This window comes from Leucobacter ruminantium, assembly GCF_017565705.1.
GTDB lineage: Bacteria > Actinomycetota > Actinomycetes > Actinomycetales > Microbacteriaceae > Leucobacter > Leucobacter ruminantium.
Genome location: NZ_JAGDYL010000028.1, coordinates 1 through 42874 on the forward strand (window position 1 = coordinate 1; position 42874 = coordinate 42874).

The following is a 42874-nucleotide window of genomic DNA, read 5'->3' on the forward strand; positions in this document are numbered from 1 at the left end:
AGGTAGCGTTAAACACGAAGACCTCGTGAGAGAACGATGGACGTTGAACACCCTGATTCTCTTACGAGGTCTTCGTTCTACCCAGGCGTACTCACCGATCGGCCTACACTCTCAAATCCGAAGAGCCACTTTAGGTTCTCGTCCACAAAGACGAGCCCGTGCGCAAGTGCGTGGGCGAGGTAAAGCCGTTGAAGCTCCTCCAGCCGAATTGCGTAACCATCCGCGGGAATGCTCCACTGTGTCCACGGGTAAACAGCAAAGGCCTCCGCAAGGGTCAGAGCGGCTGCTTCAAGATCAGACCGTGTGGCCCTCCGAACCCGTATCTGATGAAGACGATCGTTTGTTCTGGCGCTACCACTCATCCCACCAGTTTATGGTTTCCTGACTAACGCAACTGCTGGCACTTCGGGCAGAAGTGCGAACCGCGATTCATGAAACTCTCGCGCACGATCGGGCGTCCGCAGCGCGGGCACGGCGCGCCCTGGCGGCCGTAGGCGTTGAGCGAGTGGGCGAAGTACCCCGCCTGCCCGTTGACGTTCACATACTGCGCATCGAAACTCGTGCCGCCTTCCGCCAGCGCCTGCGTGAAGACGTCGCGCAGCGCCGAGAGCAGCTCGCGCGCCTTGCGCGGCCCGATTGCGGTTCCCGGGGTCTCGGGATGAATCCTCGCTCGCCACAGCGCCTCATCGGCGTAGATGTTGCCGACGCCGCTCACCAGGGTCTGATCCAGCAGCAGCTTCTTCACCCCGACTCCACGCCGCCGCAGCGCGAGCAGAAATCCCGCATCGTCGAAGGCGGGGTCGAGCGGATCGCGGGCGATGTGCAGGGCCTGACCGGGAATCAGGTCGATACCGTCGGGTGCGGGGAGCAGGCGATCGAGGGCGAGGGATCCGAACAGCCGCTGATCCGCGAAGTCGAGCCGCAGTTCGCCGTGCGCGGGGTGTTCGATCCACAGGCGGATGCGCACGTGTCGATCATCGGGCGCGTCATGGGCGCGCAGCAGCATCTGACCGCTCATGCCGAGGTGCGCGAGGAGAGCGAGCTGATCGGGTTTCGACTCGTCGCGAGCTCCTCGCTCAACCAGCGGAATCGGAACCGAACCGGGCTGCGACTCGTCGCCGGCTCCCCGCTCGACGGGGATCCACATGAACTTGCCGCGGCGCCGAGGCGCGTCGAGCACGAGCCCGGTCACCCGCCGCTCGAAGTCCGCGGCACGCGCGACCCCGGCCTCGAACGGCAGCCTGACCCCGTGTCCGCCCAGCCCGTCATCGCCGGGAAGCCCGTCGGCTCCGAGCGGCAGATGGCGCTTGAGGGCGCGAGGATCCCTCACCTCGGCAGAGATGACGGTGGCACCCGTCACAGCCGGCGCGAGCCCGGCCCGCACCACCTCGACTTCGGGAAGCTCGGGCACGCCCGACTACCTCTTACGGCGCTTCGAACGCAGCCGCTCGACCGCATCGCGGGCGGCCGCGAGCTCGGCCACCTTCTTGCTGGTGCCCGAACCGGTGCCCGTCACGCCGTCGAGCGTGACATGGGAGGTGTACCGGCGATCGTGGTCGGGCCCCGACCCCGTGGTGTCGTAGGGCGGGTGCGGCAGGCCGCGCTCCGCCGCGAGCTTCTGCAGCGAGGTCTTCGGGTCGAGGGTGACCGTGAACCGCTCGGGGTCCGCGAGCAGCGGGGCGATGAGGTCGAGCACGAAGCGATCGGCCGTCGCGGGGTCGGTCGAGAGGAAGACGGCGCCGATGATCGCCTCGACGGTGTCGGCGAGGATCGAGTCCTTGTTGCGTCCGCCGGTCTGCTTCTCCCCCTTGCCGAGGCGCAGCAGGGCACCGAGGTCGAGGCCGCGCGCAATCTCCGCGAGCGCGACCGTCGACACGAGCGCCGCGCGGCGCTTCGCGAGCTCGCCCTCGCTCAGCTCGGGGTAGTCGCGATACAGCTTGACGGTGACGGCCTGGCCGAGGATCGAGTCGCCGAGAAACTCGAGCCGCTCGTTGTGCGGGGCACCCCCGTGCTCGTAGGCCCAGGAGCGGTGCGTGAGCGCGAGCTCGAGCAGTTCGGGGTCGACCGTCACACCGAAGGGCATGAGAAAGCCGCCGGGGTCGCCCTGCGGCGCACCCGACGGCTCTCGAGTCTGCGACTCCAACTCAGGCGTCGGCGACCTTGCGGCCCTTGTACTCGAGGAAGAGGGCGTTGCCCTGCGAGTCCTCGACCACGCGGGCGCGGTGCGGGAGGCTGTAGACGGTGCGGCCGTTCTCGACGGTCTTCACCAGCTTGGGAGCCTCGGCCTTCCACGCCGAACGGCGGTGACGGGTGTTCGAGCGCGACATCTTCCGCTTGGGAACAGCCATGATGTTCTCTTTCCTACTTGCTTACGGGCCCGGGAGTCTCACCCGCACCAGGTTCATCTTCAGCCGCGGCGGCATTCGTCTGAAAACCCGCCAGCGCCGCCCACCTCGGATCGATGTCCGCATCGGGCGACCCCTCAGCCTCGGCATCGCGCAGCTCACCGGACTCGGGATCGAGTCCCGGACAGTCCGGGCGACACACAGGCTGAAACGGCAGTGCAAGCACTACCGCATCTCGGAGCGGGGGTTCAAGATCCACGTGATCACCGTGAACCCCGTACTCGTCGGCCTCCGTAGGAGTATACGCGAAAAGCTCCTGAAATTCGATTTGCAACGGCGTGGCGAACTCATTCAGGCACCGACCGCACTCCGCGTGCATGGTCGTGCGCACCTCGGCCGACACCAGAATGCCCTCGTGCACCGACTCGAGACGCACATCGAGCGCCATCTCCTCACCCTCGCGCACCTCGGCGAGCGCCTCCCCGAGTTTCTCGGGAACGGCGAAGCTGCGCGAGCGCTCGCGCATCTCACCAGGTCGGTTGATGAGATCGCGGACGTTCTCCTGATAGACCTTGACGCCGGACATCAGGCGGGCCTCCGCTTGTCGAGGAAGCGCGCCACGGGGGCGGGCACGTACGGGGTGACGTCGCCGCCGAGCTCGGCGACCTGGCGCACGAGGGTGCTCGAGACGTGCGCGTGGGCGGGATCGGGCAGCATGAAGACCGTCTCGACGCCGGCGAGGCTGCGGTTCATGATGACCATCGGCGTCTCATAGGCGACGTCGATCTGCGAGCGGATGCCCTTGACGAGCACCGAGGCGCCGACCTCGGTGCAGTAGTCGACGAGCAGGCCGACCGACCACGATGCGACGGTGATGTTCTCGGGGGCGCCGGCCTCGTCGAGCGACTTCTGGATCAGCGCCACGCGCTCGGAGATCGGCAGCATCGCGTTCTTGCCGGGGTTGTGCACGACGAGCACGTGCACCTCGTCGAAGACTCCGGCGGCGCGCAGGATGACGTCCATGTGCCCCATCGTGACCGGATCGAAGGAACCGGGAACCACTGCGATTTTCGTCATGCCATCAGCCTACGGGGTGCTGCCCGCGAGAACGCTGCGTTCGAGGGGATAAGGGAGAGATCAGAGCCCGTGCTCCTTGGCGTAGATCACGGCGTGCACGCGGTCTCGCAGCTGCAGCTTGGCGAGCACGCGCCCGACGTGCGTCTTCACCGTCGACTCCGAGAGGAACAGCTCGCCGCCGATCTCGGAGTTGTTGCGGCCGGCCGCGATCAACCGCAGCACCTCCAGCTCGCGTTCGGTGAGCGCATCGAAGGCTGCGGCGTCGAAGCCGCTGGGCGCCTCGACGGAGGTTTCACCGGTGCCCGCGGCCCCGAGCCCCGTCTCCCCCTCGCGCAGCTGCGCGATCAGCCGCTTCGTCACGCTCGGCGCCATCGCTGCGTCGCCGTCGGCCACGCGCCGGATGGCGTCGATCAGCTCAGCGGGCCTCGCGTCTTTCAGCAGGAAGCCGCTGGCCCCCGCTCGAACGGCGCCCACCGCGTACTCGTCGAGGTCGAAGGTCGTGAGCACGAGCACCCGCGTGTCCGGGTGCTCGGCGACGATCCGCGCCGTCGCCTCGATGCCGTTCATGCCCGGCATGCGCACATCCATGAGCACGACGTCGCAGGCGCCGCCCGCCGCTTCGAGGGCCGCGAGCGCCTCGCCGCCGTCCGAGGCCTCGGCGACCACCTCGATGCCCGGTTCCGCCAGCAGCACCAGCCTGAATCCGGTGCGGATCAGCTCCTGGTCATCGACCAGCATCACCCTGATCGGCGCGTCGTTCATCGTGCCTCCTCGCTTTCCACGTTTCCCGATCCCTTCGGGGCGAGGGATCCCCCGCGCTCGCGCGCGTCTGCGTTGACCGGCAGCTCGGCCCGCAGCACCCAGCCCCCGCCCGCGGCGGCCGTCGGCCCCGCCCAGATCTCGCCGCCGAAGAAGCGGGCCCGCTCGCGGAGTCCCGCGATGCCGCGGCCGGATCCCAGCCCCGACTCGGGCGGGTGGGATCCCGCTGCCGGCCCGAAGTCGCGCACCTCGACGAGTGTGCGGTCGGGGGCTCTGCGCACGGACACCTCGGCGCGCGCACCGACGCCCGCGTATCGCAGCACGTTCGTGAGTCCCTCCTGCACAACGCGGTAGACCGCGAGATCCTGTCCGCGGTCCCCCGAGGCGTCACCGCTCACATCGAGGGCCACGCCGAGCCCGGCATCGCGGAAACCGCGGACGAGCTCGGGCAGGTCCTCGACGCCGGGTTGGGGCGCGAGCTCGGCCGCGTCCGACTCCTGCAGGGCGCCGAGCATGCGCCGCATCTCCGCGAGCGCGGTGCGGCCGGTCTCTGCGCTGCGCTCCATGGCCTCGGCCGCCGCATCGGGCGCGGCCGATACCGCGCGTGCGGCCCCCTCCGAGAGCGCGATCATCACCGAGACCGAGTGCGCGACGATGTCGTGCATCTCGCGGGCGATGCGCGAGCGCTCCTCGGCGACGGCAAGCTGCGCGAGCTGGTCCCTCTCTCTGGCGAGCTGATGGGCGCGCTCGATGACCGCTTCGAGATAGCGCCTCCGGTTGCCGAGGTTGATGCCGAGCAGCACCACCGCGAGGTACCACATCGCCGTCATCACCGACACCGCGATGAAATCGGCCGTGCCGAAGCCGTTGGCGTCGTTCTCCGCCAGCAGGGTGCCGCCCGGGCCGACGACCCCGGCCGACAGTTCGGACCCCTGGGAGACGAAGTAGCCGACGATCGCGCCCGCGAGGGCGATGCCGTACCCGACCCAACCGGCGGACACGCTGCGGTATACGGGCACCGCGTACAGCAGGAACAGGAGGGCCACGCCGTTCGGCAGCGTCTGCGCCGTCGGGTCGCCGAGCGTCAGCACCGTCACCGCGGTCAGGCCGATCAGGGGGAACCGGCGGCGGTAGAGCAGGGCCGCGGCGGTGACGAGCGCTCTCAGGAGAGCGAGCAGCCACCAGGCGCCGTGCAGGTAGTAGGGCTGTCCCCAGGCCGTGGCGACGCCGAACGCACCGGCGAGGTCGAGCAGCACGCCGAGGCCGCAGCCGATGAAGTACCAGACGACGATGAACACGTCGACGGCGAGCGGGTGCGCCGCGAGCGCGCGCCGCAGCACCCCTGGCGGGCGCGGGAGGCGCACCTCGGCGGCGATCGACGGTTCTGCGTTCACCCCTTCACCCTACTGACCGCCGCCCGTGCCGGGATCGGCCCCGGGTGCCGGGGCGTGGTACCGGGGTACCCCGCGATCCCTCATCACGACTTCGCGAGGTTGTCGAGCAGCCCCGCCTCGTGCTCGCGGGCGAGCAGGGCGGCGAGCCCGGGGGCCGACCCGAGCTCGGGGTCGCGGTCGAGCAGCGCGCCCGCGACCTCGCGTGCGTGCTCGATGAGCTCGCCGTGCTCGGCCACGCGCAGCAGCCGCAGCGTCGAGCGGCCGCCCGACTGCGCGGTGCCGAGGATGTCGCCCTCCCTGCGCAGCTCGAGGTCGACCTCGGCGAGTGCGAAGCCGTCGGAGGTCGCGGCGATCGCGTCGATACGCTCGCGGGCGACGCTCCCCTGCTCGGCGGCGGTCATCAGCAGGCAGAGACCGGCGTGGCTGCCGCGGCCCACCCTGCCGCGCAACTGATGCAGCTGGGAGATGCCGAAGCGGTCGGCGTCGCGCACGATCATGATGGTCGCGTTGGGCACGTTCACGCCGACCTCGATCACGGTGGTCGCAACGAGCACGGCGATCTCCCCCGCCGCGAAGGCCCGCATCACGCGATCCTTCTCAGGGCCGGGCATGGCGCCGTGCAGCCCCTCGATGGCGACTCCCGCGAAGTCGGGCCTGCCGCGCAGCTCGGCGACGGTGCCCTCGACCGTCGCGAGGGGACGCGACGGGCTGTCGCCGCCCTCGGTGTCCGGGGCGGCCTCGGGCTCCTCGTCTCCGGCTTCCCGCACCCCGGCCGAGATCGCGGGGCAGACCACGTAGACCTGGCGTCCGGCCGCGATGTCCTCGCGGGCGCGCGCCCAGACGCGCGCCGCGCGGTTTGGCATCTCGAGTTCGGGCACGGCGAAGGTCTCGATGCCGAGTCTGCCGGGCGGAAGCTCGCGGATCGTGGTCACCTCGAGGTCGCCGAACGCGGTCAGGGCGACGGTGCGAGGGATCGGCGTCGCGGTCATCGCGAGCACGTGCGGTGCGGATCCCTTGCGGCGCAGCGTCTCGCGCTGCTCGACGCCGAAGCGGTGCTGCTCGTCGACCACGATGAGACCGAGGTCGTAGAAGGAGACGTTCTCGCCGAGCAGCGCGTGCGTGCCGACCGCGATCCGAGCGTTGCCCGAGGCGATCGAGAGCAGGGCGCGCTTGCGCTCGGCCGCCGGCATGCGTCCCGTCAGCAGCACCGGGTTCAACTCGGCGGCGAGATCGGGCCCCAGCGCCTCGACGACGGAGCGGAAGTGCTGCGCCGCGAGCACCTCGGTCGGTGCGAGCAGGGCGCTCTGCCCGTCGCCGCCCGCGACCTGCAGCATCGCCCTGAGCGCCACGAGCGTCTTGCCCGAGCCGACCTCGCCCTGCAGCAACCGGTGCATGGGATGCGGGCGTGCGAGTTCTGCGGCGATCGTCTCGCCCGCGCGGCGCTGATCCCCCGTGAGTTCGAAGGGCAGTGCCGCGTCGAAGCGCGCGAGCGGCCCGCCGCCGTCCGCCGGGATCGGGCGCGGCGTGCTGGCCTCACCCTCGGCCCGCCTGCGCCGGTCGAGCAGTGCGAGCTGCAGTTCGAAGGCCTCCCGGAAGAGCAGGCTGCGCCTCGCCTCGCGGTAGTCGGCCTCGTGCTGCGGCCGGTGCACGAATTCGAGCGCCCGCCCGAGCGGCGCGATCCCTTCCGAGCGCAACACGTCGGCCGGCAAAGGATCGGGCACCTCTCCGAGCGCGTCGAGCACGAGACCGATCGACTTCTGCACCGTCCAGCTCGGCATCTGCGCGGTCGCCGGGTAGATCGGCACCGGCGTCTCGGCCCACGCCTTCGCCGCGGCCTCGTCGAGCTTCTCGCCGCCCGGCGCGTCGTCGCGGTCGTCGAAGAGCTCGTACTCCGGGTGCTGCAATTGCAGCTGCCCGCGGTAGTCGCTCACCTTGCCCGCGAAGATGCCGCGCCTGCCGGGCACGAGCTCGCGGATGCGCCACGACTGGTTGAAGAAGGTGAGGGTCAGCGATCCCTCGCCGTCGGTGATGCGCGCCTCCAGAATGCTGCCGCGCCTGCGCTGCATCTGCCGCTCCCGCACGTCGAGCACCTGGGCGACGACCGTGATCTGCTCGCCCGATGGCAGCCCCCGCAGCGGCGTGAGCTCACCGCGGCGCGAGTAGCGGCGCGGCAGGTGCATGAGCAGTTCGCCGACGGTGTGCACGTCGAAGGCGCGCGCGAGCGGCTTCGCGGTGCGCGCGCCGACGACGCCGTCGAGGCGGCTGTCGAGCGTGACGCGGGTCATGCCTCCAGGCTAGTGCCGACCGCCGACACGCCGCCGCACGGTTCCCCACGGCGCCTCCCGCCCGTTTCCCGGCCCTCCGCGCACGCGCTACCCTCGTGGGGTGACCAGAATCATCGCGGGCGCCGCCGGATCCCTCCGCCTCGAGGTGCCGAAGGCCGGCACCCGGCCCACGAGCGACCGGGTGCGCGAGGCGATCTTCTCGGCCCTCGAATCCTGGGGCCTCGTCGACGGCGCGCGCGTGCTCGACCTCTACGCCGGTTCGGGTGCGCTCGGCCTCGAAGCGGCGAGCCGCGGCGCCTCGGCGGTGACGCTCGTGGAGCGCCACGCGCAGGCGGCGCAGGTGGCCGGCCGCAACGCACGAACGGTGCTGGGAGCCTTCGGCCGCGGTAGCGGGAAGGGCGGCAGAGGCAGCGAGGGATCGGCCCCCGAGATCGTGGTCGTGAAGCAGTCCGTGCAGACCTTCCTCGAGTCGACGCCCCCAGGTGGCTCGTCCTTGGCGGGCGACGGGGATCCCTCGCTCTGGGATGTCGCGCTGCTCGACCCGCCCTACGACCTCGAGGAGACCGAGCTCGCGGGGAACCTCGCCGCGCTCGTGCCGCTGCTCTCGGCGGACGCGGTCGTGCTGGTCGAGCGGTCGAGCCGATCCCCCGAGCCGTCCTGGCCCGCCGGTCTGAGGCCGCTCCGCGACCGCCGCTACGGCGAGACCGCGCTGTGGTGGGCGGAGCCGACGCTTCCCGCCGCTTGAGCGAAGCGGGTCGAACCAGCCCTGCGCCCCACGGCCCGCGCCGAGGAGATCGGAGACTCTTCCGGTCGCTTCAACGCCTGAAAACGACCGCAAGCGCCCCCGATTTCTGCCGATATCCCCATCGGCTCAGATGTACCAGGCGTCGAAGGTGCGCACGCCGTACGTCGGGGCGACCGCGCGGTTCCAGCGTGCGGCGAAGCGCTCCTTCGGTGCATCCGAGGCCGCCGCGGCCGCCTGGCCCGAGGCCGATAGCGACGCGCACCCGCTCGCATTCGCCGCTTCGGCCCAGGCCACGTACTCCACGTTGGCGGAGTGCGACACGCGGATCGCCTCCGTGAGGTCGTCGAGCAGCGCCTCGCCCTCCGGGATCTTGTCGACCGGCATCGAGGCCAGTGCTTCCAGCAGCTCGGCGCGGTTGTCGCGCACGGCCTTCATCGCGGCGACCGTGTCGGTGTAACCGCCGGCCGACGCCGTGCAGTACTGCAGTTTCGGCAGCGCGTCCTTCACCAGCGCACGTCCGTCGTAGGCCTTCTCCAGCACCTGGATCATGTACCGGATCTGATCCTCGGCGGTGTCCTTCGGCTTCTGCACCGAGAAGGTGCCCTCGCCCTCGGAGCTGTCGTCGACCGTGCGGATCCGCTCGCCGAGCGGCACGAAGATGTAGCGCACCGTGCGCTGCTGCTCGACCGTCTTCACATCGGCCTCGTCGCGCACCGTCAGTGTGCCGAGGTCGTAATCCAGGGTCAGCTTGTTCCCTCCCAAAAGCTCGGCCGTGTAGCGCTTCGTCTTCGCGTCCCAGTTCACCGAGGCCTTGGCGTCGGCACCGGTCGGCTGCTTCGCCCCGTTCGAGAACACGACCTTGGCCTTCGCAGACGGCTGATAGGCCACGAAGGTCGGCTCGTCGAGCGTCACGCCGCACACGAGCACCCAGCCATCGGGCAGTTCGGCCCAGGCCAACAGGATCGTATCGGCGGGGCAGTTGTAGGGAATGCTGTCGGGAATCGTGACGCTCGCGGCCTGCGCAGTCTCGGCGTCCGCGGTATCCACCGGCCCGAGGAAGGTGTAGCTGTCGATGACGTGCGAACCTTCGGCAGTGGTGCAATCGGTGCACAGACTATGCCCGATGATCGCGCCCAGGGGACCTCCGGTGATCTCGGCCACGTTCCCGATCTCGGGGAACTCCCCCGAGAACAGTTCGGCGCCGCTCTCGCCGTCGAACACCTCGACGCGGGAGATCGAGTTGCGACTGCCATCGCTCGCCCGATCCCCGTCGAAGATCAACACCTGGTCCGCCGCGACGACCCCGACGGGGTGGTTGCCCGAGTGATCGATCTCGGTGACCTCCCCCGATTCGATGCCGATCAGCGAATACCGGTAGTTCTGCCCCTCCGACTGCGCGATGAGCAGCCGGTCCTCGCCGTCCCCGCGAACCACCTGCGGGTCCTGGAACCACCCGGGCAGCGCACCCTCGACCTCCCACAGCAGCTCACGGGTGGCCGGATCATAAGCGCTAACGCGCTGCATGTCGTCGATGAGCAGCACCGGGTCTTCATCTCCGACGACGCTCCAGTTGAACGCGTCCGCATCGGTGATGATCTCGGAGGTCGGCGCATCGCAGCCGGGCCCCGCATACGACAAGGTTCCGGCCCCGTAGAGCCACACGCAGTCGGGCGTCCTCGCGTTCCCCACGGTGCCCGCGAAGACGCCGCTCACCGGGGTGACGTCTCCCTGCCGTCCCTCGAGATCGAACTCGGCGATCTGCTCCTCGCTCAGCAAACGGAGCGCGTCGTCCTCGAACAGCACCGAGCCGTGCTCCGCTTCCGCGTCGAAGACGATCCCGTTCTCGTCGAACCCGATCAGCTGAGACTCGCCCACGAAAGCGCTGTTGCACACGGCCTCCGTACCGGCATCGTCGGTCGCGCAGAAACTCGGTGAGCCCCGGCCTTCCTCCTGCCACTTCGGTTCGCCGCTCTCGGGGTCGAGCAGGGCCCATCGCGCCGGTACATCGCCCGGTGCCTGCTCCCAGTAGTGCATGAGCACGCCCGACGCGAGTTGGATGGGCTGGTCTGCCCGGTTCGCCTGGTTGATCGGCCCCATCATGCGCGGCAGGTGGCCTCGCAGCTGCGCGCCCCCGTCGAGGTCGGCACCCAGATCGTCGCCGGTGACGGTCCACTTCTCCTCGACCCCGTTCTCGAACGTGATCTTCTCGACCTCGGCCGCGGTCTGCGCGTCGCTCCCTCCCGAGTCGCCGAGCGGACCGTCCTCGCCGAACGGCCAGGTGCCGGTCAGCGCGAGAGCGCCTGCTCCCCCGCCGAGCGCCAGGGCGACGGCGACGGCTCCCGCGATCATCGCCAGTCGTTTACGCGGGGCGCGGGGCGCACGGACGGCGCCGATGCCGTCGGCAGTGTCGGTCGCAGCGCCGACGGCCCCGAACGCCACGGCTCCAACCGACGCTTCGGGCGCGACGAATCCGGCCGGTGCCACCGGCGCCGCGAGCGCCTCGGGAGCGGCTGGCAGGCGCGGAGGCGGCGGGGCCTGCGACTCGGCCCTTCGATCGGCGATCCACTGCCGCAGATCGGGGTAGACGCTGGGGTGCGACTCGATCAGGTCCCACAGGTCCGGCCGATCGGCCGCGAGATGCGCCAACTGCTCCGGCGTCAGGTCCGGTGACAGGCCGCCCTCGAAGGCCGCATCCGAAGCGTGCTCGTCCATGTGACCGTCCTCGTCCGCCCGGGCCGGGCTGCCACCCCGAGCGCGTGCCGCAGGGGTAGTAACGATTCTACGACAACTGCGGACGGTGTACGAAAAAGGACGTGGGCGAGATTTTCGCGAGGGATCCCTGTCGGAAAGGGGCCGCCCGCTCCCTCGGAACGGCCTCAGCCCGACGATGCACCCGACGGCCGCGCACGCCGGCGCGCGGCGCTGCGCATCACTCGGCCGACTGGTAGGCCTCCATCACGGCCTTCGGAATGCGGCCCGTGTTGGACACCTCGTAGCCGGCCGACTGGGCCCACTTGCGGATCGCGTCGAGCGTCTCGGCCCGAGCGGCCTGCGAGACGCCCGTGCGCTTCGCCCGCGTCTGCTTGACGCGACGCCCCGCCTCGACGTATCGGGCGAGGAACTGCCGCAGCTCCGCGGCGTGCTCCTCGTTCAGGTCGATCTCGTATTGCACGCCGTCGAGGCCGAAGCGCACGGGTTTCGAATCGGATTCGATCACCGTGCCGTCGAGATCATCGACGAGCTGCTGCACATGCCGGATAGCCATGAATCCACCGTATCGCACGCACCGGCCCCGCGACATGGAAAGAGGTCGGCGCGACTCCCCCGATTCTCCCGGGAGAATCGTTGGAATCGCGCCGACCCAGACAGCGGTCCCGAACTCAGCGCGGGATCAGCGTGTACTTGGTGCTCAGGAACTCGTGGATGCCGTCGAAGCCGCCCTCACGACCGATGCCCGACTGCTTCACGCCGCCGAACGGAGCCGCAGCGTTCGACACGAGGCCCGTGTTGAGGCCCATCATGCCCGTCTCGAGCTTCTCGATCATGCGGTGACCGCGGCCGATGTTCTCGGTGAACACGTAGCTCACGAGACCGTACTCGGTGTTGTTCGCGATCTCGACGGCCTCGTCCTCGGTGGAGAAGCGCACGATGCCGAGCACCGGGCCGAAGATCTCCTCGCGCATGATCGCGGCCTGCGGGCCGATGTGATCGATCACGGTGGGCTGGAAGAAGAACCCGGGGCCGTCGATCGCCTCGCCGCCGGTCACGACGGTGCCGCCGGTCTCGACAGCGTCGGCCACGAGGCGCGCCGTGTTCGCCACGGCCTTCTCCTCGACCAGCGCGCCGATGTCGTTGCCCTCGTCGGCGCCGCGGCCGATCTTCATCGCCGCGACCTTCTCGCCCACGCGGCGCGCGAACTCATCGGCGACCGACTCGTGCACGATGATGCGGTTCGCAGCGGTGCAGGCCTGGCCGATGTTGCGGAACTTCGCGAGCATCGCACCCTCGACGGCCTTATCGAGATCGGCGTCCTCGAACACCACGAACGGCGCGTTGCCGCCGAGCTCCATCGAGGTGCGCAGCACGTTCTGCGCCGCGGCCTCGAGCAGCTTCACGCCCACCGGGGTCGAGCCGGTGAACGAGAGCTTGCGCAGGCGGGGATCGCTGAGCAGCGCGCTCGACTGCGCCGACGACTTCGAGGTCGGCACCACGTTCACGACGCCGGCGGGCAGGCCCGCCTCCTCGAGCAGCTGCACGAAGTAGATCGTGGTCAGCGGGGTGAGCGCCGCCGGCTTGATCACCGAGGTGCAGCCCGCGGCCAGCGCCGGAGCGATCTTGCGGGTCGCCATGGCCAGCGGGAAGTTCCACGGCGTGATGAAGTAGCACGGGCCGACCGGGATGTGCGAGACCACCATGTTGCCGGTACCCTCGGGGTTCTGACGGTAGTCGCCCTGCACGCGCACGGCCTCCTCCGAGAACCAGCGCAGGAACTCGCCGCCGTACACGACCTCGCCGCGGGCCTCGGCGATGGGCTTGCCCATCTCCATCGCCATCAGCAGCGCGAACTCCTCCTTGCGCTCCATCAGCAGATCGAACGCGCGGCGCAGGATGTTCGAGCGCACCCGGCTCGGTGTGTTGCCCCACTCCTCCTGCGCCTCCACCGCTGCGTCGAGGGCGCGCACCGCGTCCTCGACCGTCGCGTCGGCGATCGTCTTGATGACCTCGCCGGTCGCCGGGTCGGTCACGTCGAACGTCGCGCCCGACGTCGACGCCTCCCACTTGCCGCCGATACCGAGACCGCTCTCGATGCGGTCGAGCAGCTCCTGCTCATTGGGCTTCAGTGCCATGATGTCTACTTTCTGTTCGTCGTTCTGCGGCTGCGCGGCAGGGCGCAGAATCTACCTTCGTACGGGATCCTGCGACGGAGCACAGGACCGGGCGTCTCGTCAGTTGGCGGCGATGGCGTCCACCACGACCTGCAGGCCGTCGCGCAGCAACTCCTCGGAGATGGTCAGCGCGGGCAGGAAGCGGATCACATTGCCGTAGGTGCCGCATGTGAGCACGAGCACACCCTGATCCGCGGCGGCCTTCGCGACCGCCGAGGTGAGTGTGGCGTTGGGCTTCTTCGAGCCCGACTCGACGAGCTCGATCGCCATCATGGCACCGCGGCCGCGGATATCGCCGATGCGATCGTCGGACTGCTGCAGGGCGCCGAAGACCTCCTCGATGATCTCCTGGATACGCGCGGCCCTGGCGAGCAGGTTGTCGGCCTGGTAGGTCTCGATCGTCGCGAGAGCGGCGGCGCAGGCGATGGGGCTGCCCGTGTAGGTGCCGCCGAGACCGCCCGCGTGCGCGGAGTCCATGATCTCGGCGCGACCGGTGACGGCGGAGAGTGGCAGGCCGCCGGCGATGCCCTTGGCGGTCGTGACCAGGTCGGGGGTGACGCCCTCGTGCTCGGCCGCGAACATCTGGCCGGTGCGGGCGAAGCCGGACTGCACCTCGTCGAGGATGAAGACGACGCCGTTGGCGGTCGCCCACTCCTGCAGCGCGGGCAGGAAGCCCTCGGCCGGGGCGATGAAGCCGCCCTCGCCCTGGATGGGCTCGATGATGATCGCGGCGAGGTTCGACGCGCCGACCTGCTTTTCGATCTGGGTCAGAGCGACCTCGGCGGCCTCGGCGCCGGTCAGGCCGTCGCGGAACGGGTACGAGGTGGGCACGCGGTAGACCTCGGGAGCGAACGGGCCGAAGCCGTCCTTGTAGGGGATGTTCTTCGCGGTCATACCCATGGTGAGGTTGGTGCGGCCGTGGTAGGCGTGGTCGAACACGACCACGCCGTTCTTCTTGGTGTAGTGGCGCGCGATCTTGATCGCGTTCTCGACGGCCTCGGCGCCCGAGTTGAAGAGCGCCGAGCGCTTCTCGAAATCGCCGGGCGTGAGCTCGTTGAGCTTCTCCGCGACCGCGATGTAGCCCTCGTACGGGGTCACCGTGAAGCAGGTGTGGGTGAACTGCGCGACCTGCTTCTGCACGGCCTCGACGACGCGGGGAGCCGAGTTGCCGACGCCCGTCACCGCGATGCCCGAGCCGAGGTCGATGAGCGAGTTGCCGTCGACATCGACGAGCACGCCGTCGCCACCCGCGACGACCGAGATGGGAAGCGCGGCGCCGACGCCCGCGGCGACCGCGGCGTTCTTGCGGGCGATGATCTCCTGCGACTTCGGGCCGGGGATGCTGGTGACGAGCTTGCGCTCCTGCGGGAGCGAGGGACCGCCGATGACATCGACCATGGTGATTCTCCTTGTTGCCGGGCTCCCGGAGGGAGCGGTCTCGAAGCGACCCGGGGGCTGCACCCGAGGGCCGGCGTGATTCTGGATCAGGATAGCTCCGCCCTCTCCCAGCCTGCGGTGCCACAATGTAGGAAATCAGTTGCGAGATTCACCAGATTGGCAGAATAGATTCGAGAGGGATCCATGGCAGACGTTTCGCGCGAGGAATCGCCTCGCGTCCCGATCCCTCACCCCGCACCTCACCACCCCGTGATCGAGCTCGGCGAGCTGCTGCGGCAGTACCAGCTCGGCCTGGTGCTCGTAGCGGGGATACGCGAACAAGGCGCGCCCGCGCCGAGCGACGAGCGGCAGGGCCACGAGGAGGACGACGATGCCACCGCCACGGCGCGCGTGCTCGCACGCCCCGTGCAGTGGGTACACGTGAGCGAGCTCGGCGATCCCACCCCCTTCCTCACCCCTCGCACCGTGCTGCTCACCACCGGCGCCCGATTCGCGGCGATACGCGACGGCGCCGCAGCCGACGCCTACGTGTCCAGGCTCGTCGAGGCCGGCGTCACCGCCCTGGGCGTGGCGATCGGCCTGCACTGGGACCGCATCCCGGCCCCCATCGTCTCGGCCTGCGATCGTTTCGGGCTGCCGCTGTTCCGGGTCCCCTACGCGACCGCGTTCATCACGATCGTGCAGACCGCCGCCCGCCTGCTCGAAGCGGGCGCGCGCGAGCGGGATCAGTGGGCGCTCGAGTCGCAGCGCGCCGTCGCGAACGCCTCGCTGCACCGCGACGGGCTGGCCGCCGCCGTGCGCGAGGCCGCGGCACGCCTCGACCGCTGGGTGTGTGTGACCGACCGCTCGGGCCGGGTCATCGAGTTCGCCCCGCAGACGGCTCACGGCCGTGTGCAGGCCGAGTGGATCCGCCGCGAGACGCGCCGCCTCATCGATCGCGGAGTGAGCGCCGGCCGCATCGGCAGCGACACGGGGGGCATGCAGCTCCAGACCCTGGGACGTCACGGACAGGTGCTCGGTGTGCTCGTCGTCGAGGATCACGGCGCGCCCGACAACGCGGAGCGCACACTGATCGGCCTCGTGGCGGCGCTCGCCACCGTGCAGCTCGAGCACCGCGCGGGCATCGACGCCGCGCAGGTCTCGCTCCGCGAGGCGATCGTGCAGCTGCTGCTCGCGGGCAGCACCGACCTCGCCGAGAAGCTCGCCCACAGCGCGGTCGTCCGCTTCCCGCGCGGGTCGGTCACAGTCGCGAGGCACGCGCCGTTCGAGCAGCTCGACCCCACGCTCGTGGAGGAGCTGCACTCGCTCGACGCTGCTACGCCGGGCCTCTTCTGCGCCAGCCACGACGGGTCCCCGCTGATCATCGCGGAGACCAGGCACATGCCTGCGCTGCGACGCGCCTTCCTCGCGCACCGCACCGCGGCCGGCTTCTCCGAGCGCGGCGACCTCGGCGAACTCGGCGAACTGATCGACCAGGCGGAACGCGCCTTCGCCTACGCGCGCTCGTCCGACGCCGAGGCGCCGCTCGACTACCTGCCCGCCCTGCACGAGGGCGTGCTGCGCCTGCTCGACGCCCGGCCCGAGGCCCGCAAGCGGGCCGAGAGCATGCTCGCCCCGATCAGACGCCACGACCGCAAGCACGACGATGTCATCGAGACGAGCCTCACCGCCTGGCTCAGACACCACGGCCAGACCAGCGCGGCCGCGACCGAGCTAGGAGTACATCGCCACACCCTCACCGGGCGCGTGCGCGCCGCCGCGGAACTGCTGCAGGTCGACCTCGACTCGCCGGATGTCCGGGCCGACCTCTGGGCGGCGCTGCGCCTCGTCGGATCGGCGGGCGCCGACTCCGCCGCTTGAGCGAGCGCGCGGATAGTGAGAAATCGCTGTCGCGATTTCTTCTTCAAGATCCGCGCGCTCGCTCAATCAGCGGGGACGGCGCGCTCGCTCAGCGGGGCACCGATAGCGCAGCCGTTTCATTCCTCGTTCGAGATGTCGCCCGACTTCAGGTTCTTCTCGATCAGTTCCGGCAGTCGGTCGAGCAGCGCGCTGCGGTCGGTGACGACGTTCTTCATGACCCCGTCGATGTTCGACTCGTCCACCGGCGGCATGACATAGACCCACTCCTTCTCGACGTCCTGCTTCTCGGCGATCCGGTAGGCGACGGCGAGGCCGGTGGCGAGCTCCACGGTGCCGTGCTGCAGCGAGGTTCCCAGGAAGTCGCCGTCGGCGACGGCCTGGAGGCCGTCCTGGATGCCATCGATGCCGACGATGGGGATGTCGAGCCCCGCCTCCCGGATCGCCTGCAGTGCACCGAGCCCCATGTCATCGTTCTGTGCGACGATCCCCTGGATCTGATCGCCGTATGCGGTGAGCCAGTTCCGCATCTTGTTCACGGCCTCGTCGCGCGTGTTGTTGCCCGTGTCCATGGCGAGAACCTCGATGCCGGGGTTCTCGTCCAGCACGTTCTGATTGCCCTGCGTGCGGTCGATCTCGTAGGAGGCGCCGAGCTTCGTCTGCAGGATCACGATCTTGCCCTCGCCTCCGAGGTGATCGACCATCTGCTGCATCTGCTGCTCACCGGCCGCGACGTCGTCGGGCAGCACGGTGGCCGCGAGCTTCGAGCTGTCTGAGAGGGCCGCGTTGACGGCGAGCACGGGGATGCCGGCGCTCTCCGCCTTCTCGAGCTGCGGGCCGAGGGAATCGGCCTGCACCGGGACGATGATGATCGCGTCGACCTTCTGCTGGATGTACTGATCCACCTGGTTGGCCTGCGTGCTGACGTCGCTGCTCGCGGAGTTCCAGACCAGATCGATGCCGTTGGCCTCGGCGATCCGTTCCATCCCCTCCTTGCCCTCGGTGATGAAGGAGCTCATGTCGTACACGGTGACGCCGACCGTCACCTGGTCCTCGCCGCCCGCGTTCGGGTCCCCCGCACCGCAGGAGGTGAGGGATACGGCGCCGAGCGCCACGGCCGCTCCGACCGCGCCGAGACGGGCGAGGCCGCGCATCGTCGGTCGATTCGCACGGATGTTCTTCATGGGATTCTCTTTCTCTTGTCGGTTCGTGACGGCCTGCCGGGCGACGGCGGCAGGCGAAGGTGTGAGATGGGCTTCGCCGCTCAGACGATGCGGTCGCTGCCCCCGTCGACGGGGATCTGCGCTCCGGTCGTCGCGGCGTAGTGGCCGTGGAAGAGATCCCTCACCACATGCGCCACCTGCCGACTCGTGACCTCGGTGCGCAGCAGGTTGCGCCGCTTGTACTCGTCGATGCTGAGTCCGTACTTCGCCGCGCGCTCGGCGAGCAGCTCGGGCGTCCAGAGACCGGTATCGAACACCGCATCGGGGTTCACCATGTTCACCCGGATGCCGACCTCGGCCCACTCGAGCGCCGCCACCCTGGCCAGCTGCGTCGCCGCGGCCTTCGACGCGGAGTACGCCGCGGCGCCCGGGCCCGGAGCGGGGACGTTCTTCGAGGCGATGAGCACCACGCGCCCGCCGTTGGGAGCCAGGGCGAGATAGGGCTTCGCCGCGCGGAACAGGGAGAACAGCCCGTCCACGTTCACGGACATGCTGAGTCTCCACGCGGCCTCGTCGAGGTCGGTGATCGGTGCGCTCGCGGCGAAGACCCCGGCGGCCGGCACCAGCATGTCGAGTCCGCCGAAGCGGCGCACACCATCCTCGACCGCCCCACGCACGGCCTTCGGGTCGGTGACATCGCAGACGATCCCGTGCCAACGCGCGTCGGCGACGGTATCGAGCACGGCCTCCGCCCGGTCGAGCGCCACGACGGCCGCGCCGGCTTCGTGCAGCGCGATCGCGCAGGCCCGACCGATACCCGAGGCCGCTCCCGTGACGAGCGCCACCTCGCCTTGGAAGGGGGGCATTGCCTTGCCGCTGCGCAGCTTCGCCTGTTCCAGCTCCCAGTACTCGATGTCGAAGAGCGCGTCCTCGTTCAACGTCCGATAGCCGCCGAGCCCCTCGGCGTCCTGGATCACCTGCGCCGTGTGCTCGTAGATGTCGGCGGAGATCGCGGCGGCGGCGACGGTCTCCCCCACGCCGATCAGTCCGATCTCCGCATCGAGGATGACGCGGGGTGCCGGATCGAGCGGCGTGACCCGCTCACCGGTGCGGGCGCTCTGGCGTTCGACGTATGCGCGGTATTCATCCGCGTACCGTTCGACGTCGTCCCCGACGCAGGGAAGCCGCTTCGTGCGGATCACGTGGTCAGGGGTGATGGTGCCGCGCAGCGCGAGGTCGGGATAGGCCGGGTGGGCCATCAGAGCCGCCACCGAGTGGCTGGGTCGGTGCTCGAGGATCATCGCGCGACCCGCAACGGCGCTGACCCGCGAGCGGAGCTCCGCGTGCCTGATCGGCTCGGGCGGGCCCGAGAGCGCTGCGCGATCCTCGTCGGAGGGCACCCGGGCCCGCACGTAGGCCTGCGCACGTTCGACGAGCTCGAGGTGACGCGCCAGCGCCTCCTCAGCGCTGTCGGCGAAGGTGAAGAGCCCGTGGTTCAGCAGTACGAGACCGGCCACGGAGTCGGGATCCTCAAGGCGCGCCCACGCCTCCGCCACCGCTCGGGCGAGCACGAACCCGGGCTTCACGTAGTCGAGGATCAGCAGGTTCTCGCCCAGCGCCTGCTCCACGGTCCGGCGCCCTTGGGGCAGATCGGTGAGGGTGACGATCGCATCGGCGTGCGTGTGCAGCACGTACTTGGAAGGGATCACGGCGTGCAGGATCGCCTCGATCGAAGCAGCCGGTGCGTCGGAGCGGAGGGAGGCTTGGCGCAGCTCGTTGACGAGAGTGGTGTCGTCGAGCTCGGGGAGTCGCGACAGCTCGAGCAGACGCTCGCGACGCAGCGGAGTGAAGCCCGCCGGCTCGATCGAACCGAGATCCCAGCCGCTTCCCTTCACGTGCACGATGTCGACGAGCTCGCCAGTCACATCGTGCACCTTCTCCTTCGCGGATGTGTTGCCTCCGCCATGGAGCACGAGGTCGACGTTCTGCCCGAGCGTGCGGGAGACGGCGACGCACTGCTCCAGCGGCGAGCGGGTATCGGGGGCGGGGGTCTGAGCGCTCAATGAACTGCCTTTCTTGATGCCTGGATCCCAGGCCGGAGTGAGGGGTGGAGCGGGGGCGGGTCTCCGCCCGCCCCCGCTCGTCTTCTGCTGCTCGACTACTTCTCGTTCGAGAGGTCGCCGGACTCGAGGTTGGCCGCGATGAGATCAGGCAGACGCTCCAGGAAGGCGTCGGAGTCGCTGACGACGTTCGCGTAGAACTCGTCGACGTTGTCGGGCGTGACGGCGGGCATCACGTAGGTGTAGAGCTCATCGACCTCATCGCCCGCCGCCGCCTTCGCCGCGACGGCGAGACCCGTGGCGAGCTCGACGCGCCCGTGCTGCAGGCTGGTGCCGATGAAGCTGCCGTCCTTGACGGCGTTGAGGCCGTCCTCGATGCCGTCGATGCCGACCACGGGGATGTCCATGTTGGCCTCGCGGAGCGCCTGCAGCGCGCCGAGCCCCATATCGTCGTTCTCCGCCACAACACCGGTGATGTCGTCGCCGAAGGCCGAGATCCAGTTCTTCATCTTGTTGACGGCCTCGTCGCGCTTCCAGTTCGCGGTGTCCTTCGCCAGCACCTCGATGCCCGTGTTCTCCGCGAGCACGTTCTCGATGCCGGTGGTGCGGTCGAGCTCGGCCGACTGGCCGAGCGGTCCCTGCAGCACGACGATCTTGCCCTTGCCGCCGAGCGCTTCGACCATCATCTCCATCTCCTGCTCGCCCGCGGCGATGTCGTCGGGAAGCACCGACGATGCGAGGTTGGTGGTGTCGTCGAGCGCTGCGTTCACCGCAACCACCGGGATGTCGGCGGCGGCTGCGGCTTCGAGCTGCGGGCCGAGGGAGTCGGCCTGCACCGGCACCACGACGATCGCGTCGACCTTCTGGTCGACGTACTGCTGCAGCTGCGTCGCCTGCTTCGAGACGTCGAGATCGGCGGAGTTCCAGACCAGGTCGATGCCGTTGGCGTCGGCGTAGGCCTCCATGCCCTCTTGGCCCTGCGTGATGAACGAGCTCATGTCATACACCGACACGCCGATCGTCAGCGCCTGCTCTCCGTCGGCGCCCTTGCTTGCCGGATCGCCTGCTCCGCAGCCCGTCAGCGCGAGCGCTCCGACCGCGAGGACCGCTGGAACCGCGTAGCGCAATCTGCGTGTGAACTTCATAGTGTTCTCCTTCGAGGATGGGACGGTTCCACCGATGCGGAACCGTTCCGTTGTTGGATGTGTGGGATGTGCGAGTCGAGGATGCGAGCGTCTATCTGCGCGCTCGTCTGGTCGCCCAGACGTCGATGCCGACGGCCGCGACGATGAGGGCTCCCTTGATGACGGACTGCCAGTAGGCGGGCACGACGAGGATGTCGAGGCCGTTGTTGAGCGTCTGGATGAGCAGCAGGCCGAGGAGCGTGCCCCAGACCGTGCCGCGGCCGCCGAAGAGGCTCGCCCCGCCGATGACGACGGCGGCGATCGCGTCGAGCTCGTAGCCCGCACCGAGTGTGGGCGCGCCCGAGATCACGCGAGACGAGATCATCAGACCCGAGACCCCCGCGAGCAGACCGCTCGCGACGTAGACCCAGATGAGCGTGCGCTTGGTGCGAACGCCCGCGAGCGAGGCGGCGGTGGCGTTACCGCCGACCGCGTAGACGCGGAGACCGAACGTGGTGCGCGTCAGCATGAACCAGAACAGGAGGAAGCCGAGGATCATCAGGATCACCGGGATGGTCAGCCCGAAGAACGCCGTGTTCGCGAACGCCCCGTAGCCGCCGGGAAGGCCGTTGATCGGGGCCCCCTTGCCGATGACGTAGGCGAAACCGGAGGCCGCCGTCATGGTGCCGAGCGTCGCGACGAACGGCGGCACGTTGAAGAGGCTGACGATGAGTCCGTTGATCAGGCCGAACACTATGCCGACGCCCGCGGCGACGACCGGGGCGAGCCAGAGCGAGTCGGGCATGTTCACGGCGACCCAGGCGCCCGACATCGCGCTGACCGCGATCACCGATCCGACGGACAGGTCGATGCCACCGGTGAGGATCACGAGCGTCTGGCCGAGGGCGACGAGCGCGAACGGCGCCGCCGCCACGAGAATGGTGACGACATTGTCGGGGGTGGCGAAGCGGGCGCTTCGATAGCTGAAGTAGGCGATCACCAGTAGCAGCACGATCACCATCGCGTTGCGCACCAGCAGTCTGCCGATGGTCTCCTTGGTGAATCGGGAGCGGAACCCGCCGATCGCGGTGGTTGCGGAACTCATCGTGTAGCTCTCTTCGTCGAAGGAATGGTCGGGACAGCGGCGGTCAGCGCGGCCTCCTCGCCGCTCGCCAGGTGGAAGATGCGGTTCTGCGCCTCGGGCGAATCCAGCTCCTCGCGGGTGAGCTCGCCGGTGATCTCGCCGCGTCGCATGACGCAGACACGATGGCTCATGCCGATGAGCTCGGGCATGTCGGAGCTGACCAGGATGACGGCCATCCCGGATGCCGCGAGGTCCGAGATGATGCGGTAGATCTCGCCTCGTGCACCGACGTCGACGCCGCGCGTGGGCTCGTCGAGCAGCAGCACCGAGGGCGTTCGCCCGAGCCAGCGCGAGATGACGATCTTCTGCTGGTTGCCCCCGGACAGCGTCTCGACGAGCTGGCCGAGGGATCGGGACCTGAGACGCACGCGCTCGCCCAGCTCCTTGGCCGTGCGTCTGCGGGAGGGCTGCTTGAGCACGCCGAGCACGGCGTGGTCCTGGAGATAGGGCAGGGTGAGATTGTCGAGAACCGATCGGCTCAGTATGAGGCCCGCCGCTTTGCGATCCTCCGGGACGAAGGCGACGCCCGCCGCGATGGAGTCACGGACCCTCGGCCTGTCGAGACGGCGGTCTCCCACTGCGACCGTTCCCTCCACTGCGCGTCGTGCGCCGAAGAGGGCTGCGAGGGTTGCTGAGCGCCCGGCGCCCACGAGGCCGCCGATCCCGAGGATCTCTCCGCGCCGCACCTCGAGGTCGATCGTCGGAACGCCTTCACGGCGACGCAGGCCGGATACCGAGATCGCCGTCGTCTCCCCCGGCGGCTCGATCTGCGGGAACAGCTGCCCGAGATCGCGTCCGATCATCGCCGTGACGATCTGCTCGGGAGCCACGCTCCCGGCCTCTTCGTCGAGCACCAGCGCGCCGTCGCGCAGCACGACGACGCGATCGGCGATCGCCTCGATCTCCGCCATGCGGTGCGTCGTGTAGATCATCGCCACGCCCTGTGCGCGGAGCCTGTCGATCACGGCGTAGAGTCGGGCCACCTCCGCCGCGGGGATCGAGGAGGTCGGCTCGTCGAGCAGCAGCACGCGCGCTCCCGAGGTGGTCGCCTTCACGATCTCGATGATCTGGGTGTACGCGACGGAGAGCGAGCTCATCGGCCTCGACGGATCGATCGAGACGCCGAACTCCTCGAGCATCGAGCGGGCCCGGGCCACCATCTCCCGACGCTTGAGCACGAACCCGAAGCGCTTGGGCTCGTGTCCCACGAACAGGTTCTCGGCGACGCTGAGGTCTTCGTAGGGCGCCAGCTCCTGGGGAACGATGCCGACGCCGAGCGCGCGGGCGGCGTGAGGATTGACGCTGTCGAGCCGAGATCCCTCGATCTCCACTGTGCCGTCGTCGGGCGCGAGCTGACCGCTGATGATCTTGAAGAGCGTGGATTTGCCCGCGCCGTTCTCGCCCGCGAGAACGGTGACGCTGCCCGGAGCCACATCGAAGCTCATGTCCCGCAGCACGGGTACGCCGCCGAAGGACTTCTTGAGCCCGGTTACCGAGAGTGCGTGGACCATCCGAGACCGCTCCTTTGCCGTTCGAACATCGCCACTCCGCGATGTCACGTGATTAATTCACCATAGTTGCGAGAATATAAAGTGTCAATATCGACATTAGCAATATTTTTCTGTTACATTCACTTGCAGGTCGCCCCGACCGAGAGAAGAGGATCCACCATGAGAGCCGCGATTTTCCGAGGGCCAGGTCAGCTCGCAATCGAAGAAGTCGATCCGGTTCCGCCCGGACCGGGCGAGGTCGCCGTGGAGGTGCGCGCCGCAGCGACCTGCGGCACGGACCTCAAGTCGTACCGACGCGGTCACCCGAAGCTGTTCCCCGTGCTTCCCGCACGTTTCGGGCACGAGTTCGCGGGCGTCGTCACCTCCGTCGGAGAAGGGGTCACGCGATTCCGCCCAGGCATGCGCGTCGTAGCGGCGAACACTGCCCCCTGCGGCGCCTGCTGGGCCTGCACCATCAACCGCGAGAGCCTCTGCGAGAACCTCCAGTTCCTGAACGGCGCCTTCGCCGAAGAGGTCACCATTCCCGCCGCCATCGTCGCCCGCAACACGTACGAGATCCCCGAATCCCTCGCCTTCGAGGCCGCGGCCCCTCTCGAGCCCCTGGCGACCGTGGTGCACGGCATCGACGAATCGGGAATCCGCCTCGGCGACACCGTCGTCGTGCACGGAGCGGGCCCGATCGGCCTCATGTTCGTGAGGCTCGCGACTCTGCGCGGCGCCAACGTGGTCAGCGTCGACCAGAGCGCGTTCCGCCTCGGCGAGGCCGAACGCGCGGGGGCGAAGCAGACCGTCGACATCACCGGCCTCGACGCCGACGACGTGCTCGAAGCCATCCGCTCGACGACGCCCGGCGGCCGCGGGGCCGACGTGAGCATCGAAGCCGTCGGGCTCCCACAGGTGTGGGAGCAGGCGGTGCGCGCGCTGCGCCCGGGCGGCACGGCAGTGCTCTTCGGCGGCACCCCTAAGGGTGCGATGTTCGGGGTCGACTCCTCCGCCATGCACTACGAGGAGTACACGCTGAAGGGCGTATTCCATCACACTCCGAAGTACGTGCAGACCGCGGTCAACCTGCTCATCAGCGGTCAGGTCGACGGCATGTCGCTCATCAGCGAGGTGCGGCCCCTCGACGCACTCGTCGAGAGCCTCGAAGACATGGCTGCAGGTCGCGGCAGCAAGTACGCGCTGGTGCCGTGATGGGAGAGATCACGATTCTCGGGGCAGGAGCGATGGGCTCGGCCCTCGCCACCCCGCTCAGCCGCAACGGACATCGCGTGCGCCTCTGGGGCACGCACCTCGACGACGCCCGGCTCGACGCGCTCAGCTCGGGCGCACCGCACCCCGGCACCGGCGTCCGCTCACCCGAGGGCGTCAGCTGGTTCAGAGACACCGAGCTGGAAGCGGCGCTCGACGGAACCGACGCCGTGATCATCGCGGTCTCATCGCCCGGCGTCCACGACACCGCGGCCCGCGCGGCCGCGCGCATCGGAGACATCCCGATCATGCTCGCGAGCAAGGGGTTCCATCGCCGAGCCGACGGAACGATCACGCTCATGCCGGAGGCCGTCAGGGAAGCACTCGGACAGCCCGAACGGCGCATCGTCGCGATCGGAGGCCCCTGCAAGGCGGACGAGGTCGCAGCGGGCCGGATCACCTCGACGCTCTACGCGTCGCACGACCGCGAGGAGGCCGTCCGCGCGGCGGCGCTTCTCGCAACCGACGACTACCGCGTCGAGGTTTCGGACGACGAGACCGGGTTGGAGATCTGCGCGCCGTTGAAGAACGTCTACGCGATCGCGCTGGGCTACGCCGACGGCTTACAGCAGCGCACCGGGCAGCCGTGGCACAACCTCAAATCGGCTCTGTTCGCCCGAGCGGTCGGCGAGATGTCCGTGCTCTCCGAACTGACCGGCGGGCGCACCGAGACCGCATTCGGACTCGCGGGCGTCGGCGACCTCGAGGTCACCGGGCTCTCGGGCAGGAACAAGGTCTTCGGCAGCCGTCTCGGCACCGGCGAGACGGTTCCCCAGGCGCGGGCCGCGATGGACGCGGCCGGTCTCACGGTCGAGGGGATCGCCGCCTGCGGGTTGGGAGCGGAATTCGCGGATCAGGCCGGCGCGAGCCCGAACCGCGTGCCGCTGCTGCACGCCATCCGCCGCGTCCTCGACGATGCGGGATCAGACCCGCACACGGAGTTCAGCACGGCTCTGACACCCTGAGAACGATTCCTCACCCCTGTTCGAAGGAGAACACCCATGGAAGTCGTCATCGCCGTCGACTCATCGACCACGGCGAGCAAGGCCGTCGCCTTCTCGCTCGACGGAGCCGTGCGCGCCATCGGCCGAGCACCGATCTCGCTCTCCGCGCCGCGAACCGGCTGGCGAGAGCAGGATCCGACGGAGTGGTGGAGCACGACCGCCGCCGCGCTACGGGAGGTGTCGACCCGCCTGCGGGAGCGGGGAGACGAGACGCTGGCCGTCGGCATCACGCATCAGCGGGAGAGCTTCGCGTGCCTGGATGAGGAGAACGACCCCGTGCGGCCGGCGATACTCTGGCTCGACGGCCGACCGGGGGAACAGGTCCGCTCGCTCGGCACCCCCGAGGTGCACGATCTCTCGGGCAAACCGCCCTCGACGACCCCGAGCTTCTACAAACTCGCCTGGCTGGCCGAGAACGAGCCAGAAGCGCTCGATCGGACGGCCCGGATCGCGGACGTGCACGCCTACCTCTCCCTCGCGATGACCGGTCGATTCGCCACGAGTTCCGCGTCCGCCGACCCGACCGGCCTCGTCGATCACCGATCCGGCCGGTGGTCGGAGCGGCTGCTCGAACTCGCCTCCGTCCGTATCGAACAGTTGCCCGAGATCGTGTCTCCCGGAAGCCCGATCGGCGGACTCCTGCCCGAGACGGCCGAGCTCACGGGCCTGCCCGTGGGGTTGCCCATCATCGCAGGAGGTGGCGACGGGCAGTGCGCCGGCCTCGGCTCCGGCATCGTCGCCCCGGGACAGGCCTATCTCAGCCTCGGCACCTCGATCGCGCTCGGCACCCACAGCGAGCGCGTCGATCCCTCCCCCAGCTATCGGGTCATGGCGAGCCCGCTGGGGCACGGCCACACGCTCGACGCGTTCATCGCCAGCGGCTCGTACTCGGTCTCGTGGTTCCGCAAGAGCTTCGCGCTGCCCGCCGATGACACCGCCGGGCACCGCGACGAAGATCCGTTCGAGCTCGCGGTGGAGCGATCCGAGGGCCGCATGCAGTCGCTGATGTTCGTGCCCCACCTCTCGGGTGGAGCCACCCCGTACTGGGACGACCGGATGAGAGGCGCGTTCGTCGGCATCAGCGACGACCACACCGCGGCGGAGTTCTACCGCGCCGTGCTCGAGGGGCTCGCGTTCGAGATACGTCTGCTGTGCGACGGCTTCGAGCACGCAGGCAGCCCCATCGAAGGCATCGCCGTCACGGGCGGGGGCACCGCCTCCGACCGGTGGCTCCAGATCATCTCCGACGTCACGGGTCGACCGCTCGAACTCGCGTGCACCACCGAGGCCACCGCCCTCGGCGCCGCGATCCTCGCGGCGGCCGCCACCCGCTTCGACGGAGACATCGAAGCTGCCGCCGCGGCCATGACCCGACCCGAACGAAGGGTCGAGCCCCACCCGGACCGCGCCGAGCGCTACGCGGAGATCTTCCCCCTGTACGCCACGGTGGCCCCTGCCCTGGCGTCCTTCGACTCCGGTGCCGCCGCGCTCGGACTCACCAGCTAGCACCAACTTCCGAAACGAGGACACCATGCACACCCCGCTCAGCATCGTCATCGGATCCGACGAGGCCGGCCACGACTACAAAGAGGCGCTGAAACGCGATCTGCAGGACAGCGACCTTGTCTCCTCCGTCGAGGACATCGGCGTCGATGCCGACGGTCGCACCCCCTACCCGACCGTCGCCATCGAGGCGGCCGAGCGGGTCGCCCGAGGCGAGGCCGACCGGGCGCTGCTCATCTGCGGCACCGGCCTCGGCGTCGCGATCGCGGCCAACAAGGTGCCCGGCATCCGCGCGGTGACGGCGCACGACAGCTTCTCGGTCGAACGCGCCATCCTCAGCAACGACGCCCAGGTGCTCACGATGGGCCAGCGCGTCATCGGGCTCGAACTCGCCAGGCGCCTCGTGCGCGAATGGCTGGAATACCGCTTCGACACCTCGAGCGCGAGCGCCGAGAAGGTCGCGCTCATCGACGCATACGAGCATCCGGAGAGCGCGGCCTGAACGGCGGATCACCCCCGACGACCCCTGCTAGCCTCGGAGAACACACGGAAAGTCGAAAGTCGTGACCGGAGGCGCACATGGCCAGTAGATCCGACGTAGACCAGCGCCGGAGCGAGATCTCCACCCTCGTCTCCGAGCAGGGCTTCGTGCGGGTGGCGGAACTCGCGAACCGCTTCGGCGTGACCGCGATGACGATCCACCGCGACCTCGACGCCCTCGACGCCCGAGGCGCCCTGACGAAGGTCCGCTCCGGCGCGCGCGCCACACCCTTCGAAGAGCAGGAGCGGAACGTGGCGTTCCGCGAACATCACATGGTGCCGCAGAAGGCCGCGATCGCTGCGGCCGCGAGCGACTGGCTCGACACGCAGGAGGACGTGCGGGTCGTAGCACTCGATGACAGCACCACTGCCCTCGCACTCGTGCCCGCCCTCCTGGAGCGGGCGGGCCTGACGATCGTCACCAACTCCCACATCATCATCGACAGGGTCTCCGCCGTACCGAAGAGCCGGCTGATCGCGATCGGCGGCAGCTACTCGCACGAGTTCATGTCGTTCAACGGCTCGGCGGCGATCGATGGGATCCGCGCGCTCCAAATCGACGTCGCATTCATCTCGGCGACCGCCGTCGGCAACCACGCCACCTTCCATCCGGCGGAGGTGCCCCTGCTCACCAAGCGGGCGCTCATGAACCAGTCCGAGCAAACGGTTCTGCTCGTCGACCACACGAAGTTCGAGCGGCGCGCGCTGCATCGGCAGGCCCGCCTCGATGAATTCGCCGCGGTAGTCGTCGACGACGGCATCGACGAGAAGCACCTCGAGCGCCTGCGGGAGCAGGTCGAGACGGTCATCGTCGCCCCCGTCGCCTGAGCGGTGCGGTTGTTCAGGAGCCCGGCGGCACGACCGTGTAGGGATCCCAGCCGCTCGGACGGCAGGCGGCTCCGTCGAGGGTGAGCGATCCCTCGCCCTCCGGGACGACTCGCCCGATCGCACGGAACCCCTCGGGCAGCGCGGCGTCGGGCGCGAAGGTCGCCAGGAGGCCGTGATCCTCGCCGCCCGTGAGCATCGCGACGAGCGGCACCGCCTGCCCCCGCTGCACACCGAAACCCGACTCGAGCGCGGCCGTCGAGAGATCGATCGCGACTCCGCTCGCGCCTGCGAGGCGCGCCGCGTCGAGCGAGAGCGAGTCCGAGACGTCCATCATCGCGGTCGCCCCCGCCTCGGCCGCGACGGCGCCGAGCCCGATCGGGGGCGTAGGCGCGAGCTGCGCCGCGAGCGCGGCGGCGTGCCGTTTCCGCAGCCCGGGCAGGGCGCGCCCATGCGCCGTACCGTCGGCCTCGGCCGACTCCGCGAAGAGCAGCGACAGGCCGAGGCCGGCGAGCCCGAGATCGCCGGCGTAGGCCACCGTATCGCCCGGCCTGGCGCCCGTCCGCGTCACGGCGGGCCGTCCGTCGAGCTCGCCGAGTGCCGTCACCGCGGCGACCAGCACCGGGGCGCGCCCCAGGTCGCCGCCGATCACGCCGCAGCCGGGCGCGAGGGCCCGGCAGGCCGCATCGAGCCCGCGCGCGATCTCCTCGAGCAGTGACACCGGCGTGTCCCCCGGCACGGCGAGCGAGACCGTGAGCGCGGTGGGACGCGCGCCCATTCCCGCGACGTCGGAGAGGTTCGTCGCGGCCAGCTTCCAGCCGAGTTCGTATCCCGAGTGCCAGGCGGAGCGGAAGTCGGGGCCCTCGATCATCGTGTCGCTCGTCACCACGAGCTCGCCCCGCACCCGCATGACGGCGCAGTCGTCGCCCGGCCCGAGGCTCGCCGCGTCCGCCGCACCGAGCTGCGCGAGCACGCGCGCGAGCACGCCGCTCTCGCCAAGCTCGCCGACGGTCTGGGCGGATCCCTCGCTTCTGATCACACCTCCACGCTAGCGCCTCGGGGCTCCGCGGGATCGCACGGCCGCGCAGCGGTAGGCTGGCAGGGTGACCTCCCGCAGCACCCGCCTCGCCGCCGCAGCTGCGGCCCTCGTCGCCACCGCCTCCCTGCTCACCGGGTGCGCGGGCGATGTGCCGATGGACGCCGCGCCCGACGCCAATGACCCGGCCTGCGCCGACGTCATCGTGCGTCTGCCGCAGACCGTCGCCGAGCTCGACAAGCGCACCACCAACGCGCAGGCGACCGGCGCCTGGGGCGATCCCGCCGGCGTGCTGCTCTACTGCGGCATCGAGCCGAGCGGGCCCACCACGCAGGAGTGCGTCAACGTGAACGGCGTCGACTGGATCGTCGACGACTCGCGCGCCCCGCTCTACCGCTTCGAGGCCTACGGCCGCTCCCCCGGTCTCGAGGTGATCGTCGACTCCGAGAAGGCGAGCGGCACCGCCGCGGTACTCGATCTCGGGGCAGTCGTGAAGGAGCTGCCGCAGGTGCGGCAGTGCACGAGCGTCGACGACACCTTCGACCTCGGCCCGGGCGCGTAGGCTGCGCGGCGCCGACGGAAGCCCGCGCGCCGCCGTCGGTTTCTCCGCCGCCTCTCCGCGCGGCGCGGCACCCCTTCATTCGGATCTGGCAGCTCATTCGGACCGAATCCGGCGTTCTGACCCGAATGAGCTGCCCCATCCGCGCGAGGAGCCGAGGCGGAGAGGCGCGAGGGATCCGGCCGACCCCGCGAGGGATCCGGGCGCCGCCGTCCCCGCGAGCCTAGTACGCCGGGCGCTTCGCGAGCGCGAGTTCGACGAGCTCGGTGATGAGCTCCGTGTAGCCGAGCCCCGATTCCTCCCACAGCCGCGGGTACATCGAGATCGGCGTGAAGCCGGGCATCGTGTTGATCTCGTTGAGCACGGGGCCGTCGTCGGTCAGGAAGAAGTCGATCCTCGCGAGCCCGTCGCACTGCGCCACCTCGAAGGCCCGCACCGCGGCGTCGCCGATCGCCGCGAGCTCGGCCTCGGTCACCGAGGCGGGCAGTTCGAGCTCCACTCCGGCCGCGCCGAGATACTTCGCCTCGAAGTCGTAGAACTCGCGCCCCGTGAACACGATCTCGCCGACCACGGTGCTCGCCCGCGGAGCACCCCCGTCGCGGCCGCCGAGCACGGCGATCTCGATCTCACGACCGACGACGCCGGACTCGACGAGCACCATGCGGTCCTCCGCGAAGGCGAGTTCGAGGGCCGCGGGAAGCCCCTCCGGCCCGGTGACCCGGCTCACGCCGACGCTGGATCCCGCGCGCGCCGGCTTCACGAAGAGCGGGTAGCTCAGCCCTTCGTCGAGCGATGAGATGAGCGAGGGATCCCTGTCGAGCTCACCCTGGGTGATCATGCGCCACGGAGCCACCGGGATGCCGGCCTCGGACAGCACCGTCTTCACGGCGTGCTTGTCCATGCACAGCGCCGAGCCGAGCACGCCGCTGCCCACGTAGGGCAGATCTACGAGGTCGAAGAGGCCCTGGATCGTGCCGTCCTCGCCGTAGGGGCCGTGCAGCATCGGCAGCACTGCGTCCACGTGGCCGAGGGAGCGGATATCGCCGTCGGAGTGGATCACGGTGAGCGATCGTGTCTCGGTCGAGGCGGGCCAGAGCACCCGCGTACCGTTGTCGAGGACCTCGGGCAGCGCCGCGGCGTCGAGCCGGTAGCCGTCGAGCTCGTCCTCGCGCATCAGCACCGTCGCGCCGTGCTTGGTGATGCCGACGGGGATCACGTCGAACAGCTCGCGATCGATGGCGTGCAGCACGCCGGCCGCGGTGACGCAGCTGATGCCGTGCTCGCTCGAGCGGCCGCCGAACAGCAGCACGAGGGTGCGCTTCGCCCGCACGGCGGCCTCCGGGCCGAATTCGTTCTCGGTCATTCGGCGTGTCCCCTCATCCGGTCGAGCAGCCGCCGCCATCGGCCCGGCTTCGTCGCGTTCAGGCTCAGCTCGGGCTGCGGCACGTCGTCCTCGGTGGCGAGGTGCGGGCCCAGATCCTTCGGCGCCATGCGGCCTTCGAGCACCATCTGCACCTGTTCGACGATGGGCATGACGATACCGCGTTCGCGGGCGATCTCGAGCACGGGAGCCACCGAGGTGATGCCCTCGGCGACCTGCTGCATCTGCTCGCGCGTCTCCTCCTGCGTGTACCCCTGTCCGATGAGCCGGCCGGCGGTGTTGTTGCGCGAGAGCGGCGACTGGCAGGTGGTGATGAGGTCGCCGAGGCCCGCAAGGCCCGAGAGCGTCGTCGGGTCGGCTCCCTGCGCCACCGCGAACTCCGTCATCTCGGCGAGACCGCGGGTGATGATCGCCGCCTTCGTGTTCTCGCCGTATCCGACGCCGTCGACGATGCCGATCGCGAGCGCGATCAGATTCTTGAGCACGCCGCCCAGTTCGGTGCCCACCACGTCGGTGTTGACGTAAGTGCGGAAGTAGGGCGCGGAGGCCGCCGTGGCGATCTCCTGCGCGACTTCGAGCGACGCGCACGAGGCGACGGCGCCGGTCGGCTGCTCCTTCGCAATCTCGAGGGCGATGTTGGGCCCCGAGATGACCCCGATGCGCTCGGGCTCGAGGTCGAGGGTATCGGCGATCACCTCCGACATCCGCATCGTCGTGGTCTTCTCGACGCCCTTCACGAGACTGACGAGCACGCTGCGGCGGTCGAGGTAGGGCTCGATATCGAGCAGGTTCTGGCGCAGCGTCTGGCTCGGCACCGCCAGGAAGACGAGCCGCGCGCCCTTCAGCGCAGCGGCGAGATCACTCGTCGCCTGCAGCTGCTTCGGCAGGTTGATGCCCGGCAGGTACTGCGAGTTGCGCTTCGCGACCTGGATCTCGCTCGCCACCTCGGGGCGCCGGGCCCAGATGCGCACGTCGCAGCCGGCGTCGCAGAGGACCTTCGCGACGGTCGTGCCCCAGCTGCCCGCTCCGATGACGGCGACTTTGCGGCCGCGGTTGCGGCGCTCTCCCGCCGCGACGATGGGAATCGGTCGTGTGTTCAAAAGCGTCCCGTCTCGCTCTGCTGGTGCTTGCTCGGATCCCACAGCTCAGCGGGCGGCTGCTCGCCGCGCAGTTCGGCGAGCAGCGCGGTGATCGCGTCCATCAGATCCTTCGTCGCCTCCGACACGACCCGCTGGTCGAGGCCCCGGTCGCGGTAGCGGCTGAGGTCGAGGGGCTCACCCACGGCGACCTCGATCGTCTTCCGGGGGAAGGGGTGGATCCGCTTGCCGTAGCGCGGCATCAACCGCTGCGTGCCCCAGTGGGCGACGGGTATCAGCGGGATGCCCGATGCGAGGGCGAGGCGCACCGCTCCGCTCTTACCGCGCATCGGCCACAGCTCGGGATCCCTCGTCAGTGTTCCCTCGGGATACACGATCACGCCCGCCTGCCGCTCGATCAACTGGTTCGCAGCGCCCATCGGACTGTTGCCGGAGCGGCTGGATCCCTCGCGCTCCACAGGGATCTGCCCCGACGCCCGCAGCACCCATCCGAGCACCGGAACCTTGAAGAGACTCGCCTTCGCCATGAAGCGCGGCAGACGCCCGAGGTGCCACACCGCGGCGCCCATGGCGATCGGGTCGATCTCGCTGTAGTGATTGGGGGCGAGGATGAACGGGCCGGAGGGGAGCTTCGAGGTCGGGGTGAAGCGGTAGCGCACCATGAGGGACCACAGTGGAAGAATCATCCCGGCGAGCAACCAGAACATCGAGGGTCGGCGTTTCTCTGCCGACGGCCGGCTCCGCAGCTGCACCGTGTGAGTCATGCTTCGATTATCCCGGACGCCGCGGCCTCCCGACGGCATATCCGCCGGGAGGCCGCGGAATCCGGGCGCAGAATCACCGCCGCGCCCGGAGTGTCGGAGATCTCAGCTCTCGAAGATGAAATCGGCGCCCAGCTGGCGCAGCTTCTCGATGAAGTTCTCGTAGCCGCGCGAGATGATCCCGAGGTTCGTGACCTTCGTCTGCCCCTCGGCCGTGAGCCCGGCGATGAGGTAGCTGAAGCCGCCGCGCAGATCGGGCACCTCGATCTCGGCGCCCGAGAGCGGGGTGGGGCCGGTGATCACCGCGGCCTGTTCGAACTCGCGACGCAGCACGCGACGCGTCTCGTCGTGCAGCCCGTCCTTGTAGACGCGGATGTCGGCGCCCATCTTGTTGAGCGCGTCGGTGAAACCGAAGCGGTTCTCGTAGACGGTCTCATGGATGGTCGACACGCCCTCCGCCTGCGTGAGCGCCACGACGAGCGGCTGCTGCCAGTCGGTCATGAAGCCGGGGTGCACGTCGGTCTCGATCGTGACCGGCTTGAGCGGGCCGCCCGGATGCCAGAAGCGGATGCCGTCGTCGTGCACGTCGAAGTCCCCGCCGACCTTGCGGAAGACGTTCAGGAAGGTCATCATCTCCTCCTGCTTCGCCCCGCCGACGAACACGTCGCCCCCGGTCGCGAGAGCGGCCGAGGCCCAGCTCGCGGCCTCGTTGCGGTCGAAGATGGCGCGGTGGTCGTAGCCGCGCAGCTCCTTCACGCCCTCGATGAAGATGACGCGGTTGGGTTCGACCGTGATGATCGCGCCCATCTTCTGCAGGATGCAGATGAGGTCGATGATCTCGGGCTCGATGGCCGCGTTGCGCAGCTCGGTCTGCCCCTCGGCGAGCACGCTCGTGAGCAGCACCTGCTCGGTCGCCCCGACCGACGGGTAGGGCAGCTCGATGTTCGCTCCCTTGAGCCCGTTCGGCGCGGTGAGGCTGATGCCGCTCGGCAGCTTCTCGACGACGGCGCCGAACTTGCGCAGCGCGTCGAGGTGGAAGTCGATCGGGCGGTCGCCGATGCGGCAGCCGCCGAGATCGGGGATGAAGGCCTCGCCGAGGCGGTGCAGCAGCGGGCCGCAGAACAGGATCGGGATGCGCGAGGAACCCGCGTGCGCGTCGATGTCGGCGTGGTGCGCCTGCTCGACGTTCGAGGGATCCAGGCGCCACTCGCCCGGATCGTCGCCCTTCGTGATCAGCACGCCGTGCAGGGCGAGCAGACCGGCGACCACGCGGATGTCGGAGACGTTCGGCACGTTGCGCAGGATGCTCGGGGTCTGGCCCAGGAGGGCCGCAACCATCGCCTTCGGCGCGAGGTTCTTCGCGCCGCGCACCTCGATACGGCCCTTCAGCGGCCGTCCGCCGTTGATGATGATCTCGTCGGAGGTCAGGCCGACGCGTGCGCCCGCCTGCTGCGCATCGTGCTTGAGACCCCCGTCGGGGGTCGCCTCAGGGGTCTGGTCGTTGTCGCTCACTCGGCTCCTCAAGACAGGGTGGTCGTCGGCATCCAGCTGGGACGCGTCGCCTCGAAATCGGAGATGGCCTGCTCGTCGCGCAGGGTCAACGAGATATCGTCGAGCCCCTCGCGCAGCCGCCACCGGGTGTACTCATCAATCTGGAACGGCACCGTCGTATTCCCGACCGACACCGTGCAGTCCTCGAGGCTCACCGTGAGCTCGACGCCGGGATCGGCGTCGATCGCGGCCCACAGCCGCTCGACGTCGGCCTCCTCGACCTGGGCGGCGAGCAGCCCCTGCTTGCCCGAGTTGCCCCGGAAGATGTCGGCGAAGCGCGCCGAGATCACGACCTTGAAGCCGTAATCGCGCAGCGCCCAGACGGCGTGCTCGCGCGACGACCCGGTGCCGAAGTCGGGGCCCGCGACGAGGATCTGCGCGTTCGCGAAGACCGGCTGGTTGAGCACGAACTCGGGATCCTGCCGCCAGTGGTGGAAGAGCGCGTCGTCGAAGCCCGTCTTGGTGACGCGCTTCAGGAAGACGGCCGGGATGATCTGGTCGGTATCGACGTTGGAGCGCTTCAGGGGAGCCGCGACGGCGGTCAGCGTGGTGAACTTGTCCATGGCTCAGGCCTCGACCTTCTCGTCTGCGCCGATCTCTGCGACGGGGGTGATGGTGAGACGGCGGCGGATCTTCGCGGCCTGCTCCTCGGTCAGCGGCGGGGCGTCGTGCGTGATCCCTCTCGCCGCGTCCTCCTGCAGGTCCCAGGGGCTCGAGAGCGTTCCGCGGATCGCAGTGGCCGCCGCAACGAGCGGCGACACCAGGTGCGTGCGCCCGCCCTTGCCCTGGCGCCCCTCGAAGTTGCGGTTCGAGGTGGAGGCGCAGCGCTCCCCCGGCGCCAGCTGGTCGGGGTTCATGCCGAGGCACATCGAGCAGCCGGCGAAGCGCCACTCGCCGCCGAACTCCTCGACGATCCGGTCGATGCCCTCGGCCTCGGCCTCGAGGCGCACGCGGGCCGAGCCCGGCACCACCATGAGGCGAACGCCGTCGGCCTTCTTCTTGCCCTTGATGAGCTCGGCGAAGGTGCGCAGGTCGTCGAGGCGGCTGTTCGTGCACGAACCCATGAACACCGCGTCGACCGCGATCTCCTTCATGGGCGTGCCCGCCTCGAGGTCCATGTACTCGAGCGCGCGCTCGGCGGCTGCGCGCTCGTTCGGATCGACGATCTCGGCGGGGTTCGGCACGCGGTCGCTCAGCAGCACCCCCTGGCCGGGGTTGGTGCCCCACGTCACGAACGGCTCGAGCTCGTTCGCGTCGATGAACACCTCCCTGTCGAAGACGGCGCCCTCGTCGGTGGGCAGCGTCTTCCAATAGGCGACCGCCGCGTCCCAGTCGGCGCCCTTCGGCGCGTGATCGCGGCCCTTCACGTACTCGAAGGTCGTCTCGTCGGGCGCGACCATGCCCGCGCGGGCGCCGGCCTCGATCGACATGTTGCAGATCGTCATGCGGCCGTCCATGCTCAGCGAGCGGATCGCCGAGCCGCGGTATTCGAGCACGTAGCCCTGCCCGCCGCCCGTGCCGATCTTCGCGATCACGGCGAGGATGATGTCCTTCGCGGTGACCCCGGGGCGCAGCTCGCCCTCGACGTTGATCGCCATGGTCTTCAACGGCTTCAGCGGCAGCGTCTGGGTCGCCATGACGTGCTCCACCTCGCTCGTGCCGATGCCGAATGCGAGCGCGCCGAATGCGCCGTGGGTCGAGGTGTGGCTGTCACCGCAGACGACCGTGATGCCGGGCATCGTGAGGCCGAGCTGCGGGCCGACGACGTGCACGATGCCCTGTTCCTTATCGCCGAGCGGGTGCGCGCGCACGCCGAACTCCGCGACGTTCTTGCGCAGCGTCTCGATCTGGACCCGGCTCGTCGGATCCTCGATCTCCTTGGTGATGTTGACCGTCGGCGTGTTGTGATCCTCGGTCGCGATCATGAGGTCGACGCGGCGCAGCGGGCGGCCCGCCATGCGAAGGCCGTCGAACGCCTGCGGGCTCGTCACCTCGTGGATGAGGTGGAGGTCGATGTAGATCAGGTCGGGATTGCCGTCCTCGCCCTTCACCACGGTGTGGGCGTCCCACAGCTTCTCGGCGAGGGTGCGGGGACGCGGAGCGGTCGCGGGTTCTGACGCGTGCTGATCAGTCATGATTCTGTGTGCTTCTCTTCTCGGAAATTCTGCGCTGCACGAACACATGCTCGGCTCCGTGCGCGGTGGATCGGCCATGCGAGAACTCCGCGACGGGTGGGCCGATGGGCTAGACCCCGTCGCGGCGTCGAAGAAGAAGCTGCCGCATACGCATGAGCAAGAGTCTATCACCGGGCCGGGCCGGGAGTCGCAGCGCACGGGCTCTCATGATTCCGCGAGGGATCCCTGCGGCGGGATCCCTCGCGAAGATCGTGAGACGCGATCAGTCCTCGGGGGTATCGGCAGCGCCGAGGTGCAGCCTCTCGCCATGGGCCTTCGCCTCGCGCTGCATCTTCACGACGCTCGCGATCGTGGCGACGGCCATTGCGGCGACGATGAAGCCGAGGGACATCCAGATGTTGATCTCGGGAACCGGCACGTGATGGCCGCCGTTGATGAACGGCAGCTCGTTCTCGTGCAGGGCGTGCAGGATCAGTTTCACACCGATGAACGCCAGGATCGCGGCGATGCCGTACTTGAGGTACTCGAGCTTGTCGAGCAGGCCGCCCAGCAGGAAGTAGAGCTGGCGCAGGCCCATGAGCGCGAACACGTTGGCGGTGAACACGATGAACGGGCTCTGCGTGATACCGAAGATCGCGGGGATCGAGTCGAGCGCGAAGAGCAGGTCGGTGGCTCCGAGCGAGATGAGCACGAGCATGAACGGGGTCCACATGCGCTTGCCGTCGATCGTCGTGCGCAGCTTGCCACCGTCGTAGTGGTCGCTGAACGGCATGACCTTCTTCACCTGGCGGATGATCCAGCTGTCTCCCTCGTCGTCGTGCCCGCCCGGCTTCACCTGCTGCCACGCGGTCCAGATGAGCCAGGCGCCGAAGAGGAAGAAGACCGCGATGAAGCGCTCGATGATCGCGGCACCCGCGAGGATGAAGAGGCCGCGGAAGATGAGTGCGAGGATGATGCCGATCATGAGCGCGCGCTGCTGATACGCGTGCGGCACCTTGAAGCTCGCGAGGATCAGCACGAACACGAACAGGTTATCGATCGAGAGGCTGTACTCCGTGAGCCAGCCCGCCAGGAACTCCGTACCGTGCTGCACATCGCCGAGCAGGAAGATCGCACCGGCGAACACGAGCGCGAGCAGCACGTAGAAACCGACCCAGAGGCTGGCCTCGCGCATGCTCGGCACGTGAGGGCGCTTGATGATGAGCAGCAGGTCGAGCACGAGGATCGCGACCAGGGCGATCATCGAGCCGACTTCGAACCAGAGCGGGAGAACTGACGTCACGTGGACTCTTTCCTTCGGCGGGCGCAAGGGTGCGCGAACGACCGAAGGTCTCTCCCCGGCAGCGCTCTCGCGTTGCCGCCCGCACCGGCAGCGCCACGGAGCGCTGCGTATTGACGATGCCAGGTGTTCGGGATACTCCCCCTCGCGGCGACCAGTATACCCGCGTTCAGCTTCCGCGCGGCACCCCTGCGCTAGCATGATCACCCGTTCGTGCCGAGACGACCTGAGGGGATCCCGTGATCGACCGTTCCGCGCCGCCGATCGAGCGCAGCGCCGAGAGGGGCCCGGGCCCAGCCTCGCGCACCCTCGCCGGCTTCATCTTCGCGAGCCGCTGGCTGCAGGCGCCGCTCTACCTCGGCCTCATCATCGCCCAAGCCGTCTACGTGGTGCTCTTCTTCGTCGAGCTCTGGCACCTCGTCGAGAACGCGATCATCGCGGGCCACATCAGCGAGACCGAGGTCATGCTCAGCGTGCTCGCGCTCATCGACATCGTGATGATCGCGAACCTGCTGATCATGGTGATCATCGGCGGCTACGAGACCTTCGTGTCGAAGATCCGCGTCGAGGGGCACCATGACGAGCCCGATTGGCTGTCGCACGTCAACGCCAACCTGCTCAAGGTCAAGCTCGCGATCTCGATCATCTCGATCTCGTCGATCCACCTGCTCAAGACGTTCATCGAGGTCGGTCGTATGGAAGACGGCGTCGTGCGGAACGCCGACGGCTCGGTGCTCTACTCCTGGGACGGGGTGCTGTGGGAGGTCGTGATCCACCTCGCCTTCATCGTCTCGGCTCTCGCGCTCGCCTGGATCGACCGCATGAGCCACCACTCCCCCGCGGCTTCGGCGCAGCCGATCACCGCCGGGCGGATCGAGGCGGGGCTGCGCGGCGCCGACACGGCGGCGTCTGCCTGGTCGGGTGCGGCCGATCCCGATGGGTTCATCACCGTACGGGTGCCGGTCGGCAGCCCGCTCCCGGAGGGCGCTCGAACCGTCGACGAGCGCTAAGCTGAGACGGCGCCCGCGGGCGCTTCGCGCGAGTGGCGGAATTGGCAGACGCGCTGGATTTAGGTTCCAGTGTCCTCGGACGTGGGGGTTCAAGTCCCCCCTCGCGCACGCGAATGAGACGGCCTCCGGCCCGGGAACTCGCGCCCCGGGGCGGGGGGCCGTTCGCGTCGGGGGCGGTGGGCGTATCTGGCCCGTCCGGATTCCCGAGTTCGTCCATCTCGTGGGGCCTCTCGGATAGAGTCGCACCGGAGACCTTCGAGGAGAGGACGGGGAGCGATGGGCGACGCAGCGACGAGCATCGACGAGTATCTGGCCCGCGTCGATCCCGCATTCCGCGCGGAGCTCGAACGCATACGCCGGCTCGTGACGCGACTGGTGCCCGAGGTCGAAGAGGCGATCACGTACCGCATGCCGACGCTGAAGTACGGGGATCGCGCGCTGGTGTACTTCACCGCCTCCAAGAAGCACATGAGCTTCTACCCCTCGTCGTGGGCCATCGAGGCGCTGAGAGATTCACTCTCGGGGTACAAGACCACCGAGCACGCGATCCAGTTCACCCTCGATAACCCGCTTCCCGATGAGCTGATCGAGGAGCTGGTGCGATTCCACGTTCGGGAGATCGATGGGTCGAACGATGGCCGTTGAGACGACGAAGAGCAAGATCGTGGGTGCCATCGCGCAATCCTGAGCTGCGCCGTCGAGTTCCGCGCGACGAAGCCCGTTTTGCCCTGAGTCCGAAGATGATCGCTTCGTCCAGGAATACCCCTTAGGGGTATAGCGTTGGATTGTCGTACCGGCTGAACCGGGAGAGGACTGCAGCTCTCCGGCCGCGAGCCGCGCAGGAAGGCAGGAGATCATGAGCAGCGATCACTCGACAGGACACCACGACCACGTGGAGCATGCGCATCAGCACGCGTCGGACGGCCGGGCCGGGCACGACGATCACGGTTACGCGACTTACTCGCACCACGACCACGGCCATGCAGACCGCGGGCGCACCGGTCATGCCGGCCACCACGATCACGGCGACCACGTCGGGCAGTTCCGCCGCCTGTTCTGGATCATGCTCGTGCTCGCCGTGCCGGTAGTGGCCTTCAACGACATGTTCGCCCACCTCGTCGGCTATCAGCTGCCCGAGGCCGCGTGGGTGGCGTGGGTGTCGCCGATCCTGGGCACGGTCGTCTACCTCTGGGGCGGCAGGCCGTTCCTCTCGGGCGGGCTGAGCGAGATCCGCTCCCGCAAGCCGGGCATGATGCTGCTCATCGCACTGGCGATCACCGTCGCATTCCTCGCCTCCTGGGGTGCGAGCCTCGGCATGCTGCACCACGAGCTGAACTTCTGGTGGGAGCTGGCACTGCTGGTGGTCATCATGCTGCTGGGACACTGGATCGAGATGCGCTCGCTCGCGCAGACCACCTCCGCCCTCGACTCGCTCGCCGCGCTGCTCCCCGACGAGGCCGAGAGGGTTGACGGCGACGACGTGGTCAGGGTCGCTCCGGCCGAGCTGGCGGTCGGCGACGTGGTGATCGTGCGCCCGGGATCCTCGGTTCCCGCCGACGGCAGGATCGTCGACGGGTCGGCGTCGATGGACGAGTCGATGATCACCGGCGAGTCTAAGACTGTGCGCCGCGAGGTCGGGGATCAGGTGGTCGCCGGCACCGTCGCCACCGACTCCGGCCTGCGGGTCGAGGTCACCGCGACCGGGGACGACACCGCGCTCGCGGGCATCCGGAAGCTCGTCGCAGACGCTCAGGCGTCCTCGTCCCGGGCGCAGCGGATCGCCGACACCGCGGCGGCGTGGCTGTTCTGGTTCGCGCTGGGTGCGGCGCTCGTCACCGCCGCTGTCTGGACGCTCGCCGGGCTGCCCGACGCCGCCGTGGTGCGCACGATCACCGTGCTCGTGATCGCCTGCCCGCACGCGCTCGGCCTGGCGATCCCGCTGGTGGTGTCCATCGCGACCGAGCGGGCCGCCCGGGGCGGCGTGCTCGTCAAGGATCGCCTCGCGCTGGAGTCCATGCGCACTGTGGACGCGGTCCTGTTCGACAAGACCGGCACTCTCACGAAGGGCGAACCCACCGTCACGGGCGTCGAGTCCGTCGGGGGCCGTACCGAGGCCGAGGTGCTGGTGCTGGCCGCCGCCGCGGAGGCCGATAGCGAGCACCCGCTCGCCCGCGCCATCGTCGGCGCGGCTCGCGCCCGCGAGCTCGACGTACCCGCCGCCACGGAGTTCTCGTCCTCGCCGGCCGTGGGCGTCAGGGCCGTCGTAGGCGGAACCGTGGTCGAGGTCGGCGGCCCCTATCTGCTCGAGCAGCACGGCGCCGGCGAACTCGCCGTCGCCGACGCCTGGCGCGAGGAGGGCGCGATCATCCTGCACGTGATCGCCGAGGGCGAGGTCATCGGCGCCCTGCGGCTGGCCGACGAGATCAGGTCGGAGTCCCGCGAGGCCGTCGACGCGCTGCATGCCGCCGGTGCGCAGGTCGTGATGATCACGGGCGACGCGCGGGCCGTCGCCGAGACAGTTGCGCGGGATCTCGGCATCGATCGTGTGTTCGCGGGGGTGCGCCCCGAGGACAAGGCCGCCAAGGTCGCCGAGCTGCAGCACGAGGGCCGCAGAGTCGCGATGGTCGGCGACGGCGTGAACGACGCCCCCGCGCTCGCCCAGGCAGACGTCGGCATCGCGATCGGGGCGGGCACCGACGTGGCGATCGGCTCGGCGGGTGTGATCCTGGCCTCCTCCGATCCCCGGTCGGTGCTGTCGGTCATCGAGCTCTCCCGGGCGGCGTACCGGAAGATGAAGCAGAACCTGTGGTGGGCGGCCGGCTACAATCTCGTCTCCGTGCCGCTGGCCGCGGGCGTCCTCGCACCGATCGGCTTCGTGCTGCCGATGAGCATCGGGGCGATCCTCATGTCCGTCTCGACCGTCGTCGTCGCCCTCAACGCGCAGCTGCTGCGCCGCCTCGACCTCGCCCCGCAGGCCAGCACCGCCCGGATCCTGGATCGCTCGGCCTGATCCCTGTCTAGGGCGTGTCTCCTATATGAGTCGGTGAAGTTCGGGCAGGCTGAGGATCGGCGGATTCAACCGGTGGTCGCAACGAGTTCCGTGAACTTCTCCGATGGTGTCAGATATCCGAGCGTCTTGCGTGGTCGGCCGTTGAGCGAGTCCTGAATCGCGGTCAGGTCCGCGCGGCTAACGA

General features: G+C 69.3%; 36 protein-coding genes and 1 tRNA gene. 12 read left to right on the plus strand and 25 right to left on the minus strand.

The features are described 5' to 3' along the window. Positions 1-385: 385 nt before the first annotated feature. The 8 genes from mutM to J4H91_RS13330 form a co-directional block, all read right to left on the minus strand. Positions 386-1411 carry a bifunctional DNA-formamidopyrimidine glycosylase/DNA-(apurinic or apyrimidinic site) lyase gene (gene mutM / locus J4H91_RS13295; protein WP_208046746.1) on the minus strand — a complete coding sequence of 342 codons (1026 nt, stop codon included), beginning with the start codon at positions 1409-1411 and terminating at the stop codon, positions 386-388. Between the two features lie 6 nt (positions 1412-1417). Continuing rightward, on the minus strand, positions 1418-2083 hold the full coding sequence (gene rnc, locus J4H91_RS13300) for a ribonuclease III (protein ID WP_208046775.1): 666 nt from the start codon (positions 2081-2083) through the stop codon (positions 1418-1420). Between the two features lie 61 nt (positions 2084-2144). Further along, the gene (gene rpmF, locus J4H91_RS13305) at positions 2145-2348 is read right to left on the minus strand and encodes a 50S ribosomal protein L32 (RefSeq protein WP_017885009.1); all 204 of its coding nucleotides are present in this window, start codon (positions 2346-2348) and stop codon (positions 2145-2147) included. Positions 2349-2361: 13 nt separating this feature from the next. Beyond that, positions 2362-2931 (minus strand): YceD family protein, encoded by a 570-nt coding sequence (locus J4H91_RS13310; RefSeq protein WP_208046747.1) that lies wholly within the window; start codon positions 2929-2931, stop codon positions 2362-2364. Then, entirely contained in the window at positions 2931-3422 is a 492-nt protein-coding gene (gene coaD / locus J4H91_RS13315) for a pantetheine-phosphate adenylyltransferase (protein ID WP_208046748.1), read from the minus strand. The genes J4H91_RS13310 and coaD overlap by 1 nt, the downstream gene beginning before the upstream one ends. A gap of 60 nt (positions 3423-3482) precedes the next feature. After that, positions 3483-4184, minus strand: a complete 702-nt coding sequence (locus tag J4H91_RS13320) for a response regulator (RefSeq protein ID WP_208046749.1) — start codon at positions 4182-4184, stop codon at positions 3483-3485. Further along, positions 4181-5575 carry a histidine kinase gene (locus J4H91_RS13325; protein ID WP_208046750.1) on the minus strand — a complete coding sequence of 465 codons (1395 nt, stop codon included), beginning with the start codon at positions 5573-5575 and terminating at the stop codon, positions 4181-4183. The genes J4H91_RS13320 and J4H91_RS13325 overlap by 4 nt, the downstream gene beginning before the upstream one ends. Positions 5576-5658: 83 nt before the next feature. Next, positions 5659-7860: an ATP-dependent DNA helicase RecG gene (locus J4H91_RS13330; RefSeq protein ID WP_208046751.1), complete on the minus strand. Its 2202-nt coding sequence runs from the start codon at positions 7858-7860 to the stop codon at positions 5659-5661. Between the two features lie 100 nt (positions 7861-7960). Here J4H91_RS13330 and J4H91_RS13335 point away from each other — a divergent pair, with 100 nt between their 5' ends. Continuing rightward, positions 7961-8605 (plus strand): RsmD family RNA methyltransferase, encoded by a 645-nt coding sequence (locus tag J4H91_RS13335; protein WP_208046752.1) that lies wholly within the window; start codon positions 7961-7963, stop codon positions 8603-8605. 126 nt (positions 8606-8731) lie between these two features. Here J4H91_RS13335 and J4H91_RS13340 read toward each other — a convergent pair whose 3' ends face one another. From J4H91_RS13340 to gabT, 4 genes are all read right to left on the minus strand, one after another. After that, positions 8732-11317: a variant leucine-rich repeat-containing protein gene (locus J4H91_RS13340; RefSeq protein WP_208046753.1), complete on the minus strand. Its 2586-nt coding sequence runs from the start codon at positions 11315-11317 to the stop codon at positions 8732-8734. Positions 11318-11534: 217 nt separating this feature from the next. Then, on the minus strand, positions 11535-11870 hold the full coding sequence (locus tag J4H91_RS13345; RefSeq protein ID WP_208046754.1) for a histone-like nucleoid-structuring protein Lsr2: 336 nt from the start codon (positions 11868-11870) through the stop codon (positions 11535-11537). A 115-nt stretch (positions 11871-11985) separates the two neighbouring features. Further along, positions 11986-13452: an NAD-dependent succinate-semialdehyde dehydrogenase gene (locus J4H91_RS13350; RefSeq protein WP_208046755.1), complete on the minus strand. Its 1467-nt coding sequence runs from the start codon at positions 13450-13452 to the stop codon at positions 11986-11988. A gap of 99 nt (positions 13453-13551) precedes the next feature. Next, positions 13552-14889, minus strand: coding sequence for a 4-aminobutyrate--2-oxoglutarate transaminase (gabT, locus tag J4H91_RS13355; RefSeq protein WP_208046756.1), 1338 nt, complete (start codon positions 14887-14889; stop codon positions 13552-13554). Between the two features lie 183 nt (positions 14890-15072). Between gabT and J4H91_RS13360 the strand changes: the two genes are divergently transcribed. Beyond that, positions 15073-16749: a PucR family transcriptional regulator gene (locus J4H91_RS13360; protein WP_208046757.1), complete on the plus strand. Its 1677-nt coding sequence runs from the start codon at positions 15073-15075 to the stop codon at positions 16747-16749. A 116-nt stretch (positions 16750-16865) separates the two neighbouring features. Here the strand turns inward: J4H91_RS13360 and J4H91_RS13365 are convergent, their stop codons facing one another. From J4H91_RS13365 to J4H91_RS13385, 5 genes are all read right to left on the minus strand, one after another. Beyond that, positions 16866-17930 (minus strand): substrate-binding domain-containing protein, encoded by a 1065-nt coding sequence (locus tag J4H91_RS13365; RefSeq protein ID WP_279544158.1) that lies wholly within the window; start codon positions 17928-17930, stop codon positions 16866-16868. A gap of 80 nt (positions 17931-18010) precedes the next feature. After that, positions 18011-19972 (minus strand): bifunctional aldolase/short-chain dehydrogenase, encoded by a 1962-nt coding sequence (locus J4H91_RS13370; RefSeq protein ID WP_208046758.1) that lies wholly within the window; start codon positions 19970-19972, stop codon positions 18011-18013. Between the two features lie 95 nt (positions 19973-20067). Beyond that, entirely contained in the window at positions 20068-21114 is a 1047-nt protein-coding gene (locus tag J4H91_RS13375; RefSeq protein ID WP_208046759.1) for a substrate-binding domain-containing protein, read from the minus strand. 91 nt (positions 21115-21205) lie between these two features. After that, positions 21206-22198, minus strand: a complete 993-nt coding sequence (locus J4H91_RS13380; protein ID WP_208046760.1) for an ABC transporter permease — start codon at positions 22196-22198, stop codon at positions 21206-21208. Next, the gene (locus J4H91_RS13385; protein WP_208046761.1) at positions 22195-23748 is read right to left on the minus strand and encodes a sugar ABC transporter ATP-binding protein; all 1554 of its coding nucleotides are present in this window, start codon (positions 23746-23748) and stop codon (positions 22195-22197) included. Before J4H91_RS13385 ends, J4H91_RS13380 begins: the two co-directional genes overlap by 4 nt. Positions 23749-23907: 159 nt before the next feature. Between J4H91_RS13385 and J4H91_RS13390 the strand changes: the two genes are divergently transcribed. The 5 genes from J4H91_RS13390 to J4H91_RS13410 all read left to right on the plus strand — a co-directional run bounded on the left by J4H91_RS13390 (position 23908) and on the right by J4H91_RS13410 (position 28874). Next, on the plus strand, positions 23908-24942 hold the full coding sequence (locus J4H91_RS13390; RefSeq protein ID WP_208046762.1) for a zinc-dependent alcohol dehydrogenase: 1035 nt from the start codon (positions 23908-23910) through the stop codon (positions 24940-24942). Then, positions 24942-25964: an NAD(P)H-dependent glycerol-3-phosphate dehydrogenase gene (locus J4H91_RS13395; protein ID WP_208046763.1), complete on the plus strand. Its 1023-nt coding sequence runs from the start codon at positions 24942-24944 to the stop codon at positions 25962-25964. The genes J4H91_RS13390 and J4H91_RS13395 overlap by 1 nt, the downstream gene beginning before the upstream one ends. A 36-nt stretch (positions 25965-26000) precedes the next feature. After that, positions 26001-27509, plus strand: coding sequence for a xylulokinase (locus J4H91_RS13400; protein ID WP_208046764.1), 1509 nt, complete (start codon positions 26001-26003; stop codon positions 27507-27509). Between the two features lie 25 nt (positions 27510-27534). Next, positions 27535-28008, plus strand: coding sequence for a ribose-5-phosphate isomerase (locus tag J4H91_RS13405; RefSeq protein WP_208046765.1), 474 nt, complete (start codon positions 27535-27537; stop codon positions 28006-28008). 77 nt (positions 28009-28085) lie between these two features. After that, the gene (locus J4H91_RS13410; protein ID WP_208046766.1) at positions 28086-28874 is read left to right on the plus strand and encodes a DeoR/GlpR family DNA-binding transcription regulator; all 789 of its coding nucleotides are present in this window, start codon (positions 28086-28088) and stop codon (positions 28872-28874) included. Positions 28875-28887: 13 nt separating this feature from the next. Here J4H91_RS13410 and thiL read toward each other — a convergent pair whose 3' ends face one another. Continuing rightward, positions 28888-29907: a thiamine-phosphate kinase gene (gene thiL, locus J4H91_RS13415; protein ID WP_424960846.1), complete on the minus strand. Its 1020-nt coding sequence runs from the start codon at positions 29905-29907 to the stop codon at positions 28888-28890. 67 nt (positions 29908-29974) lie between these two features. On the opposite strand from thiL, the gene J4H91_RS13420 reads away from it, so the two are divergent. Then, entirely contained in the window at positions 29975-30469 is a 495-nt protein-coding gene (locus J4H91_RS13420) for a DUF3515 family protein (RefSeq protein ID WP_341783553.1), read from the plus strand. Positions 30470-30689: 220 nt separating this feature from the next. On the opposite strand, the gene J4H91_RS13425 is transcribed toward J4H91_RS13420, so the two are convergent. The 7 genes from J4H91_RS13425 to J4H91_RS13455 all read right to left on the minus strand — a co-directional run bounded on the left by J4H91_RS13425 (position 30690) and on the right by J4H91_RS13455 (position 38673). After that, positions 30690-31829 (minus strand): D-alanine--D-alanine ligase family protein, encoded by a 1140-nt coding sequence (locus J4H91_RS13425; protein WP_208046767.1) that lies wholly within the window; start codon positions 31827-31829, stop codon positions 30690-30692. Beyond that, positions 31826-32947, minus strand: coding sequence for an NAD(P)H-dependent glycerol-3-phosphate dehydrogenase (locus tag J4H91_RS13430; RefSeq protein ID WP_208046768.1), 1122 nt, complete (start codon positions 32945-32947; stop codon positions 31826-31828). The genes J4H91_RS13425 and J4H91_RS13430 overlap by 4 nt, the downstream gene beginning before the upstream one ends. Then, positions 32944-33708, minus strand: a complete 765-nt coding sequence (locus tag J4H91_RS13435; RefSeq protein WP_208046769.1) for a lysophospholipid acyltransferase family protein — start codon at positions 33706-33708, stop codon at positions 32944-32946. The genes J4H91_RS13430 and J4H91_RS13435 overlap by 4 nt, the downstream gene beginning before the upstream one ends. A 102-nt stretch (positions 33709-33810) precedes the next feature. Next, positions 33811-35133 (minus strand): UDP-N-acetylglucosamine 1-carboxyvinyltransferase, encoded by a 1323-nt coding sequence (gene murA / locus J4H91_RS13440; protein WP_208046779.1) that lies wholly within the window; start codon positions 35131-35133, stop codon positions 33811-33813. A 92-nt stretch (positions 35134-35225) separates the two neighbouring features. Further along, positions 35226-35819, minus strand: a complete 594-nt coding sequence (gene leuD, locus J4H91_RS13445; RefSeq protein ID WP_208046770.1) for a 3-isopropylmalate dehydratase small subunit — start codon at positions 35817-35819, stop codon at positions 35226-35228. 3 nt (positions 35820-35822) lie between these two features. After that, positions 35823-37391 carry a 3-isopropylmalate dehydratase large subunit gene (gene leuC / locus J4H91_RS13450; protein WP_208046771.1) on the minus strand — a complete coding sequence of 523 codons (1569 nt, stop codon included), beginning with the start codon at positions 37389-37391 and terminating at the stop codon, positions 35823-35825. Positions 37392-37653: 262 nt separating this feature from the next. Next, positions 37654-38673 carry a TerC/Alx family metal homeostasis membrane protein gene (locus J4H91_RS13455; RefSeq protein ID WP_208046772.1) on the minus strand — a complete coding sequence of 340 codons (1020 nt, stop codon included), beginning with the start codon at positions 38671-38673 and terminating at the stop codon, positions 37654-37656. Positions 38674-38909: 236 nt separating this feature from the next. Here J4H91_RS13455 and J4H91_RS13460 point away from each other — a divergent pair, with 236 nt between their 5' ends. The 4 genes from J4H91_RS13460 to J4H91_RS13475 all read left to right on the plus strand — a co-directional run bounded on the left by J4H91_RS13460 (position 38910) and on the right by J4H91_RS13475 (position 42690). Further along, positions 38910-39680 carry a TIGR00645 family protein gene (locus J4H91_RS13460; RefSeq protein ID WP_208046773.1) on the plus strand — a complete coding sequence of 257 codons (771 nt, stop codon included), beginning with the start codon at positions 38910-38912 and terminating at the stop codon, positions 39678-39680. A 26-nt stretch (positions 39681-39706) separates the two neighbouring features. Beyond that, positions 39707-39788: transfer RNA gene (locus J4H91_RS13465), tRNA-Leu, on the plus strand. Between the two features lie 168 nt (positions 39789-39956). Beyond that, on the plus strand, positions 39957-40325 hold the full coding sequence (locus J4H91_RS13470; protein ID WP_208046774.1) for an iron chaperone: 369 nt from the start codon (positions 39957-39959) through the stop codon (positions 40323-40325). 211 nt (positions 40326-40536) lie between these two features. Next, entirely contained in the window at positions 40537-42690 is a 2154-nt protein-coding gene (locus J4H91_RS13475; protein ID WP_243752985.1) for a heavy metal translocating P-type ATPase, read from the plus strand. Positions 42691-42874 lie beyond the last annotated feature (184 nt).

Coding starts and splice junctions, on each gene's coding strand:
- J4H91_RS13395 (WP_208046763.1), top strand. CDS start 24,942: ATGGGAGAGATCACGATTCTCGGGGCAGGAGCGATGGGCTCGGCCCTC.
- J4H91_RS13385 (WP_208046761.1), bottom strand. CDS start 23,748: ATGGTCCACGCACTCTCGGTAACCGGGCTCAAGAAGTCCTTCGGCGGC.
- J4H91_RS13310 (WP_208046747.1), bottom strand. CDS start 2,931: ATGTCCGGCGTCAAGGTCTATCAGGAGAACGTCCGCGATCTCATCAAC.
- J4H91_RS13435 (WP_208046769.1), bottom strand. CDS start 33,708: ATGACTCACACGGTGCAGCTGCGGAGCCGGCCGTCGGCAGAGAAACGC.
- J4H91_RS13365 (WP_279544158.1), bottom strand. CDS start 17,930: ATGAAGAACATCCGTGCGAATCGACCGACGATGCGCGGCCTCGCCCGT.
- J4H91_RS13405 (WP_208046765.1), top strand. CDS start 27,535: ATGCACACCCCGCTCAGCATCGTCATCGGATCCGACGAGGCCGGCCAC.
- J4H91_RS13380 (WP_208046760.1), bottom strand. CDS start 22,198: ATGAGTTCCGCAACCACCGCGATCGGCGGGTTCCGCTCCCGATTCACC.
- J4H91_RS13470 (WP_208046774.1), top strand. CDS start 39,957: ATGGGCGACGCAGCGACGAGCATCGACGAGTATCTGGCCCGCGTCGAT.
- leuD (WP_208046770.1), bottom strand. CDS start 35,819: ATGGACAAGTTCACCACGCTGACCGCCGTCGCGGCTCCCCTGAAGCGC.
- J4H91_RS13400 (WP_208046764.1), top strand. CDS start 26,001: ATGGAAGTCGTCATCGCCGTCGACTCATCGACCACGGCGAGCAAGGCC.
- J4H91_RS13390 (WP_208046762.1), top strand. CDS start 23,908: ATGAGAGCCGCGATTTTCCGAGGGCCAGGTCAGCTCGCAATCGAAGAA.
- J4H91_RS13330 (WP_208046751.1), bottom strand. CDS start 7,860: ATGACCCGCGTCACGCTCGACAGCCGCCTCGACGGCGTCGTCGGCGCG.
- gabT (WP_208046756.1), bottom strand. CDS start 14,889: ATGGTCGATGTCATCGGCGGTCCCTCGCTCCCGCAGGAGCGCAAGCTC.
- J4H91_RS13410 (WP_208046766.1), top strand. CDS start 28,086: ATGGCCAGTAGATCCGACGTAGACCAGCGCCGGAGCGAGATCTCCACC.
- coaD (WP_208046748.1), bottom strand. CDS start 3,422: ATGACGAAAATCGCAGTGGTTCCCGGTTCCTTCGATCCGGTCACGATG.
- J4H91_RS13425 (WP_208046767.1), bottom strand. CDS start 31,829: ATGACCGAGAACGAATTCGGCCCGGAGGCCGCCGTGCGGGCGAAGCGC.
- leuC (WP_208046771.1), bottom strand. CDS start 37,391: ATGACTGATCAGCACGCGTCAGAACCCGCGACCGCTCCGCGTCCCCGC.
- rnc (WP_208046775.1), bottom strand. CDS start 2,083: ATGCCCTTCGGTGTGACGGTCGACCCCGAACTGCTCGAGCTCGCGCTC.
- J4H91_RS13345 (WP_208046754.1), bottom strand. CDS start 11,870: ATGGCTATCCGGCATGTGCAGCAGCTCGTCGATGATCTCGACGGCACG.
- J4H91_RS13375 (WP_208046759.1), bottom strand. CDS start 21,114: ATGAAGTTCACACGCAGATTGCGCTACGCGGTTCCAGCGGTCCTCGCG.
- J4H91_RS13320 (WP_208046749.1), bottom strand. CDS start 4,184: ATGAACGACGCGCCGATCAGGGTGATGCTGGTCGATGACCAGGAGCTG.
- J4H91_RS13350 (WP_208046755.1), bottom strand. CDS start 13,452: ATGGCACTGAAGCCCAATGAGCAGGAGCTGCTCGACCGCATCGAGAGC.
- rpmF (WP_017885009.1), bottom strand. CDS start 2,348: ATGGCTGTTCCCAAGCGGAAGATGTCGCGCTCGAACACCCGTCACCGC.
- J4H91_RS13475 (WP_243752985.1), top strand. CDS start 40,537: ATGAGCAGCGATCACTCGACAGGACACCACGACCACGTGGAGCATGCG.
- J4H91_RS13360 (WP_208046757.1), top strand. CDS start 15,073: ATGGCAGACGTTTCGCGCGAGGAATCGCCTCGCGTCCCGATCCCTCAC.
- J4H91_RS13340 (WP_208046753.1), bottom strand. CDS start 11,317: ATGGACGAGCACGCTTCGGATGCGGCCTTCGAGGGCGGCCTGTCACCG.